At 69.8% G+C, this 54,902-nt stretch carries 43 protein-coding genes and 2 pseudogenes; 28 read left to right on the forward strand and 17 right to left on the reverse strand.

The window, feature by feature from the left end; genetic code table 11:
• Positions 1–227: AAA family ATPase (locus BKH32_RS05220; protein ID WP_178384562.1), on the reverse strand; the 227-nt coding region annotated here is incomplete at its 3' end.
• A gap of 127 nt (positions 228–354) precedes the next feature.
• Positions 355–6,429, reverse strand: a complete 6,075-nt coding sequence (locus tag BKH32_RS05225; RefSeq protein WP_075248960.1) for an Ig-like domain-containing protein — start codon at positions 6,427–6,429, stop codon at positions 355–357.
• 425 nt (positions 6,430–6,854) lie between these two features.
• Between BKH32_RS05225 and BKH32_RS05230 the strand changes: the two genes are divergently transcribed.
• On the forward strand, positions 6,855–7,778 hold the full coding sequence (locus tag BKH32_RS05230; RefSeq protein WP_075248961.1) for a tyrosine recombinase XerC: 924 nt from the start codon (positions 6,855–6,857) through the stop codon (positions 7,776–7,778).
• A 116-nt stretch (positions 7,779–7,894) separates the two neighbouring features.
• Here the strand turns inward: BKH32_RS05230 and BKH32_RS05235 are convergent, their stop codons facing one another.
• Both BKH32_RS05235 and BKH32_RS14325 read right to left on the reverse strand, forming a co-directional pair.
• Positions 7,895–9,010 carry a serine hydrolase domain-containing protein gene (locus BKH32_RS05235; protein WP_075248962.1) on the reverse strand — a complete coding sequence of 372 codons (1,116 nt, stop codon included), beginning with the start codon at positions 9,008–9,010 and terminating at the stop codon, positions 7,895–7,897.
• Positions 9,011–9,125: 115 nt separating this feature from the next.
• Positions 9,126–9,779 carry a murein hydrolase activator EnvC family protein gene (locus BKH32_RS14325; protein ID WP_256690971.1) on the reverse strand — a complete coding sequence of 218 codons (654 nt, stop codon included), beginning with the start codon at positions 9,777–9,779 and terminating at the stop codon, positions 9,126–9,128.
• Between the two features lie 657 nt (positions 9,780–10,436).
• Between BKH32_RS14325 and rpsB the strand changes: the two genes are divergently transcribed.
• From rpsB to BKH32_RS05310, 13 genes and pseudogenes are all read left to right on the forward strand, one after another.
• On the forward strand, positions 10,437–11,285 hold the full coding sequence (gene rpsB / locus BKH32_RS05250; RefSeq protein WP_075248965.1) for a 30S ribosomal protein S2: 849 nt from the start codon (positions 10,437–10,439) through the stop codon (positions 11,283–11,285).
• A gap of 110 nt (positions 11,286–11,395) precedes the next feature.
• Complete coding sequence (gene tsf / locus BKH32_RS05255; protein WP_075248966.1) at positions 11,396–12,235, forward strand: translation elongation factor Ts; 840 nt, start codon at positions 11,396–11,398, stop codon at positions 12,233–12,235.
• A 308-nt stretch (positions 12,236–12,543) separates the two neighbouring features.
• The gene (gene pyrH / locus BKH32_RS05260) at positions 12,544–13,296 is read left to right on the forward strand and encodes a UMP kinase (RefSeq protein WP_075248967.1); all 753 of its coding nucleotides are present in this window, start codon (positions 12,544–12,546) and stop codon (positions 13,294–13,296) included.
• 160 nt (positions 13,297–13,456) lie between these two features.
• Complete coding sequence (gene frr, locus BKH32_RS05265) at positions 13,457–14,014, forward strand: ribosome recycling factor (protein ID WP_075248968.1); 558 nt, start codon at positions 13,457–13,459, stop codon at positions 14,012–14,014.
• A gap of 74 nt (positions 14,015–14,088) precedes the next feature.
• Positions 14,089–15,018 carry a phosphatidate cytidylyltransferase gene (locus BKH32_RS05270; protein WP_075248969.1) on the forward strand — a complete coding sequence of 310 codons (930 nt, stop codon included), beginning with the start codon at positions 14,089–14,091 and terminating at the stop codon, positions 15,016–15,018.
• A gap of 72 nt (positions 15,019–15,090) precedes the next feature.
• Positions 15,091–16,353, forward strand: a complete 1,263-nt coding sequence (gene rlmN, locus BKH32_RS05275) for a 23S rRNA (adenine(2503)-C(2))-methyltransferase RlmN (protein ID WP_075248970.1) — start codon at positions 15,091–15,093, stop codon at positions 16,351–16,353.
• Positions 16,350–16,895, forward strand: coding sequence for a DivIVA domain-containing protein (locus BKH32_RS05280; protein ID WP_075248971.1), 546 nt, complete (start codon positions 16,350–16,352; stop codon positions 16,893–16,895). Before rlmN ends, BKH32_RS05280 begins: the two co-directional genes overlap by 4 nt.
• 32 nt (positions 16,896–16,927) lie before the next feature.
• Complete coding sequence (gene dxr / locus BKH32_RS05285) at positions 16,928–18,220, forward strand: 1-deoxy-D-xylulose-5-phosphate reductoisomerase (RefSeq protein ID WP_075248972.1); 1,293 nt, start codon at positions 16,928–16,930, stop codon at positions 18,218–18,220.
• Positions 18,217–19,551 carry a M50 family metallopeptidase gene (locus tag BKH32_RS05290; protein ID WP_075248973.1) on the forward strand — a complete coding sequence of 445 codons (1,335 nt, stop codon included), beginning with the start codon at positions 18,217–18,219 and terminating at the stop codon, positions 19,549–19,551. Before dxr ends, BKH32_RS05290 begins: the two co-directional genes overlap by 4 nt.
• A 101-nt stretch (positions 19,552–19,652) precedes the next feature.
• A complete protein-coding gene (ispG, locus tag BKH32_RS05295; RefSeq protein WP_075248974.1) occupies positions 19,653–20,834 on the forward strand; it encodes a flavodoxin-dependent (E)-4-hydroxy-3-methylbut-2-enyl-diphosphate synthase in 1,182 nt (393 codons plus the stop codon).
• 49 nt (positions 20,835–20,883) lie between these two features.
• Positions 20,884–21,874: pseudogene (locus tag BKH32_RS05300) on the forward strand (GNAT family N-acetyltransferase).
• 101 nt (positions 21,875–21,975) lie between these two features.
• The gene (locus tag BKH32_RS05305) at positions 21,976–22,266 is read left to right on the forward strand and encodes a hypothetical protein (protein ID WP_075248975.1); all 291 of its coding nucleotides are present in this window, start codon (positions 21,976–21,978) and stop codon (positions 22,264–22,266) included.
• Positions 22,263–23,639: a tripartite tricarboxylate transporter permease gene (locus BKH32_RS05310; RefSeq protein WP_075248976.1), complete on the forward strand. Its 1,377-nt coding sequence runs from the start codon at positions 22,263–22,265 to the stop codon at positions 23,637–23,639. Before BKH32_RS05305 ends, BKH32_RS05310 begins: the two co-directional genes overlap by 4 nt.
• 64 nt (positions 23,640–23,703) lie before the next feature.
• Here the strand turns inward: BKH32_RS05310 and fni are convergent, their stop codons facing one another.
• Genes fni through mvk form a run of 4 tightly spaced genes read right to left on the reverse strand, consistent with a single transcriptional unit; the run spans position 23,704 to position 27,948 of the window.
• Positions 23,704–24,792, reverse strand: coding sequence for a type 2 isopentenyl-diphosphate Delta-isomerase (fni, locus tag BKH32_RS05315; protein ID WP_075248977.1), 1,089 nt, complete (start codon positions 24,790–24,792; stop codon positions 23,704–23,706).
• Complete coding sequence (locus BKH32_RS05320) at positions 24,789–25,967, reverse strand: phosphomevalonate kinase (protein WP_075248978.1); 1,179 nt, start codon at positions 25,965–25,967, stop codon at positions 24,789–24,791. The genes fni and BKH32_RS05320 overlap by 4 nt, the downstream gene beginning before the upstream one ends.
• Positions 25,964–26,989, reverse strand: coding sequence for a diphosphomevalonate decarboxylase (gene mvaD / locus BKH32_RS05325; RefSeq protein ID WP_075248979.1), 1,026 nt, complete (start codon positions 26,987–26,989; stop codon positions 25,964–25,966). Before mvaD ends, BKH32_RS05320 begins: the two co-directional genes overlap by 4 nt.
• Positions 26,986–27,948, reverse strand: a complete 963-nt coding sequence (gene mvk, locus BKH32_RS05330) for a mevalonate kinase (RefSeq protein ID WP_075248980.1) — start codon at positions 27,946–27,948, stop codon at positions 26,986–26,988. The genes mvaD and mvk overlap by 4 nt, the downstream gene beginning before the upstream one ends.
• A 259-nt stretch (positions 27,949–28,207) precedes the next feature.
• Between mvk and BKH32_RS05335 the strand changes: the two genes are divergently transcribed.
• The gene (locus BKH32_RS05335) at positions 28,208–30,043 is read left to right on the forward strand and encodes a proline--tRNA ligase (RefSeq protein WP_075248981.1); all 1,836 of its coding nucleotides are present in this window, start codon (positions 28,208–28,210) and stop codon (positions 30,041–30,043) included.
• A 396-nt stretch (positions 30,044–30,439) separates the two neighbouring features.
• Here the strand turns inward: BKH32_RS05335 and BKH32_RS05340 are convergent, their stop codons facing one another.
• Positions 30,440–30,694 carry a hypothetical protein gene (locus tag BKH32_RS05340; RefSeq protein ID WP_075248982.1) on the reverse strand — a complete coding sequence of 85 codons (255 nt, stop codon included), beginning with the start codon at positions 30,692–30,694 and terminating at the stop codon, positions 30,440–30,442.
• A 1-nt stretch (position 30,695) separates the two neighbouring features.
• Positions 30,696–31,745, reverse strand: coding sequence for a Tat pathway signal protein (locus BKH32_RS05345; RefSeq protein WP_075248983.1), 1,050 nt, complete (start codon positions 31,743–31,745; stop codon positions 30,696–30,698).
• A 115-nt stretch (positions 31,746–31,860) separates the two neighbouring features.
• Here BKH32_RS05345 and rimP point away from each other — a divergent pair, with 115 nt between their 5' ends.
• The 4 genes from rimP to infB all read left to right on the forward strand — a co-directional run bounded on the left by rimP (position 31,861) and on the right by infB (position 37,102).
• Positions 31,861–32,379 (forward strand): ribosome maturation factor RimP, encoded by a 519-nt coding sequence (rimP, locus tag BKH32_RS05350; RefSeq protein ID WP_075248984.1) that lies wholly within the window; start codon positions 31,861–31,863, stop codon positions 32,377–32,379.
• 194 nt (positions 32,380–32,573) lie between these two features.
• Positions 32,574–33,614, forward strand: coding sequence for a transcription termination factor NusA (gene nusA / locus BKH32_RS05355; protein WP_075248985.1), 1,041 nt, complete (start codon positions 32,574–32,576; stop codon positions 33,612–33,614).
• A 118-nt stretch (positions 33,615–33,732) separates the two neighbouring features.
• The gene (locus tag BKH32_RS05360; RefSeq protein ID WP_075248986.1) at positions 33,733–34,065 is read left to right on the forward strand and encodes a YlxR family protein; all 333 of its coding nucleotides are present in this window, start codon (positions 33,733–33,735) and stop codon (positions 34,063–34,065) included.
• Positions 34,066–34,156: 91 nt separating this feature from the next.
• Complete coding sequence (gene infB / locus BKH32_RS05365; protein ID WP_075248987.1) at positions 34,157–37,102, forward strand: translation initiation factor IF-2; 2,946 nt, start codon at positions 34,157–34,159, stop codon at positions 37,100–37,102.
• 77 nt (positions 37,103–37,179) lie between these two features.
• On the opposite strand, the gene rarD is transcribed toward infB, so the two are convergent.
• Positions 37,180–38,202: an EamA family transporter RarD gene (gene rarD / locus BKH32_RS05370; RefSeq protein ID WP_075248988.1), complete on the reverse strand. Its 1,023-nt coding sequence runs from the start codon at positions 38,200–38,202 to the stop codon at positions 37,180–37,182.
• Positions 38,203–38,392: 190 nt separating this feature from the next.
• Between rarD and rbfA the strand changes: the two genes are divergently transcribed.
• The 3 genes from rbfA to BKH32_RS05385 all read left to right on the forward strand — a co-directional run bounded on the left by rbfA (position 38,393) and on the right by BKH32_RS05385 (position 40,362).
• On the forward strand, positions 38,393–38,881 hold the full coding sequence (gene rbfA, locus BKH32_RS05375) for a 30S ribosome-binding factor RbfA (RefSeq protein WP_075248989.1): 489 nt from the start codon (positions 38,393–38,395) through the stop codon (positions 38,879–38,881).
• The gene (truB, locus tag BKH32_RS05380) at positions 38,878–39,993 is read left to right on the forward strand and encodes a tRNA pseudouridine(55) synthase TruB (RefSeq protein WP_081376702.1); all 1,116 of its coding nucleotides are present in this window, start codon (positions 38,878–38,880) and stop codon (positions 39,991–39,993) included. Before rbfA ends, truB begins: the two co-directional genes overlap by 4 nt.
• 72 nt (positions 39,994–40,065) lie before the next feature.
• The gene (locus BKH32_RS05385) at positions 40,066–40,362 is read left to right on the forward strand and encodes a hypothetical protein (RefSeq protein WP_075248998.1); all 297 of its coding nucleotides are present in this window, start codon (positions 40,066–40,068) and stop codon (positions 40,360–40,362) included.
• A gap of 10 nt (positions 40,363–40,372) precedes the next feature.
• Here BKH32_RS05385 and BKH32_RS05390 read toward each other — a convergent pair whose 3' ends face one another.
• Positions 40,373–41,194 carry an ABC transporter ATP-binding protein gene (locus tag BKH32_RS05390; protein WP_075248990.1) on the reverse strand — a complete coding sequence of 274 codons (822 nt, stop codon included), beginning with the start codon at positions 41,192–41,194 and terminating at the stop codon, positions 40,373–40,375.
• An 11-nt stretch (positions 41,195–41,205) separates the two neighbouring features.
• Positions 41,206–43,536, reverse strand: a complete 2,331-nt coding sequence (locus tag BKH32_RS05395; RefSeq protein WP_075248991.1) for an FtsX-like permease family protein — start codon at positions 43,534–43,536, stop codon at positions 41,206–41,208.
• 288 nt (positions 43,537–43,824) lie between these two features.
• On the opposite strand from BKH32_RS05395, the gene BKH32_RS05400 reads away from it, so the two are divergent.
• Positions 43,825–44,850 carry a bifunctional riboflavin kinase/FAD synthetase gene (locus BKH32_RS05400; RefSeq protein WP_075248992.1) on the forward strand — a complete coding sequence of 342 codons (1,026 nt, stop codon included), beginning with the start codon at positions 43,825–43,827 and terminating at the stop codon, positions 44,848–44,850.
• A 220-nt stretch (positions 44,851–45,070) separates the two neighbouring features.
• Complete coding sequence (gene rpsO, locus BKH32_RS05405; RefSeq protein ID WP_075248993.1) at positions 45,071–45,340, forward strand: 30S ribosomal protein S15; 270 nt, start codon at positions 45,071–45,073, stop codon at positions 45,338–45,340.
• A gap of 94 nt (positions 45,341–45,434) precedes the next feature.
• On the opposite strand, the gene fucO is transcribed toward rpsO, so the two are convergent.
• On the reverse strand, positions 45,435–46,586 hold the full coding sequence (gene fucO / locus BKH32_RS05410; protein ID WP_075248994.1) for a lactaldehyde reductase: 1,152 nt from the start codon (positions 46,584–46,586) through the stop codon (positions 45,435–45,437).
• Positions 46,587–47,014: 428 nt separating this feature from the next.
• On the opposite strand from fucO, the gene BKH32_RS05415 reads away from it, so the two are divergent.
• The 4 genes from BKH32_RS05415 (at position 47,015) to BKH32_RS13530 (ending at position 52,542) form a co-directional block, all read left to right on the forward strand.
• A complete protein-coding gene (locus BKH32_RS05415; RefSeq protein ID WP_075248995.1) occupies positions 47,015–49,372 on the forward strand; it encodes a polyribonucleotide nucleotidyltransferase in 2,358 nt (785 codons plus the stop codon).
• Between the two features lie 183 nt (positions 49,373–49,555).
• Positions 49,556–50,962, forward strand: coding sequence for a M16 family metallopeptidase (locus BKH32_RS05420; RefSeq protein WP_075248999.1), 1,407 nt, complete (start codon positions 49,556–49,558; stop codon positions 50,960–50,962).
• A gap of 358 nt (positions 50,963–51,320) precedes the next feature.
• Entirely contained in the window at positions 51,321–51,815 is a 495-nt protein-coding gene (locus tag BKH32_RS05425; protein ID WP_075248996.1) for a MauE/DoxX family redox-associated membrane protein, read from the forward strand.
• A gap of 43 nt (positions 51,816–51,858) precedes the next feature.
• A complete protein-coding gene (locus BKH32_RS13530; RefSeq protein ID WP_143222718.1) occupies positions 51,859–52,542 on the forward strand; it encodes a hypothetical protein in 684 nt (227 codons plus the stop codon).
• 253 nt (positions 52,543–52,795) lie between these two features.
• Here BKH32_RS13530 and BKH32_RS14700 read toward each other — a convergent pair whose 3' ends face one another.
• From BKH32_RS14700 to BKH32_RS14710, 3 genes and pseudogenes are all read right to left on the reverse strand, one after another.
• A complete protein-coding gene (locus tag BKH32_RS14700; protein WP_430383788.1) occupies positions 52,796–52,969 on the reverse strand; it encodes a hypothetical protein in 174 nt (57 codons plus the stop codon).
• A gap of 34 nt (positions 52,970–53,003) precedes the next feature.
• Positions 53,004–53,169: pseudogene (locus BKH32_RS14705) on the reverse strand (transposase); the annotation flags it as partial.
• A gap of 164 nt (positions 53,170–53,333) precedes the next feature.
• The gene (locus BKH32_RS14710; RefSeq protein WP_430383787.1) at positions 53,334–54,002 is read right to left on the reverse strand and encodes an IS110 family transposase; all 669 of its coding nucleotides are present in this window, start codon (positions 54,000–54,002) and stop codon (positions 53,334–53,336) included.
• Positions 54,003–54,902 lie beyond the last annotated feature (900 nt).

Genomic DNA, 54,902 nt, shown 5'->3' on the forward strand with positions numbered 1-54,902 from the left:
AACTGGATGCGCGAGTGCGTTCCCTGAACGGTTGCCGCGATGGCCCGGGCCAGGGCGGTCTTGCCGGTGCCGGGGGCGTCCTCGAGCAGGAGGTGGCCCTCGGCGAGCATGGTGGTCAGGGCCAGCCGAATGACCTCGGTCTTGCCCAGCAGCGCCTGCCCCACGTTGTTCACCATCCGGTCGAAGGTGTCGGCGAACCAGGTCGCGTTCTCATTCGTCATCGCCATGTTTCGCCCTCGTTCCTGGTGGGGTGCTGACTGCGGTGAAGGGAGCCGACCCGGTCAGGGGACTCGGCGGCTGATCGGTGTGGGGGCGAGCCCGGCGTCGAGGCTCGACGAGGGCGGGCGCCGGTTGCTACGTGCATGTGAACCAGGTCCCCCGATCCTCGTTGGACATCAGAATGGTGTTGTAACCGCCCTGCCACCTGGGGCGGCCGCTGTATCCGCCGGAGCCGTCGACCGTGAGCGTGGTGCTGACCTCCCGCCGGTTCCAGGTTCCGCTGCAGGTCACGGTCGAGTTGGGGGGCCAGTCCGAGAGAGTCACCTCCTGGTACCGGGCGTTCTGTCCCGCACACCCTCCGACGTTGCACCGCCCCTGGCCGCTGAGTGAGCCGGCGTAGTTCCTGGCGAAGGAGCGGGTCGTCGCCTCGGCGCAGTTCTCCTGGCCCTTGCGCGAGCCCAGCTCGGAGGAGGACTGCACGGCACGGATGCACACCCGTGTCGTGCTGCCCTCCGCGACGCTCCACTGCTGGGAGCCTGAGGCACCGGCGTCGTCGTCGGAGGAGGGGCCGCTCAACCGGTAGCGGGTGGATCGTCCGCCGTCGCCCCCTCCGGACCAGGAGCAGGAGACGGAGGTGGCGCTGCCGGCCGAGCAGCTGATGCTCGGTGAGGCGGGTGGGCCGAAGGGGGTGACGCTGCCGGCGCTGACCGCCTCCGAGCAGGAGGTGCTCCCGGTCTTGGACCCGCAGACACGCACGTAGACGGTTGAGGCGCTGCCGTCACTGAGCCCGTTGCCGCTCAGGTCGCTGATGGACTGCCAGGAGGAGCCGTCGGTGCTCCACTGGGTGGCCAGCTCCCCGGCGCTCCAGCCGTTGCCTGCGGAGGCGCCGGTGGACAGCGAGATCTGGCGGCTGGTACCGGTGGCACTGATGCCCCTGACGGTGGGCGCCGGTGGGCGCCCCACGACCCAGGTCGAGGTGGACTGTCCCGCAGAGGTGTGGGTGGAGGCCTTGGCGGAGTCGTTGGTGGCCGTCACCGTGAAGGTCACCTGGCTCTGGGAGGCGCTCACCCCTTCCAGGGTGGCCGAGCGGTTGCCCGCGCCGGAGACCGTCTTGGAGGCCCCGGTCGAGGAGGTCACGGTGTAGTACTCGATCGGTCTGCCGTTGGTGTCGGACACCGGCCCCCAGGAGACGGTGACGGTGTCCGAGGAGCCGCCGGTGCCGAGATTGGCCGAGGCCGCCTGGACCGAGCCGACCGGTCCGGGCCTTCCGTAGGGGGAGACCGCCAGGGAGGCGGAGGACCACTGCTGGCTCTCACCCTTGGCGTTGACGGCCTTGACCACCGCGGTGTAGGCCGTCCCGTTGCTCAGGCCGGAGAAGGTGGCGCTTGTTCCCGACACCGTCTGCTGCTGGCCACCCGGGCTGAGGGCGACGACGTATCCGGTGATGGCCGAGCCCTGGTTGGACGGGGCGGACCAGGACACGCTCACCGAGCCGTCACCGGCGGTGGCCACCGGCTGGGGCACCGTGTCCGGGACGACGTCGATCGAGGTGGTGGCCGAGGCCGAGGCCTCGGAGTCACCGACCTCGTTGTGGGCCACCACGTGGAAGGTGTGGTCCTTGCCGTTGGTGCGGCCCTCCATGAGGCAGCTGGTGACCGTGCCGCAGTCCTGGGAGTCGCCCTGCGTCTCGTCATAGACGGTGAAACCACTGATCGGCGCGCCGTTCGCCGCCCCTGCGGTCCACGAGACCAGGGCCGTTGAGGCGCTGCTGGAGGAGGCCGCCACCGAGGTCGGTGGACTCGGCCGGTTGCGCACCGTCACCTGGAGCGTGCCCTCGACCTCGCGTCCGGCGTCACCGGTCTTGTCCCCGACCCGGTAGGTGATGACTCCTGTCCGGGCGCCGGCTGCGGGCGTGATCGTCAGGGTGGAGCCGGAGCCCGTGACCGTGATCCCCTCAGGGGCCGTGGGGGTCCCCACGAGGCGGAGGGGGGAGTCGGGGAAGGGGTTGACGGCGTAGGAGGAGATGTTCACGGTGGTGGACTGACCGGCGTCCGCGCTCACCGACGCCGGTGAGAGCATGATGAGGGGCCGGGACGAGGAGACGATGCTCACCGGCACCGAGCCCGATCCCTGCGCCCCGGAGGCGTCCTTGACATCGATGGTGAGCGAGCCCAGGGAACCCTTCGAGGCTCCCGAAGGTGCTGTCACCGACAGGGTCCTGCCGCTGATCGAGGCCTCGACGCCGGTAGGGACGTTTCGCACCGAGTAGGACAGATCAGCCGGTTTCTCCCCGTCGGGGTCGGTGGCCCACAGCGATACGTCGACCGTCGCGGTCTCACCGGGGGCCACCTCGATGGCAGTGGGGGCGATGGTGGGCGGACGGTTGTCCCCGGGGGTCACCGTGATGGGAAGCGTCAACCAGGCGGTCTTGCCACTGGAGTCGTTGAGGTCCTTGCCGTCGGTCACCTCCACGGTGACCGATGAGGGGCCCGAGTAGTCGGGGCGTGAGGCGAAGGTCAGCGTGGTGGAGTCCTTGACCAGGCTGGAGCCGTTCCAGCCTGCGGCGGCTGTCACCTTGTTGCCGTCGGTCAGCTGCACGCTGCGGCCCTTACGGGTGAGCACGTAGTCGCGCAGCGCGATGGTCAGGGTCTGTCCGGAGCGCACGGTCAGGGGCATCTTGCCGGCGTCGACCTCGGGCTCGGTGACCACCGATCCGGGGACCTCGACCAGGGCGGAGGAGGCCAGCCCACTGGGATCGGTGACGGTGTAGAGCACGAAGCGGGGCTCCTCGCCCACCGTGATCGTCAGCTCCCCGTCCTGCCCGACGCTCACGCCCTCGTCCTTGGTGGTCACGGTGGCAGCGTCGATGTCGCCGTCCGGGTCCTCGTCGTTGTCCAGAACCGGGACCTTGACGCTCCGGTTGGATCGGGCCTGCTCCCTGCTGATGCGGTCGTCGCGGGCGATGGGGGCCTGGAGCGGCGCCGAGGCGGAGACCGCCAGGGTCACCATGCCGACGACGGGCTCGGAGCGGCCGTCCGTGACGCCGTACTGGACGGTGTAGCTCCCCTCGGTGCTGGGGGTCGTGAGTCTGAGCCGTGGGCCGTCGGCCGACGGGGACACTCCCGAGTCCTGGCCGGAGACGAGGGAGGACTCCAGGGACAGAGTGTCCCCGTCCGGGTCGACGTCGTTGGCCAGTACCGGGACGGACAGGTCGACGCCGGGCCGTGCGGTGACGACATCGGCCACGGCGACGGGCTTCTGGTTCGTCGCCCCGGCGGGCGCCACACCGACCCGGACCACGGCCGAGGCCGTCTTGCCGAGGCGGTCCTGGACGGTGTAGCTGAAGACGTCCGTGCCTGATGCCTTCGGGGCGGCCGTGTAGGTCAGGGACGCCCCCTCCAGCTCCACTCCGCCCAGACGCGGTGAGGACATCAGCCCGCTGAGGCTGACCGAGTCGCCCTCGGAGTCCAGCCCCTCCATGGGGATCGGGATCGTCACCTTCTCCCCGGCCACGGCCCAGCCGGTGACGTCCTTGGGGTGCGGGGCCGTGTTGCGCTCGTCGTCGCGGGCCACGACGGTCAGGTTGACGCTGGCCGAGGCGACGTTGCCCTCCGAGTCTCGCACGCTGTAGATGATCCGTCCGCTGCCGGGCTGCTCCCCGGCGCGGAAGCGGACGACGTCGTCGGAGACGAAGGGCTCACCCATGGCAGGGTCGATCTCGTGCTGGAGGTCGGGCTGGACACTCATATCCAGTCCTGCGGGGGAGCGGTCGTTGTCCAGGACGCTGATGGCGCCCACGTCCCCGGCCCGCACCACGAGCGTGTCATCGGTGAGCTCGGGAGGCGTGGTGCTGGGGGCCGCCGGGACCGGGATGACCTGGAGCGTGCCCTCAGCCGTCCCGGCCGCGTTGGCCAGCGTGTAGGTGACCGTGGTGGTCTCGGTCAGCCCGTTGGGAGCCGTGATGCGCAGGAGGTGGTGCTCCAGGAGCGCCACCACCAGGGGACTGCCCTCGGGGGTGCGCACGGACTGCACGGAGAGCACCCCGCCCTGCGGGTCGGAGTCGTTGTCCAGGACCGCCGACAGCGCCTGTCCTCCCGCCGGCAGAGTGATGACGTCGTCCTGCGCCACGGGCAGCGCGGACTGGTCGACCTCGATGGCATCGACCCGGATCACGCCCTCGGTGGCGGAGGGGCCGTCACTGACCGTGTAGGTCAAGTAGAAGGTGCCCGCCTTGGACGGGTTGAGCGTGACGACCCCGGTACTGACGTCGGCCGTGGAGCTCAGCCCCTCGGGCGCCTCCCCCACGGAGGCCAGGCGCAGGGTGTCACCGTTGGCGTCGACGTCATTGGCCAGCGGCGAGACCTGACCGGACTGGCCCACCGGGACGACGACGTGGTCCGCGTTGGTCACCGGGGGCAGGTTCTCGTTGCCGTGCACCTTGACCGTCAGGCGGCCCTCAGTGTCCTCGTTGCCGTCGGAGTAGGTGACGGTCAGGTCCGTGCTGCCCGTCGCCTGCCCCATGTCCTTGACCGTGATGGTGCCGTCGGCCCGGTACGTGACGTCGAATCCTGAGGGGAAGGAGATGCTCTTGAGGTAGACGGGATCGCCGTCGGGGTCGAGCCAGTCGTCGGAGACGTTGAGAGTCGTGCTCGCTCCGGAGGCGAGGTCGAGCGAGGAGAGACGTTTCTGCTCGGGGCCGGCGTTGACGGAGAAGGGGTGGACGTTGAGGGTGACGTTGGCGCTGGCCTGCGCCTGGCCGTCATCGAGGGTGTAGGCGAAGGACGATGAACCCGTGGCGTTGTCGTCCACCTTCACCTGCAGGGCGGCGCCGGAGCGCACCCGGCCCACCTTTCCGAAGGACGGCTGCGAGGTCGCGGTGGCCACCAGGACGTCGCCGTCGGGATCGGTGTCGTTGGCGATGACCGGCAGGTAGGAGGTCCGCCCGGGCCGCACGCCGAAGGAGTCGTCCTGGGCCTGGGGAGGGGTGTTCTCCTTGGACCGCTCCTGAGTGGCCTCGTCCCGGGTCTCAGTGGACTCCTCGTCGGAGTACTCCTCGCTCTTCGTCTGGGAGCTGATCTGCTCCCAGTTGTCGACCTGGACCATGTTCTTGTCCGGCAGCCACACGCCGCCGGTGGGGATGTCGTTGAGGACGATGACGTCGCGGTTGGTACGGAAGACGGCTTTCGAGACGTTGTTGAGCGTGGGGACGGGGATGTCGACGTCGTCGCCGGTGCCCGCGCAGTCCCGCAGGAAGGAGCCCTTGACCCCCCAGGCCGCGTAGGCGCAGCCCGAGTGCTGCGCGGGCCGGGAGGGGCTGCCACCGGTGACGCCGGGGGAGACCGATGAGACCTTTCCGGACAGGCTCACGCGAAGCAGCCCGGAGGTCGAGGAGACCAGGACCTCGTTGGCCTGGGGGCCGGGAACCTGGAGCTGGAGGTCGTCCCCGGACAGTGATACCGCCCGGCCTCCCGGGAGCACGAGGGTGCCGCTGCGGCGGTCGAGGACCACGCTCTTGTCTCCCACCGCACTGACCTGCAGCTCGGCGTCGTCCGCCAGCTTCGGCAGCGAGGTGGTCGAGATGTCGTTGACGGAGCCGCGGGGCGTGACCGTCTTGACGGTGCCGGTCCTGATCGATGCGACGTGGGCCGAGCCGTCGGTGCCCATGGCCAGAACGGCGCCGGGCATGTCGGAGATGGTGGGAGGAGCTGCCGACTGGCTGAAGGTGGGGGCCTGCGAGACGTCGGCGACCCAGACCCGGCCCGTGGCCGGATCGGCCACCCCGATGCGGTCCCCGCCCAGCTCCATGGTGGATGAACCGGTCGAGCTGTTCGGCGGCATGAGGGTCGTGCGGGCCACGTCGATCTGCGTGTAGGTGTCCGAGGATGCGTCGGACATGAAGACCTGGGAACCGGACTGGTCGACGTCGAAGCTCGTCGAGGAGGTGCGCAGGCCCCCGTCGAGCGTCTGTGAGGGGTAGTTGAGGTGGGCGACCATCTTCATCTTCCCGTTGGTCACCCACACCCCGCCGTCATGAAGATCGACATCATGAGTGACCATCCCCGGGTGCAGGACGATGGCGACCAGAGCCGCAGCGGTCAGTACCGCGATGACGCCGACACAGACGCGGCGCCTGGAGAACCGTTTCACAGTGCTGCGCTCCAGCAGAAATGAGGGATGGGCCAGGGGGATGGCGCTCGTAAGAACGACCAAGATTTTAACTTCCTTGTTGGACGGCAACAAACGTTCCGAATGTGCGGAGACACAGAGGGGGAGCGGATTTTTCGTTGGGATCAAGGAGAAGGGATGGCCTGCATCCGCGATGCCGCCCGGGTGGTTGTTATGAACTTGTGATTCGACTGGTGAGGTTGTGCGTTGAATCAAGGTGCCCGCTTCTGTCCCAGGCGGAGATACTGCCGCGGGCGGTGCACTGTCGACGTCTGCGGCGCGCTCTCCACGGAGGGCCCGCCCCGGCGCCGTAGTCTTCAGCTGCTCGAGTCTTCAGCTGATCGTGCCGCCAGGCCTGCGCGGCTCCTCGCGCCGGCCTGCGCGAACCCGTTGGGTCAGGCTGATCGCCGTCAACTGTTCGTCATCTATCCGCCATCATTCGTCATCGCCGTCGTGGCAGGAGGGGAGTCATGTCGAGGACACGTGCCGATCTGCTCGCCTCCTACCGCAGCTACCTGGCCCTGCAGCGGGACCTGTCCGGGCACACCGTGCGCGCCTATCTCATCGACCTCAACGACCTGCTGAGCTTCCTCGGCGTCGGTGAGGGGGACGCCGAGCCCGTCGACGCCGCCCTGGCCACCCTGGACCTGGCGGACCTGCGGGACTGGCTCGCCGCGATGGCCGCCAGCGGTCACTCGCGCGCCACCCTGGCCCGCCGCTCGGCCTCGGCGAGGACCTTCTCCTCCTGGGCCTTCGAGACGGGACTGCTCGCCTCCGACGTCGCCGCGCGCCTGCGTGCGCCCCGCGTCGACAACCGCCTGCCAGGGGTGCTGACGACCCAGCAGGCCTCGCAGCTGCTCAAGACCGCCGCGGACCTCGCCTCGGACGGGGACGTCCTGGCGGTGCGTGACCTGGCCATCATCGAGACGCTGTATGCGACCGGCGTGCGGGTCTCCGAGCTCGTCGGCCTGGATGTCGCCGACCTCGACCACTCCCAACGGACCCTGCGAGTCCTGGGGAAGGGCCGCAAGGAACGCACCGTTCCCTACGGGCTGCCCGCCGCCAAGGCACTGGAGGCATGGCTGCGTCGGCGCGGCGAGATCTGCGCCGACGACGCGGGAGGCGCCCTCTTCCTCGGGGCGCGGGGACGGCGTATCGATCCCCGGGCGGTGCGCGACGTCGTCCACCGCCTGTGCACGGCCGCCCGGGTCCCCGACCTGGGACCGCACGGGCTGCGGCACAGCACCGCCACCCACGTCCTGGGCGGGGGAGCGGACCTGCGCAGCGTCCAGGAGCTCCTCGGGCACTCCTCACTGGCCACGACCCAGCGCTACACCCACGTCTCGGCCGAGCGCCTGCGCAGCGTCTACGAGCAGGCCTTCCCCAGAGCCTGAGGCGGCGCGAGTCCGTCCGACGGCACCATGGTGGGCTGACCCCGGGTGAGTCCTGGACCTCAAGGACACCCCGAAGGCGTGCCGGACCCGAGGACCGGCCAGCGGGGGAGCGCAGCTCAGGACAGACGGGCCAGACGGCGGGCGATCGCGATGTGCAGCGAGAAGCTGCGCTGCATCTGCGCGGTGCTGTGGAGGTTCATGACGACGTGGGCGCGCTGGCGCGGGTAGAAGAAGCTGTGTACCGCCCACAGGCCCAGGCCTCCCACCGGCTCGGGCAGGCCCCGCAGGATCAAGGGCATGAACTCGTTGAAGCGGATCGTGGCCAGGCCCGTCCCGTAGTGGAGGCCCGCGCGCAGGCGGGAGCGGGGCCGGGCCAGGCGCGCCAGCAGATCCCGGTCGAGCAGGTCTCCCTCATGCAGGGCCTCCTGGAAGCGCACCATGTCCTCCAGGGTGGTCACCGCGCCGCCGTCAGCAGACCCGGCGGACAGCGCCCTGGCATGGCTGATCTCCGCACCCTTGACCCAGGCCGGAGCGATCTTCAGGCCTGTGACCCAGACTGGAGCGATCTTCAGACCTGCCAGCTCCTCATCGGTGGCCGTGGAGTGCGGCTGACCCGTGCGCGTCATCCCCGCGGGCTGGAACACCTGGGTGCGCAGCACCTCGTGGGCGGACAAGCCGGTGACCTCCTGGAGCACGCACTGAGCCAGGGCGTAGTTGGCGTCCCCGTAGGCGAAGCGCTCACCGGGCCGGCCCTGGGGCGGCATCCCCGCGCACTGCGCCATCACCTCGGCCAGGTCCCACCGGCGGTCGGGCTGGCGCATGAGGCGGTCCAGCGAGCACTCGGTGGAGTGCCCGCGCGGAGGCTGCAACGGGTCGGGTAGTCCTGAGCGGTGGCTGAGCAGGTGACTCAGGGTCAGGTCCCGGGACAGAATGACGCCGGGAGCGGCGGGTAGCGCGGACAGATCGATGCCCGGGGCGAGCTCGCCGATCGGCGCATCCAGGGACAGCAGCCCCTGCTGGGCCAGGCGCGCCGCCGCGACCGCCACGAAGGGTTTTCCCGCGCTCGCGGTATGAAAAGGCCGGTCGACCTCACCGAAGGAGAGCCTCACCCCCGGGGCGACGATGAGCACCTGCGGGGCCGGCAGCCGCGGGCGCCGCTTAGCGGCCATCCTCTCCAGCCTGGGACGCAGGGAGGAGCCGAACCAACGCTGAAGGGACTCGGAGGGCCTCATGTCTCCACCTCTCAACAAGACGCCTTTGAAGGGGCTGTGCCCGAAAGCCCACCACGCTCCACGACCTCCCATCATCGGAAGGAATGCCGGCGAGATCAAGCGTCGATCACCGGCTCTACTGGACCGGCTTGAGGCGGATGACGGCCGGTTGCAGCAGGCGCAGCGGGTTGATGTAGGTCTTGGGACCGGTGCGCGCCCCCCAGTGCAGGGCGCAGACCCCGTCCGAGCGGTGCCCCGGCAGCAGGGTGCCGACGACCTGTCCCGCAGCCACCGCCTCACCCGCGCTGACGGCCGGTTCGACCGGCTCATAGGTGGTGCGGATCCCGTCGGCGTGATCGATGGACACCACGGGGCGCCCGGCCACCATGCCGGCGAAAGCGACCGTCCCCGCGGCGGCGCTGCGGATCTGAGCGCCCTCCGCGGCCGCGAGATCCACTCCCCGGTGCCCGCGTCCCCACACGACGGCGGGCGGGTCGAAGTCCTCCACCACGGTGGCCGGCGCGCCGGTCGGCCACTGGTAACGGCCCCGCGGGCGACGGGTGCCCGCAGACCGGTCCGTTAGCGCCTGGTCGCCCGTCCCCGTCTCGTTGACGAGTGGGGAGGAGGGGCTCAGGCTCGTCACGAGCGAGGTCGACGAGGTCAACCAGTGGGCGGCCTCGGCCGGCCCGGACACGCTGCCCGTCCGCTCGGGAAGCAACGGATCCTGGACCCACGGAGGCGGAACCGTGGTCACGGCAGTGCTGGTGGCCGGACTGGTGACTGCGCTCATGCCCTGAGCCGGTGGTGCACCGGGCAGTGCGGCCAGTGAGCCGCAGGTGATCACGGCCGTTGCCAGCGCCGCGAGGCGGCGGGGCGAGTGGTGGGGAGGAGAGGGCGGCGTGCGATGATCTCGGAGGTGGCGGCTTTGCCGGGGCTGCTGTGGGTGCATGCCCTCAGAGTGCGCGCCGAGCGGCCTTCGGTGCCGGGGGCGTCGTCGGCCCTGTGGAAAGCCCCTTGAGGAAGCGGCCTGTGGTGACTGGGACGACTCCGAATACCGCGGATTCGGCCTCGGCAGCCGGTCCAGTCCTGTGGTAGCCTCGCCCCCGCAGCATTCTGCGGATCGCTCCGGCGTCAGCGGGAGACGGGCCCGGAATGCTGACTTCGCGTGCCTGTACCCGAGCACCTCGGGACGTCCCTCCGGGCGACACGGTCGCGGTCCCGGTCATCACGGTTCGCCACGGTGAACGGGTGGCCGTGCGTCGCAGGCACCAGGCCCCATCCGCGCCGGCTCCCAGCCGGTCACCGGCTTCGGTGCGCGTTCGCAAGCGTGCGGAACCACGGGGAAGAACCCAGAAGAAGAACCCCGGGACGTCCCCGAGCGCAGCTCGGCCGTCCCCCGAAATGATCGTGCGTCGAGCAACCTCTCGGCACACACGGAAGGACCGTCATGGCCGTCGTTACCATGCGCCAGCTCCTTGACAGCGGTGTCCACTTCGGGCACCAGACTCGTCGCTGGAACCCCAAGATGAAGCGCTTCATCCTCACCGAGCGCAACGGCATCTACATCATCGACCTCCAGCAGTCCATTGAGGGCATCAACACCGCCTACGACTTCGTCAAGGAGATCGTCGCTCGCGGCGGCAACATCCTGTTCGTCGGAACCAAGAAGCAGGCTCAGTCCGCCGTGGCCGAGCAGGCCCAGCGCGTCGGCATGCCCTACGTCAACCAGCGCTGGCTGGGCGGCATGCTCACCAACTTCTCCACCGTGCGCGCCCGCCTGGACCGCATGAAGGAGCTCGAGCAGATCGACTTCGACGACGTGGCCGGCTCCGGCCGCACCAAGAAGGAGCTGCTCATGATGCGCCGCGAGAAGGACAAGCTCCAGCGCACCCTGGGCGGTATCCGCGACATGAGCAAGCTCCCCGCGGCCGTGTGGGTCGTGGACACCAAGAAGGAGCACCTGGCCATCTCCGAGGCCCAGAAGCTCGGGATCCCGGTCATCGCCATCCTGGACACCAACTGCGACCCGGACGAGGCCACCTACGGCATCCCCGGCAACGACGACGCCATCCGCGCCGTCACCCTGCTCACCCGCGTCGTCGCCGACGCCACCGCCGAGGGCCTGCTGGCCCGCTCCGGCGGCCGCGTCCGCACCGGTGAGGAGGCCGAGGTCGCCCCCGCCGACGCCGAGCCGCTGCCCGAGTGGGAGGCCCAGCTCCTCGCCGGAGCCGAGGCCGACGCGCCGGCCGCTGAGACCGCCGAGGCCACCGAGGCCCCTGCCGCCGAGCAGGCCTGAGCGCACAGCCTCAGCTCCTCGCTCACAGCGCGGCATCCCCGCGCTGTGAGCACCTCTTCACTCGTCCTTTTTCACACGTCTATTAGTCACTGACTGACCAGGAGACATTCATGGCGAACTACACCACCGCTGACATCAAGGCGCTGCGCGAGAAGACCGGCGCCGGCATGCTCGACGTCAAGAAGGCCCTCGACGAGGCCAATGGCGACACCGAGAAGGCCATCGAGATCATTCGCGTCAAGGGCCTCAAGGGCATTGCCAAGCGCGAGGGGCGCGCCGCCTCCGCCGGCCTCATCGCCGCCAAGGTCGTCGACTCCGGCAACGGCCAGGTCGGCGTCCTCGTCGAGATCAACGCCGAGACCGACTTCGTGGCCAAGAACCAGAAGTTCCTCGACTACGCCGAGCAGGTCCTCACCGCCGCCCTCGACTCCGGCGCCACCGACGCCGAGGCCCTGGCCGAGGTCGAGGTCGACGGCTCCACCGTCAAGGAGCTCACCGACGGCATGCAGGCCGTCATCGGCGAGAAGATCGTCGTGCGTCGCGTCGGTCGTCTTGAGGCCGACAAGATCGAGCTCTACCTGCACCGCACCAACCCCGACCTGCCCGCTCAGGTCGGCGTCCTGGTGGGCACCGACGCCAAGGCCGCCGAGGCGGCTCACGACGTCGCCATGCACATCGCCGCGTACTCCCCGGCCTACGCCACCCGCGACGACGTGCCGGCCGAGGTCGTGGACAAGGAGCGCGCCATCGCCGAGGAGACCACCCGCGCCGAGGGCAAGCCCGAGAAGGCCATCCCCAAGATCGTCGAGGGTCGCCTCAACGGCTTCTTCAAGGAGAACGTCCTGGTCGACCAGGCCTTCGCCAAGGACCCCAAGACCACGGTCGGCAAGGTCGTCGAGGCCACCGGCGGCGAGCTGACCGGCTTCGTGCGCTTCCGCGTCGGCGCCTGATCCGTTCACTGTTCGGGTCGGTTCGGCCAGCCGCTGGCGAGGTCGGCTCGACCGGTGATGTCTGAAGACATCCGGGGCGGGGGTGCGAGCACCATGCTCGTGCCCCCGCCCCGTCCTGTTCCCCTCTCACTCATCGACGTCCCTCACCGTCTGCTCCCCGGGGCGCCTTCCTCAAGCACGCCTCATGCGTGGTCCTCGTCCCATGGCATGCCTGACCACCCGGGTTGACGCTCATCGTGGCCCGGTGCCCGCCCGGGACGGGGTAGGCTGTGCCAAGCCTGCCCACCGAACCCAGGAGACATAGCGCAATGAGTCAGGAACCGGCTCGTGACGACCGCGTCGCCCACGGCACGCACCCCCGACGTGTTCTACTCAAGCTCTCCGGTGAGGTCTTCGGCGGCGGATCGATAGGGCTGGACTCCGACGTCGTCTTCGACGCCGCCCGCCAGATCGCCGAGGCCGTACGCGCCGGAGTCCAGGTCTCCGTCGTCGTCGGAGGCGGGAACTTCTTCCGCGGCGCCGAGCTCTCCTCACGCGGCATGGACCGCGCCCGCGCCGACTACATGGGCATGCTGGGGACCGTCATGAACGCCCTGGCCCTTCAGGACTTCATCGAGAAGGCGGGGGTGCCCGCCCGCGTCCAGACGGCCATCGCCATGGGGCAGGTCGCCGAGTCCTACATCCCCCTGCGGGCCATCCGCCACATGGAGAAGAACCGCGTCGTCGTCTTCGGCGCCGGTGCCGGCCTGCCCTACTTCTCCACGGACACCGTCTCGGCCCAGCGCGCCCTGGAGACCCACTGCGACGAGCTGCTCGTGGGCAAGAACGGGGTCGACGGCGTCTACACCGCCGACCCCCGCAAGAACCCCGAGGCCCGGCGCCTGGACCGGCTCACCTATGAGCGTGCCCTGGCCGACGGCCTCCAGGTGGTCGACGCCTCCGCCTTCGCCCTGTGCCGCGACAACGGCCTGACCATGCGGGTCTTCGGCATGGGGGAGCCCGGTAACATCACCCGCGCCCTGCTGGGTGAGAGAATCGGGACACTCGTCAGCTGCGACTGACCCGGCTGCGGGCTCCGACGGACCGCCGACGGTCCCGTCCGAGCTCCGTGGCCGCCCCGGCGCAGACGGCCAGCACACCCTCCCAACCCGCAGCCATCCCCACGATGACCGACCCGACCACTACCTGACGAACCCACGACCGCCCAGTAAAGGAAGCACCATGATCGACGACGTCATGCTCGAGGCCGAGGACAAGATGGACAAGGCCCTCCAGGCCGCCAAGAGCGAGCTGGCCACCATCCGCACCGGCCGCGCCAACCCCTCGATGTTCAACGGGATCGTCGTGGACTACTACGGCGCCCCCACCCCGCTCCAGCAGCTCGCCTCCCTGACGATCCCCGAGGCCCGCACCGTCCTGGTCAGCCCCTTCGACCGCTCCGCCATGAAGGACATCGTCACCGCCATCCGCGAGTCCGACCTCGGCGTCAACCCCACCGATGACGGCGCCGTCATCCGCGTCACCCTGCCGGCCCTGACCGAGGAGCGCCGTAAGGACTACGTCAAGCTCGCCCGCTCCCGCGCCGAGGACTCCCGCGTCCAGGTGCGCGGTATCCGCGGCAAGGCCAAGAAGGAGCTCGAGGCCATCAAGAAGGACGGCGAGGCCGGCGAGGACGACGTCAAGCGTGCCGAGCACGAGCTCGACGGCCTCACCAAGCGCTTCGTCGAGCAGATCGACGCCGCCCTGAGCGCCAAGGAGGCCGAGCTGCTCGAGGTCTGAGCCGCCTCGTCCCGGGATCGGCCGCGCCTCCCGCCCGGCCTCCCGCCCCTGTCCCGTCAACCCCTGTGAGCCCCGTGTCGCCTCTGCTGAACCCGCGTCCCACGCGCAACCACGACCCCCTGCCCGCCACCGGGCGGGCGGGACGCAACCTGCCCGCCGCCATCGGGGTGGCGGTCGTGCTCATCTCCGTGGTCCTGGGCTCTCTGGCCTTCTACAAGGTCATCTTCGTGGGCGTCGTCGTGCTGGCCGTCTGCGGGGCGCTGTGGGAGCTGGCGGCGGCCTTCGCCCGCAAGCGCATCCGCCTGCCCCTGGCGCCGCTGTGGCTGGGGACCCTGGGAATCTCCGTGTGCGCCTGGGAGGTGGGAGCGGAGGCGGCCTTCGGGGCCTACGTCGCCACCGTCGGCGCCTGCGTCCTGTGGAGCTTCATGGACCAGGCCGAGGCGGAGGTCGGCACCGTCCTGGAGCAGGCCGGTCACGACATCCCCCGCACCGAGGCCCACGACGAGGTCCGCCGCTCGCGCTCCAGCGCGGCGGCCGCCTCGGTCTTCGCCGCCACCTACCTGCCCTTCCTGGCCGGTTTCGCCGTACTGCTCCTCGTGCAGGAGCACGGCGTGGGGAAAGTCATGATGCTCATCGCCCTGGCGGCAGCCAACGACACCGGCGGGTGGATGGCCGGCATCACCTTCGGCCGTCACCCCCTGGCGCCCTCGGTCTCACCCAAGAAGTCCTGGGAGGGGCTCATGGGCTCCCTGCTGGCGACGGTGGCGACCGGGGCCGGCTGCGTCTGGGCCATCGGCGGTCCCTGGTGGGCCGGGGCCGCACTGGGCGCCTGCACCGTGGTCGTCTCCACCCTGGGCGACCTGGGAGAGTCCCTGCTCAAGCGCGACCTGGGACTCAAGGACATGGGCACGCTCCTGCCCGGACACGGGGGAATCATGGACCGGCTCGACTCGATCCTCGTGGCCGCTCCACTTGTCTACGCCTTCACCCTCCTGGTGAAATAGGGACGGCATGCCGCACCCATCCCTATCGACCAGCCCGGCCCTCCCCAGCCCCGGGACACGAGGAGCACGAGCGTGAGTCCATCGCGAGTACAGCAGCGCCCCCGGCGCCCACAACCCGTCAGCATCACCGGGCGGCCGCGTGACGGCCAGGTCCAGGTCATGCCCACCGACCAGCCCCCGGAGGGCGCCTCCAACCCGGACGCCAAACCGCGCCTGTCCTTCGCGGTGCCGCCGGCGCGCGGAAAGGCCCCCCATCACCTGGCCGACCTCGACCTGGCCGGCCGTAAGGCCGCCTGCAAGGACTCGGGCCTGCCCTCCTTCCGGGCCGACCAGCTCTCACGCCACTACTTCACGCACTTCACCCGCGACAGCGCGGACATGACCGACCTGCCCGCCGCCCAGCGCGAGCAGCTGTGCGCCGAGCTGCTGCCCGAGCTCATCACCCCGGTGCGCGCCCTGCGCGCCGACGGCGGACGCACCATCAAGCACCTGTGGGAGCTGCACGACGGCGTGCGCGTCGAGAGCGTCCTCATGCGCTACAAGGAGCGCACCACCCTGTGCGTCTCCTCCCAGGCCGGCTGCGGCATGGCCTGCCCCTTCTGCGCCACCGGTCAGATGGGCCTGACCCGCAACCTGTCCACCGGGGAGATCGTGGAGCAGGTGCGCCACGCCGCCCAGGCCTCGGCCGCCGGGGAGCTGAGCGGGGGACCGGCCCGACTGTCCAACGTGGTCTTCATGGGCATGGGCGAGCCGATGGTCAACTACAAGAACGTCGTCGGCGCCCTCCACCGGCTCATCGACCCGGCCCCGGAGGGCTTCGGCCTGTCGGCCCGCGGTATCACCGTCTCCACCGTGGGACTCGTCCCCCTCATCCGCCGGCTCGCCGGCGAGGGGCTGCCGGTGACCCTGGCCGTCTCCCTGCACGCCCCCGACGACGAGCTGCGCGACGAGCTCATCCCCGTCAACTCCAAGTGGAAGGTCGGTGAGCTGCTCGACGCCGCCCACGACTACTTCCTGGCCACCGGCCGGCGCGTGTCCATCGAGTACGCGCTCATCAAGAACATGAACGACCACGCCTGGCGTGCCCAGCTGCTCGCTGACGAGCTCAACCGCAGGGACACCGGATGGGCCCATGTCAACCCCATCCCGCTCAACCCCACCCCGGGGTCCATCTGGACCTGCTCGGAGGTTGCGGTTCAGGATATGTTCGTTGACACGCTCCGGCGTGCCGGAATTACCACGACAGTGCGAGACACTCGAGGCAGCGACATCGACGGTGCCTGCGGTCAGCTCGCGACCGAGGTACTCAACCAGGAGAGGGCCAAGACGACATGAGCGACATGTTCCCCAAGGCAGCGCTCCTGCGACCGGGCTACCGCCCCGAGCAGGTGGACCGCTACTTCGAGACGGCTCACGAAATCTACGACGCCGGTGAGCTCGACGAGATGGACTCCGAGGGCGTACGCACCGTCGCCTTCGACGTCGTCCTGCGCGGCTACCAGCCCCAGGCCGTGGACGCGGCCCTCGACCGGCTCGAGGCCGCCTTCCTCCAGCGCCGGCGGGCGGCCTTCGTGGCCAAGAAGGGCCGCCAGGCCTGGATGGACCAGGTCACCCAGCTCGCCACCACCCTCTACCCGCGTCTGCTGCGCCCGGCCGGCGAGCGCTTCGCCCCAGCCTCCGGGCAGGGGTATGACAAGACCGACGTCGACGCCCTCATGGACCGTATCGCCGGCTACTTCGACTCCGACACCACCCTGACCTCCAGCGAGGTGCGCGGAGCGGTCTTCCGCCGGGCCCGGGGGAACAAGGCCTACGGGGAGCCCAGCGTCGACCGCTACCTGGCGCGCGTCGTCGAGGTCCTCCTGTCCGTCGAGTGAGTCGAGTACATCCTGAGGAAACCCGCCACCCCATGACCAGCCACGCACCAGCGCCCTGCCATCACCCACCGCGACTGGTCCTCCTGGGATCCACCGGGTCGATCGGCACCCAGACCCTCGAGGTCCTCACCCGCCTGGGGACGGCCGCTCCGCAGGTGGTCGCCCTGGCCGCCGGCGGATCGCGCCTGGAGCTCCTGGCCCGCCAGGCCATCACCTGGGAGGTTCCCGTCCTGGCCGTCACCGGCGGGGGAGAGGACCTCGCCGACCGCCTGCGCCAGGCCCTGAGGGCCGCAGCCTCCCAGGCGGGCCGACCCGACCCGGTCACCACCATCCTCACCGGCCCCGATGCCGCCACCACGGCGGTCCAGGCCGCCGAGCTCGGGGTCTGCGACACGGTCGTCAACGGCATCACCGGCTCGGTGGGACTGCTGCCCACACTGGCCGCCCTGGCCGGCGGAGCCCGCCTGGCCCTGGCCAACAAGGAGTCCCTCGTCGTCGGGGGCGCCCTGGTCCGCCAGGCGCTCACCCGACCCGGCCAGATCGTTCCCGTGGACTCCGAGCACTCCGCCATCGCCCAGGCCCTGGCCTGCGGCCGCCACGAGAAGGGACTGACCAGCCCCGTCCTCAGCGGGCGCAGTGAGGTCAGGCGGCTGGTCCTGACCGCCTCCGGCGGTCCCTTCCGCGGGCGCAGCCGCGCCGAGCTCACCGGGATCAGTGCCGCCGCCGCCCTCAAGCACCCCACCTGGGACATGGGGCCGGTGGTGACCATCAACTCCTCGACCCTCATCAACAAGGGGCTCGAGCTCATCGAGGCCCACCTCCTGTTCGACATGGCCCCCGAGCAGATCGACGTCGTCGTCCACCCCCAGTCCGTCATCCACTCCATGGTGGAGTTCACCGACGGCGCCACCATCGCCCAGGCCTCCCCGCCCGACATGCGCCTGCCCATCGCCCTGGGCCTGACCTGGCCCGAGCGCCCCGACCTGTCGGGGCTGGTGACTCCCAACGACTGGCACCAACTGGTCAGCTGGACCTTCGAGCCGCTGGACAGTGCCGCCTTCCCCGCCGTCGACCTGGCCCGCAGCGCCGTGGCGGCCTCGGACACCCACCCGGCCGTGCTCAACGCGGCCAACGAGCAGGCCGTCGCCGCCTTCCTCGCCGGCGGCCTGGAGTGGCTGGACATCATCGAGATCGATGCGGCCGTCATCGGCGAGCACGAGGGCCTGACCGGCCCGGGCCTCGACGACGTCCTGGCCGTGGAGACCTGGGCACGCGCCCGCGCCGACGAGCTCATCGCGGCACGAAACGGAGGAACGCACTCGTGAGCACCACCCTGGCCTACATCCTGGGCATCGTCATCCTCATCATCGGGATCGGTGTCTCGGTGGCCCTTCACGAGCTCGGGCACATGATCCCCGCCAAGCGGTTCGGCGTGAAGGTCCCCGAGTACTTCATCGGCTTCGGCCCCAAGATCTGGTCGTTCAAGCGCGGAGAGACCGAGTACGGTGTCAAGGCCATCTGGCTGGGCGGCTACGTCAAGCTCGTCGGCATGCTGCCGCCCGCCAAGCCCGGCAGGCCGGACCGCCGGCGCAAGGACGGAAGCCTGGGCATGGTGGGCGAGGCGCGCGCCGAGGCCCTGGAGGAGATCCGGCCCGGAGAGGCGCACCGGGCCTTCTACCACCTCAGCGTCCCCAAGAAGCTCGTCGTCATGGCCGGGGGAATCCTCACCAACCTGGTCCTGGGGATCGTGCTGCTGGCTGTGGCCGTCGGCGTGGTCGGCATCCCCGGACGCACGACGACACTGTCGACCGTGACGCCCTGCGTGTCATCCAACATCGACGCGAACGCCCCCTGCCAGGACTCCGACCCGGTCGGCCCCGCCAGCGCCGCCGGCATCCGAGTCGGCGACAGGATCGTCTCCTGGGGCGGGGTGAAGGTCTCCTCCTGGGAGGAGCTTCAGGCTCGGATCACCGCCGGCGGCACCAGCCCCACCGAGGTCGTCATCGAGCGCGACGGAGCTGAGCGCACCGTGAGCGTCACCGCGGTCGAGGTCCAGCGCACCGTTCGCGACGCGCAGGGCGCCCCGGTCAAGGACGCCTCCGGGGCCGTGCGCACCCAGGCCCGCCCCTATGTCGGCATCTCCCCGTCGCTGGGAACCATTCCCCTGAGCCCCGCCAAGATCCCGGGCGTCATCGGGCAGGCCATCGGAGGGACGGTCAAGGCCATCGCCACCCTGCCGGTCGGCCTCTATCACGCCGTCCAGGCGGCTCTGGGCATTGAGCAGCGCAGCGCCGACAGCGGCGTCGTGGGCCTGGTGGGCATGGGGCGGATGGCCGGAAACGCCACCAGCGGCGGTGTGGCCGGAGGCGGAGAGGTCCCCCTGTCGATGCGGGTGAGCACCATGCTCATGCTGCTGGGCAGCCTCAACCTGGCGCTGTTCGCCTTCAACCTGGTACCCCTGCTGCCCCTGGACGGCGGGCACGTGGCCGGAGCCTGCTGGGAGGGCATCCGGCGCTCGATCGCCAAGGCGCAGGGCAAGCCCGATCCGGGGCCGGTGGACACGGCCAGGATGCTGCCGGTCGGTCAGGTCGTCTTCGGTCTGCTCATCGTCATGGCCCTGGTCCTGGTCTGGGTGGATATCGCTGCGCCGCTGTGAGGCCCGCAGGGTCGGCGGGGCGTGAGCAAATCGGTACCGGCGGGAGCGATGCCACACACCTGAGGCGCGGGGCCGGGCAGGGCGGGTGACATACTGGTCGGGTGACTGAAGCGATCGCTCTTGGCATCCCTACGATGCGTGCCCAGGCCCCGGTCCTGGCGCCGCGCCGACCGACCCGCAAGATCCAGGTCGGCAGCCTGAACGTCGGTGGAGACGCCCCCATCACCGTGCAGTCGATGACCACCACGAAGACCCACGACATCGGCGCCACCCTTCAGCAGATCGCCGAGCTGACGGCCGCGGGCTGCGACATCGTCCGCGTGGCCTGCCCCACGGACAAGGACGCCGAGGCGCTGCCGATCATCGCCAAGCAGTCGCGCATCCCCGTCATCGCGGACATCCACTTCAACCCCAAGTACGTCTTCGCCGCCATCGAGGCGGGCTGCGGCGCGGTGCGCGTCAACCCCGGCAACATCCGCAAGTTCGACGACCAGGTCGCCGACATCTGCAAAGCCGCCTCCGACGCCGGCGTCTCCCTGCGCATCGGTGTCAACGCCGGTTCCCTGGACAAGCGCCTGCTCAAGAAGTACGGGAAGGCCACCCCCGAGGCACTCGTGGAGTCGGCCACCTGGGAGGCCGGGCTCTTCGAGGAGAACGACTTCCACGACTTCAAGATCTCCGTCAAGCACCACGACGTCGTCACCATGGTGCAGGCCTACCGGCTCCTGTCGGAGGCCGGCCAGTGGCCCCTGCACCTGGGCGTGACTGAGGCCGGCCCCGCCTTCCAGGGCACCATCAAGTCCTGCGCCGCCTTCGGCGCCCTGCTCGCCGAGGGCATCGGTGACACTATCCGGGTCTCCCTGTCCGCGCCTCCGGTCGAGGAGGTCAAGGTGGGCACCAAGCTGCTGGAGTTCATGGGGCTGCGCCAGCGCCAGCTCGAGATCGTCTCCTGTCCCTCCTGCGGCCGGGCCCAGGTGGATGTGTGGACCCTGGCGGAGGAGGTCGAGGCCGGGCTCAAGAACATCACGGCACCGCTGCGCGTGGCCGTCATGGGCTGCGTCGTCAACGGCCCCGGCGAGGCCCGCGAGGCGGACCTGGGTTGCGCCTCGGGCAACGGCAAGGGCCAGATCTTCGTGCGCGGCCAGGTCGTGGAGACCGTCCCGGAGGACCAGGTCGTCGAGACCCTCCTCAGGCACGCCGAGGTCATGGCCGCCGAGATGGCCGAGGAGCTCGGGCCGGAGGCCCTGGTCGGTACCAGCCCCATGGTCTCCGCAGCCGGCTGAGGACCGGTGAGGGCCGGGCGCCTCCAGCGCCCGCCTGGGCCTGACGGGTATGAGCTTCCTGCGGCACCGCGAGACGAGACGCGCTCAGCGTCACGCCGACCGCCTGACACCGGTTCCCTCCGATCAGGTGTCGGGAGTCATGTCGCTGTGCGCTCTGGATCCGGTGTGCGCCGTGAGCCTGGTCCAGCAGATGCAACGCTGGACCCGCTGGGGACGCGGCGACGTGGTCGCCCTGGGGGGGACTGGTGCAGCCCGTCGCCGTGGCCTGGTCGGTCGGCTCCCTCATGCCCTTCGGTCTGGACGGTCGCCCCGAGCACGGTCTGCGGGCGGCGGACACCGGCGAGATCCGGGCGCTGGCCGAGCACTCCAGACCCCGCCTGTCCAGGCACGGTTCCGTCTGCGGGCCGGCCCGGGACGTCGCGGCGGTCTGGGGGGCGCTGAGCGAGCAGGGAGTATGTGCCCGCCAGGAGCGCTGGAAGCAGCCGGTCCTGGCCGCACCTCGCGCGGCTGCGGGACTGGGCGGCGCGCACCGGCCCCGTCACCCGTCCCTGTCCTGGGTGGGGCAGGCGGTCCGTCGGGCGCATCCGAATGAGACGGAGATGGTCCTTCCGGCCTCGGTGGACATGTTCGTCGGCGAGCTCGGTTACGACCCCACGACCGATGGTCCCGGATACCGGCGCCACGTCGGCTGGCTCGTCGAGCAGGGGCGCAGCTATGTCGTCCTCGACGACGGCGCCGGTGGGCCGGTCCAGCCCGGATCGCCCCGGGCGGTGGCCTTCAAGGCCGACGTCGGGGCCCTGTGGCACTGCCCGACAGGCGGCATCGCCCAGCTGACCGGTGTGTGGACCCGCCCCGACCTGCGTGGGCGGGGAGTCGGGGCGGCGGCCCTGGCCGGTGTGGTGGACGCCGTGCGCCGGGACCACGTCGGTGCCGACGGCGTCGTGAGCCTCTACGTCAACGACTACAACACCCCCGCCATGGCGCTCTACCGCTCCCTGGGCTTCGAGCAGGTGGGCCTGTTCGCCACCGTGCTGCTGTGAGGCGGAGCGTCAAGACGATGCCGTTTCGTTACAGGGTGCCTGCAAAGTCATGGTGAACAACATATGGAGCACCTCAGCCGACTCGTCTACGATCACCGACCGTGCGCAATACGGTCGAAGTCGACTCCGAGAGCACGGAGCGTCAGAATAATATCGAGGTCTGGAATGACCTCGTTTCACCCAGAGACCTGCTCATCTGTCTCCTGATATCGGTGATATGCATCGTTGCGGCGGTACTTTTCTCCTCCTTTTTCGGGGGTAAGCCGCTGTTCTGGGGACTGGGAGCCTCCACTGCAGGTTTTATCGCCTGCTGCTTCCTCGTGAGTCCCAAGCGAGAGGTCGTCATTGTCGATGAGCCGAGCGCCGGCGCGAGTGGAGGTGAGGATCAGTGACTGTGAGCCTTCTCCTCATGATGGTGGTCGCCATCCTGGCGGCCGTGGTCCTTTACACCTTCATCGGTTTCATCCCCGGTACCGACGAGACGGGGGTGCTCGCACCCGTCACCCTGGCGATCATCCTCGCGGGAGCGCCGCCGCACGTGGTACTCGCATTCTTCGTCTCCGCCGTTGTCACGCTCAACCTCATGAACGGAATCCCGACGGCACTGGTCGGTCTTCCCGGCGGAGTGATGTCCGCTCCGCTCATGGATCATGCCATGGTGCTGCGCGACAAGGGCCTGGCCTCGGACACGATCCGGAAGATGGCCGTGGGCTCTGCCGTCGGAACCCTCATCTCCATTCCCCTGAGCTTCCTCCTTGCTAGTCTGCTGCTGCCCATGGCCGGCTGGATCAAGTCCAACTCCGATATCGTTCTGGCTGCCGGTGCCGTGGTTCTGGCCCTGCTCGGGAAGAACCGCATTCTCTCCCTGGTGTCGATTCTTCCCATGGCGCTGCTGTTCCAGGCGCTTCCGGCGCTTTATCGGGGCGCGGGTATCATTCCGGAGAAGGCCAGTGTCAACACCTCCTTCTTCCTCGGGATCACCGTGGGTCCCATGCTCCTGACCCTCCTTGAGCTCCTCAACGCCAAGCGCCGGGAGGCGCTGCCGCACGGCAGCCGCACCAAGGCGGAGCTGCTGCGCTCCGGGTTCGGCCGGCAGGCGCTGTGGCCGGGCCGCCTCATCACGAGGTCCGAGGGCTGGTGGAGTGCCGCGATGGCCGCCGTGTCCACCCCGCTGTTCATCCTCAGCCCGGTGGGCCTGACCTTCCTGCTGGGGGAGGCCTCCGTGGCCCGTCAGAACGAGGACCGAGTACCCCGCGCGCAGCGTGCGGTGACGGTCATGAGCGCCCTGACCCACTCGACCTACCTGGCGGGTGTCATCATCCCGCTGGTAGCGCTCGGGGTCCCGATCTCCGGGGTCTCCGCCGGCCCCGCCGGGCCGCTTTTCAATGCCGGGTCGGTCTACACCAAGCAGCACAATCTGCACCACCTGCTGGATCTGCCCTGGTTCATCATCACCGTGTCCCTCGGCGCCCTCGTCGCGGTCGCGATCACGTACATCATCGCTGTGCGCTGGTCCTCGCAGATCACCTGCTTCGTCATGCGTCGCATCCCCCACGAGGCGGTGCTGGCGCTGTTCGTCGCCTTCGTCATCCTGCTGGCCTACATCGATGCCGACCAGAAGGCGGGTCTGGCCAATGTCTTCGGGGTCCTGCTCGTCGGGGTCGCATGCGGGTCGTTCAACCGCCTGGGCGTCTCCTACGGAGTGCAGTTCATGTCCCTCTACGCCGCCCCCGGCATCGTCAAGGCGCTGGCGGCCCTGGCCTGAGGCCGTCCAACGGGGAGGCGGCGAAGGCCGGGGACGGGCCCCTGACGGGGCCGCCCGTGGGCGGTTAGTGCTCGCGGCGGTGCGTGAGCCCGCCCAGGTCGACGCCGAGCGCACGCGCCTGCTCGGCGGTGCGCCCAGTGACCAGCACGTCGGTGCGGCGCAACTGCGACACATCGGGAGACCCCAGCAGGGTCATCAGCGTGCGCACGTGCTCGCTCCAGGTACACAGCTCTTGCCGCAGCGCCTCGGGGCCCTCTTTGACCAGGGTTCGCAGGAAGTGCCCGGAGGCCCCGACGGCGCACGCCCCCAGGGCCAGCGACCGCACGACGTCGAGAGGGTTGCGCACACCCCCGGAGGCCAGTACCGGCAGGTCGACCGGATCGTCGCCCGCCAGCGACTCCAACAGGCACAGCGCCGTCGACTGCCCCCAGCCGACCAGGTAGGACAGGTCGCGCCGTGGGCGGCGCTCGTTCTCGATGGCGATGAAGTCCGTGCCGCCCGACCCGGCCACGTCGACGGCCGCGACGCCGGTGTGAGCCAGCGCCTCGATGGTCCGGCGCGAGAGCCCGAAGCCCACCTCCTTGACAACCACCGGGACGGTCACGGCTGCGGCGATGGCGGAGATCGCCTCGTTCCAACCGGTGAAGTCGCGGTCGCCCTCGGGCATGACCATCTCCTGGGCCGCATTGAGGTGGATCTGCAGGGCGTCGGCCTGAAGCATCTCCACGGCCCGCATCGCCTCCTCGGGGCCGGCCGTCGGACCGACGTTGGCCAGAACGAAGGCCCCCGGGGCCCGACGACGGATGACAGTGAAGCCGTCAACCCGCTCGGGATCGTGCAGGGCGACGTGCTGGGAGCCGCAGGCGATCGCGACACCGGCATCGGCGGCCGCCTCGGCCAGGTCGGAGTTGATCGCCGTCGTCGCCCGCGTGCCACCGGTCATGGCGTTGATGTAGAAAGGGACTTCCCAGCGGGAGCCCAGGACGGTGGTGCCGATGTCGACCTGCTCGGCGCTGATGCCCGGCAGGCCGTGGTGGATGAAGGAGACGTCGTCGAAGGCTCCCGTACGATCCTGACCGTGCAGGCGAATCGCCAGGTCCAGGTGCTCGTCCTTGCGGGAGGCCCGCTGCGAGGCGGTGGGCTCATGACTCATGAGGTGACCCTAACGGGGGAGTCGGTGGGAGAACCGGTGGGGGAGCCGGCGGACGGGCCCCGGTTGTGGACCGATAGTTCCAGTGGTCGGACACCGGCCGCCTCCCAGGCGGCGCGCATGGCGGCAGTATCCGTGGCCGGTGGGCACAGGGCGATCCCGCAGTCCCCGCCGCCGGCGCCCGAGCTCTTGGCGGCGGCCCCGTGCCCGCGAGCGATCTCGACCAGGCGCGTCAGCTCGGCAGTCTCAATGACCCGGCCGCTGATTCGGCTGAGCCCGGTCAGAAGAACCCGGTTCTGCTCGATGCCGGCCATGACCCGGCAAGCGTCGTCGTCCTCGATGGCGGCGATCAAGGAGGCCAGGCAGTCCTGACTGTCTTGCAGGAAGGCGGCGTAGGAGCCGCCGGAGTCCTGCGAGCCCGTCTGGACGCCGGCAACCAGGGCGGGAGTGGAGGCCGGGGCCCCGGTCCACCCCACCTGAAGCCGTAAGGAGGGAGGCGCCAAGCGGCGGATGCTCAGACCGGGCCAGTCGGCTTCCACCAGGCCGCTCACGCAGCCGCCGGCCCCCGCCCGCTGCCGGGCCCGGCGCAGCCACGAGCGGTCGGGGGAGGTGTAGGCCACCCAACCGGTCACGGCGCTGGCGGCGATGTCACCTCCCGAGCCGATCGGCTCGATCGCATCACTGGCCAGCATCGCCAGCTTGTACACGCTCAGGTCGTCGAGGTCCAGCTCGTAGAGTCCCGCAACGGCTCGCACCGTCGCCACGGTCACCGCCGAGGACGAGCCCAGGCCCAGCTTGCGCCCGCTTGCGTCGTCCAGCTCGCTGGAGATGTCCAGGTCGAAGGCCCGCAGCCGGCCGCCGCCCTGGGCCACCAGCGCCTCGACGACGCGGATCGCCGAGATCACGTAGTCGTCATCCTCCCCGACCGCCTCGGCCAGGCCGTCCTGCGGGCGACGGCGCCAGGGCCGGGAGCCGGTGGCGTACAGCACCGAGCGGATCGTTCCCGCCCGCTCGCCGGCGGGGGAGCCGGTCGAGGCGCGAGGCGTGAGACGGATCGTGATGAACCGGTCGACGGCGACCAGGACCGCTCGGTGACCGGGCTCGACGACGGCATACTCGCCGGCGATGTAGAGCTTGCCCGGCGCCCTGCGCACCACGCCGTCGGCGTCCGGGGTCATGGGCCGTCCTCGATGCGCGCCCCGTCGCCGGGGCGCCTCACCAAGACGGCGGCTGCGGGAAGCCGGTCCCGCAGCGCGGCGGCGACCTCCTCGGCGCGGGCGCCCTCGGTGAGGACCTTGACGTTGGGGCCGGCGTCGATCGTCGCCCAGACGGGCAGGCCCTCCTGGCGCATGGCGCGGATCTCGTGCAGTGCCGCAACGGTCTGCGGCAGCCAGTAGATGATGCCCGGGCGGGCCGCCATCATCGTGGCGTGCATGCCCAGGGCGTTGCCCTCGACGACCTCTCCGAGCCGCTCCAGGTCGCCCACCCGGACCGCCTCCAGAGCCACCTGAAGGTCCTTCCCACTGGCCTCGGCCCAGGCGGGGAAGAGGGGGGAGGTGCTCATCGTGGCTCGCATGGCCCGGGTCGAGCTGATGAGCTTGTCGTGCTTCGAGAGCACGACGACGACCATCGCCAGGTCCATCTCGCAGGCGACCGGCTCGGCGTAGGAGGAGGCGTCGTCGTGGCCCGCGTTCCACCGGACCAGCCCGCCGAAGATGGAGCGGGTCGCCGAGCCCGACCCGCGTCTGGCCAGCCGGGAGAGCTCCCGGTCGTCGAGGTCCATACCCGCTGCGCGTGAGGCGGCCGTCGCAAGCGCCGCGAAGCCCGCGGCCGAGCTCGCCAGTCCGGCCGCCAGGGGCACCGAGGCCCGGGAGGTGACGGTCGCCGCTGCCGTGATCCCCGAACGGGAACGCACCAGGTCGAGGAAACGGCTCACCCGCGTCAGCTCCGCGCCGCTGGAGGCGGAGCCGTTGATCGTCACCGAGTCTGCGGTGCCGTCCCCGCCGTCGAAGGAGACCGTTGTCGTCGTCCGGGTCCCTGCGAGGGTGAGGGACAGGCTCGAGGTGGCCGGAATGGCCTGCACCTCGTCGACTTTTCCCCAGTACTTGATGAGCGCGATGTTGGTGTTCGCGCTGGCCGTCGCAGTCGGAATGACGGTGGGGGAGGATCCGGCGGCGGCTTCAGGGGGCACGGCGGTCACTCGTCCACCTCGCTGATACGCATCCGGTAGTTCCATGTCGCCGGCGCCCCCGCCCGTTCCAGAGCGGCGCGTACCCGGCGCGCGGCCGGCTCGCCGGTCACCAGGGCGATGACGCAGCCGCCGAGCCCCCCGCCGGTGAGCTTGGCGCCCAGTGCCCCGGCGGCGCGGGCGGTCTCGACGAGATCATCGAGGACCGGCAGGCTCAGGCTGAGCTCGGCCAGGACCGTGTGCGCCTCATTCATGGCGGCTCCGAGAGCGGGGGCGTCGGCCTGGTCCAGCGCCGTGATCGCGTTCTGGGTGAGTGTCCCCAGGCGGTTGATGCGCGGACCGATGTTGTCCGGATCGTTCTCGTAGCGCCGGCGCAGCCCGCCGACGGCCTCCCGGGTGGAGCCGTGGACGCCGGAGTCGGCGATGATCAGGGAGGCGTTGCTCATGCGCTGGCTCAGGGGACGCATCTGCCCGCCCTGGAACCGGATCGGGCACGGGGAGCAGGTGGCGGCGGCGTCGAGCCCGGAGGGCTTGCCGTGCGCGATCTGCTCGGCCATCTGCGTCAGTGCGAACAGCTCATCTGCGCCGGCCCGGCGTCCGCAGGAGTCCAGGACAGCGCGAATGATCGCCCCGGCCGCCGCAGCCGATGAGCCGAGCCCGCGCTCGTGGGGGAAGTCGCTCACAGTGGTGATCTCGAAGGCCTGGTCCAGACACCCGGAGAACTCACGGGCCACCTCGAAGGCCCGGGTCACACTGGCGAACCGGGTCCCGGCCCGATCCAGGGCCCCCGAGTAGTCCAGGCTGCGCAACATGGAGGGGCCCGGAACCGGGCTCGCCGTGGCTCGCATCCGCAGGTCCTGCAACGGCACGGCGACGGCGGGGTGCCCGTAGACCACCGAGTGCTCGCCCAGGAGAATGGCCTTAGCCCACGTCTGGCCGTGTCCCTCGCGGATGGAGGAGTGCCTGTCCATATGCTTCCTTGCCTGTGGCCCGCACACGGGGGAGCGCGTGGAGCGGGTCGAGTTCAGGGATGAAGAGGGCCGACGAACCCTCAATGGGATCGAGCGTATCGGGCGCTTCTCCGAGGTCGCAAGTCCCACCTGACCGGCCAGGGGACGGTTCTGGAGCCCCCGTGGGCGCCAGCGGGGTGCGCCGCCCCGTTTCCGTGATCTCGCGCGGCCCGGAGGGCTCCATTGGGGCGGCGGCGCCACACCCCGTAGGATCACCCCCGTGCTGCACAGACTCTCCACCTCCTTCATCCGAACCCTGCGCGAGGACCCGGCTGACGCCGAGGTCGCCAGCCACCGGCTGCTCGTACGCGCCTGCTACGTCCGCCGGGCCGCCCCCGGGGTGTACACCTGGTTGCCGCTGGGTCTGCGGACGCTGCGCAAGATCGAGAACATCGTGCGCCAGGAGATGGACGCCATGGGCGGCCAGGAGGTCCACTTCCCGGCTCTCCTGCCGGCCGAGCCCTACCAGGCCACCGGGCGCTGGGACGACTACGGCCCCACCCTGTTCAAGCTCCGCGACCGCAAGGACGGGGACTACCTGCTGGCTCCCACCCACGAGGAGATGTTCACCCTCGCGGTCAAGGACCTCTACTCCTCCTACAAGGACCTGCCGGCCGTGGTCTACCAGATCCAGACCAAGTACCGTGACGAGGCCCGCCCTCGCGCCGGCATCATCCGCGGCCGAGAGTTCGTCATGAAGGACTCCTACTCCTTCGACATCGACGACGCCGGCCTGGCCGCCGCCTACCAGGCCCACCGGGACACCTACGAGCGGATCTTCACCCGTCTGGGCCTGGACTACGTCATCGTCAACGCCATGGCCGGCGCCATGGGCGGATCCCACTCCGAGGAGTTCCTCCACCCCTGCGAGATCGGTGAGGACACCTTCGTGCGCTCCTCGAGCGGTTACGCGGCCAACGCCGAGGCCGTCACCACCGTGGCCCCCGAGCCCGTGGACGCCTCCGGGGTCGGCGCGGCGCGCGTGGTGGACACCCCCAACACCCCCACCATCGACTCCCTGGTCGAGCTGTGCAACCGGGCCTACCCGCGCTCCGACGGGCGGGCCTGGACGGCCGCCGACACTCTCAAGAACATCGTCGTCACCCTCACCCACCCCGGTGGCGAGCGCGAGCTGCTGGTCGTCGGCGTGCCCGGGGACCGCGACGTCGACATGAAGCGTCTGGAGGCCGCCGTCGCCCCCGCCGAGGTCGAGATGGCCGGCGACACCGACTTCGAGACCCACCCCGAGCTCGTGCGCGGCTACATCGGCCCCACCGCCATCGGCCCCAACTCCCCGCTGCGGCGCGTGGAGAGGCTCGAGGACGGCACCGAGGTCCTCACCGGCTCCGTGCGCTACCTCGTCGACCCCCGGATCGTGGAGGGAACCAGCTGGGTCACCGGCGCCAACACTGACAAGAAGCACGTCCTCGACCTGGTCATGGGTCGCGACTTCACCGCCGACGGCACCATCGAGGCCGCCGAGGTCCGCGAGGGCGACCCCGCCCCCGACGGCTCCGGCCCCCTCCACCTGGCCCGCGGCATCGAGGTCGGTCACATCTTCGAGCTGGGACGCAAGTACTCCCAGGCCCTGGGGCTGACGGTCCTGGATGAGAACGGCAAGGCCCGCGTGGTCACCATGGGCTCCTACGGCATCGGCGTCAGCCGCGTCATGGCCGCCCTGGCCGAGGCCAATCACGATGACAAGGGATTGTCCTGGCCCGTCCAGATCGCCCCCTTCCACGTGCAGGTCCTGGCCACCGGCAAGGACCAGGCCGTCTTCGATGTCGCCGAGCGGATCGCCTCGTCCCTGGACGTCGACGGCGTCGAGGTTCTCTACGACGACCGTCGCAAGGTCTCCGCCGGCGTGAAGTTCGCCGACGCCGAGCTCCTCGGCCTGCCCTACACGCTCGTCGTCGGCCGGGATCTGGCCAAGGAGGGGACCGTGGAGATCCGCGACCGCCGCACCGGCGAGCGCCGCTCCGTGCCCGCCGACGCCGCGGCGGCCGAGCTCAGCGCCACCGTCCGCGCCGCCCTGGAGGCCGCCCGGAGCCTGTGACGGACGGCGCCGGTATCGGCGCGAGGCGAACGTCTCGAACTCGGCTGTTCCCCTCCTGGCTCCTGTGCTGGGTTCCGGTGGCGCCGCCTCAACGCCGGCTCTGGCCTGGTCCCCTTCCTCGGGACGGCCTACTGCACGAGGGGCGGGTGCTACTGGGGGAGGGGCGGGGGTACTCCACGAAGGCCCGGCCCTCGTGCAGTACGTATGACCCCTGGCCAGTAGATCCCCACTCTCGTGGAGCGGGCCGGCTAGAGGCGGGGGCGGGCTTTCTCACCCCCCGGGGCCGGAGGCCCCAACGATCCGGCGCCGCTGGTGGAGCGTTGCCCCTACATGCGAGGCGACGAGTCCTCCGGGGATCTCCATCGCAGTGGGGTGCGCTGGTACTGCCGTTCGAGCTCACTCGACGTCGCGGTTGCGTCTTGGGGCCGCGGCTGCCTGGATATCGGCCAGGCGCTCCTCGGTCTCCTGCTGCTCAACCACGTGCTCGTGGGCCGGGTTGAAGACGTTGTCGATGGGCCCCAGGAGGGCGCCACGTGGGTCGCGCTTGCGGCGCCGCCAGTAGAGCCAGCCACGGCGCTCCATCCACAAGAAGAGCTGGTCCACGGCCGCCAGGGCGGCGATGGCGCCTACGGCCGCCACGAGAAGACGCATGTCAGGCGGCGTAGCCGGGCAGGGAGGAGAAGTCAGCGCCCCAGGCGGTGGCGCGCCGGGCGGCGTCGACCGCACCGGTGACGGCCGCTTCACGGGCCGGGCTGGAGGCCTTGGCGGAACCGGCCTCCTGAACCTCCGACGACACGACGTTGGACCACACCTGCCGGGCCCAGAGCACCTGGGTGCTCACGTTGGGGTCGGTGGACTCACTCGGTGCGGCGTAGGCGCCCAGCCGCTTGTCCTCGGATCCGGCGGCCACCGCGGCGTTGACGACGGAGGTGGCGGCCTTGGCGTCGGCGGCCGCCCGAGTGCGCTGGGAGTCGTCACTGCGTGCAGCGAGCTCCTCCATGGCGTAGCGGGCCGCGTCATAGGAGGTCAGCAGGCCGGAGCTGATCTTGCTGCCCTGCGCCACCTCCACCCGTGGCTTGTCCGCCGAGCTCTGCGGCTTGAAGAGATCGTGCTGGAGACTCCAGGCCACCGTCAGCGAGGTGAAGAGCCGGGCATCCTGCTCCGAGGCGGCGGCGATCGCCGCCCGGCGGGCCATCGTCGATCCATCGGCCAGGGCCGCGGCCAGGTCTTGTGCGGAGGCGCCCGCCGAGGCCGACGGCACCGGGGCAACCGTGGGGTAGGCGGACGGAGCCTGCGAGGGCCAGGGCTGCCATACCCCGCCCAGGGTCTCGAGCTGGGCGTCAGCCGTCTGCTTGACCCCCTCGGCCAGGGCCGCGGTCGTGGCATCCACGCCGCCGGACTGCGCGACCACGCCGGCGGTGGAGGAGATGAGCGCGGTCTGCCTGGCCAGGCCGTCACGAGCGGCCTCCGCCGCCGAGGCCGACGGCAGGGATGCCGGGGAACCCTTCCCCAGGCGCAGCCCGCAACCGCTCAGTGCCGCGCTCAGAGCCGTTCCCACCGCGAGCACTGCGGTGCGGCGCGTCAGGCCGTGGCCCGCCGCACCGGTGTCGCTACTGGTACGAGGCCCGGCGCCGACCCGGTGACCGTAGGGTGGCTGGGAGCCGTTCGACTGGGCGGGGAGGGGAGTGCGGCGAGTGTTCACCGGGGAATCCTCCCACAGACGGCAGGTAGCATGATCCCGACCTCGACCACCTTGACCATGTTGACCACGTCCGCCCGGGCCTCCGGCTCGGGCCAGTACGGGAGGAAGAACGACCATGGCAGCCCATGAGCCGCGCAAGGATCCGCGCAAGCGCGCTGACGCGCTGGCCCGCAGTCTCACCGATCTGCTCGTTCCCGTCGTCAACGATGCCGGGCTTCATCTCGAGAGCGTGGAGACCACCCGGGCGGGCAAGTACTCAGTCGTGCGCGTCTTCGTGGATCTGGTCGATGGTCCCGGAGACCTGGATCTCGACGCCCTGGGGCCCGTGACCGCGGCCGTCTCCCAGGCCCTCGACGAGGCCGACCCCGTTAAGGGTCAGTACACTCTCGAGGTCTCCACCCCCGGAGCCGAGCGGGAGCTGACCACCCTGCGTCACTTCCGGCGTGCCGTTGGTCATAGTGCCCGGGTGCGCACGGCCGACGACGAGCTCACCGGCCTCGTCACCGCGGCCGATAAGGAGGACGACGCCAGTGAGCACAACGGCGGCATGGTCGGGATCGAGGTCGACGGCGTCGAGCACCGCATCGCGCTGGGGGACATCACCGAGGCGCGGATGGTGGTGGCCGGGCTCTAGAGCCGGGCAACAGGCCGAAGATCCATAGGATGCTCCCCTCGGATAGTGACCGGGAATAATGTATGTCCTGATAACTGATAGGTTGACGGACCGGCCCGGGAAAGACGCGATGGACCATCCGGCCCGTCACGGGCTACCGTCGACGGGAACCCAGTGCACACCCGCTCAGCGGACCAGAGAGGACCCAAGGACCCATGGACATCAATATGCCGGAGCTGCGAGGCGCTGCCGACGAGCTCGGCATTGACCTGGACAACCTGCTGCCCGCTATCGAGGACGCCATTCTGGGGGCCTACTCCAAGGTGCCCGGGGCCATCCGTGGCGCCCACGTCGAGATCGACCGTCGCACCGGGCACATGAGCGTCCTGGCCCCGGAGGTCGACGAGGACGACCAGCCCACGGGGGAGTACTTCGATGACACCCCCGACGACTTCGGCCGTATCGCCCAGGCCACGGCCCGCAGCGTCATCGTCCAGCGCATCCAGGACCGCCGCGACTTCGAGGTCCTGGGGGCCTTCAAGGACAAGACCGGCGAGCTGATCTCCGGCTCCGTGGAGCAGGGGCGCGACCCCCGCCTCGTCTACGTGCGCCTGGACGAGGAGCACGAGGGCATCATGCCTCCCCACGAGCAGGTCCCCGGCGAGCGCTACCGCCACGGCGACCGCGTGCGCGCCTACGTCACCGATGTCTCCCGCGGTACCCGCGGGGCTCAGATCATCCTGTCGCGCACCCATCCCGGTCTGGTTCGCAAGCTCTTCGAGCGGGAGGTCCCCGAGATCTCCTCGGGTGACGTCGAGATCGTCTCCGTCGCCCGAGAGGCCGGTCACCGCACCAAGATGGCCGTGCGCTCCAAGGTCCGCGGCGTCAACGCCAAAGGGGCCTGCATCGGCCCCATGGGGCAGCGGGTGCGCGCGGTCATGACCGAGCTCGGTGGAGAGAAGATCGACATCGTGGACTACTCGGAGGACCCGGCGCGCTTCATCGCCAACGCCCTGTCTCCGGCCCGCGTGGCCGCCGTGGGCGTCATCGACGCTGAGGAGCGCACTGCGCGCGCCATCGTCCCCGACTTCCAGCTCTCCCTGGCCATCGGCAAGGAGGGGCAGAACGCCCGTCTGGCTGCTCGCCTGACCGGGTGGAAGATCGACATCCACGCCGATGCCGAGTCCGGTGAGATCACCCCCGGCCAGGGCTCCCAGTCCGACGACGTGACAGGTCCCTCAGAGCTGGGCGACTGAACCGCCCTGCGGGGCGATGTAGACTTTCCGGCGGACCTTTGCGGGTCCTGCACCGGGATTCCTCGGCTGCGGTGCCCGCGTCAGCGGTTGCAGAGCAGCGGAAGGACGCCGACGGACGGTGGTCACCATCCCCCACGTGCCCGAGCGCACCTGTATCGGCTGTCGACAAAGGGCCCCGCGGACGCAGCTGCTGCGTCTCGTACTGACGTCGAGCGGTGAGCTCGACGTCGATGCCCGGGCCGTCAGACCCGGGCGCGGCGCCTGGATCCACCCGGATCCGGCGTGCCTCGACCTTGCTGAGCGACGACGCGCCGCTCCACGCGCTCTGCGCACCGGCGGGCCACTGGATGCGGCCCGAGTGCGGGGGTTCCTGGAGCGGGGAGTGGTTGACGACGGCGAGGTCCCCGCTGCCCGACCGGGTGAGCGGACCACCGATAGCGAAGGCGGGTAGGAAGCCGATGGGCACCCGATGAGTACCCAGCGATGAGCTGCCTCTAGAAGCACCCACCCCTGTCCGGGGTGGGAAACCGGACAGGAGAAATGTGGCTAAACCACGCGTTCATGAGCTCGCTAAAGAGCTCGACCCCACTGGCAAGAAGGTCACCTCGAAGGTGATCCTGGCCTGGCTCAAGGACCAGGGAGAGTTCGTCAAGGCGGCCTCCTCCGCCGTTGAGCCGCCCGTCGCTCGCCGGGTTCGCGAGCACTTCGCCGCCCAGGTGCAGGAAGCGCCGACGGACACCCAGGCCGACAAGCCGGCCAAGACCGCCTCTCAGGCCCCCAAGCCCGGAGGCGGCGCTCCCAAGCCGGGAGCTCCGGCCGTCAAGCCGGGACCCGCCGGGGCTCAGGACCAGGCCCCGAGCCCCGTCGTCAAGCCGGCTGCCCCCAAGCCGGGTGCCGGCGTTCCCAAGCCAGGGGCTCAGGCCGCCAAGCCGAGTGAGGGAGCCCAGGCCCCGGCGGCTGCCGCCAAGCCGGCTCCCCAGCCGGGCCCCGCCGGCGAGGCGTCCAAGGCCCCCAAGCCAGGAGCCGACGCTCCCAAGCCGGCGGCTGCGGCCTCCGGTGCGCCGACGCCCGGCTCGCGCCGCAGCGCCCCGACCCCGGGGCCTCGCCCCAGTGCGCCGCGCCCCGGCAACAACCCCTTCGCCACCTCCCAGGGCATGCCCCGTCAGGGCGGTCAGACAGGCCGAGGAGGCCAGCGCTCGGGCCAGTCGCGCTCGGGTGCGCCGCGCCCCGGCAACAACCCCTTCGCCACCTCCCAGGGCATGCCCCGCCCGGGTGGCTCCGGTGGCCCCCGTCCTCAGGGCGGCCCGCGTCCCGGTGGCCCCCGTCCTCAGGGCGGTGCACGGCCTCAGGGAACCGGCCGCTCCGGTGCTCCGCGTCCGGGCGGTCCGCGTCCCAACCCGGGCATGATGCCCGGCCAGTCCTCCATCGGGCGCCCCGGTGCTCCCGCACGAGGCGGAGCCGGCGGCGGTCGTGGCTCGCGCCCCGGCGGCGGAGGCCGACCCGGTGGTGGCGGCCGTCCCGGTGGCGGCTTCGGCGGACCCCGCGGTGGCCGCGGTGGCCGCGGTTCCACCCAGGGCGCCTTCGGGCGTGGTGGCGGCGCCCCGCGGGGACGCAAGTCCAAGCGGGCCAAGCGCCAGGAGTTCGAGCAGCAGAGCGCGCCGTCGATCGGCGGGGTCATCGTCCCGCGCGGTGACGGCTCCACCCCGGTGCGCGTGCGCCAGGGCGCCACGCTCACGGACCTGGCCGAGAAGATCAACGCCAACCCCGCGGCCCTGGTGACCGTCCTGTTCCACCTCGGTGAGATGGCCACGGCCACCCAGTCCCTCGACGAGGACACCTTCGCCCTCCTGGGGGCCGAGCTGGGCTACAACGTCCAGATCGTCTCGCCCGAGGACGAGGACCGCGAGCTCCTGGAGTCCTTCGACATCGACCTCGAGCCCGACGAGGACGACGCCAACCTCATGCCCAGGCCCCCGGTGGTCACGGTCATGGGCCACGTCGACCACGGTAAGACCAAGCTGCTGGACGCCATCCGCTCCACCGACGTCGTCGCCGGTGAGGCCGGGGGCATCACCCAGTCCATCGGCGCCTACCAGGTGCGCGTCAACCTGAACGACGAGGAGCGTCCGATCACCTTCATCGACACCCCGGGTCACGAGGCCTTCACGGCCATGCGTGCCCGCGGTGCCGAGGTGACCGACATCGCCATCCTCGTCGTGGCTGCCGACGACGGCGTCATGCCCCAGACCGTCGAGGCCCTCAACCACGCCCAGGCGGCCAATGTGCCGATCGTCGTGGCGGTCAACAAGATCGACAAGGAGGGCGCCAACCCGGACAAGATCCGCGGCCAGCTCACCGAGTACGGTCTGGTCCCCGAGGAGTACGGAGGCGACACGATGTTCGTGGACATCTCCGCCAAGCAGCGTCTCCACATCGACGAGCTCCTCGAGGCCGTCCTGCTCACCGCGGACGCCGCCCTGGACCTGCGGGCCAACCCGGACACCGAGGCCCGCGGCGTCACCATCGAGGCCAAGCTCGACAAGGGGCGCGGCGCCGTGAGCACCATCCTGGTCGAGCGCGGCACGCTGCGGGTCGGCGACCCGATCGTGGCCGGAAGCGCCTACGGGCGCGTGCGCGCCATGTTCAATGAGCACGGGGAGAACCTCACCGAGGCCGGACCCGCACGCCCGGCCCTGGTCCTGGGACTGACCAACGTGCCCAGCGCCGGAGACTCCTTCATCGTCGCCCCGGACGACCGCACGGCCCGCCAGATCGCCGACAAGCGTGAGGCCGCCGAGCGCGCCGCCATGCTGGCCAAGCGCCGCAAGCGGGTCTCCCTGGAGAACCTCACCGACGTCCTCAAGGAGGGCAAGGTCGATACCCTCAACCTCATCCTCAAGGGCGACAGCTCGGGTGCGGTCGAGGCCCTGGAGGACTCCCTGCTCAAGATCGACGTCGGCGAGGAGGTCGCCCTGCGCGTCATCCACCGCGGTGTGGGTGCCATCACGCAGAACGACGTCAACCTGGCCACGGTGGACTCCGCCGTCATCATCGGCTTCAACGTCCGGCCCGCCGAGCGCGTCTCGGAGATCGCCGACCGTGAGGGCGTCGACATGAAGTTCTACTCGGTCATCTACAACGCGATCGAGGACGTCGAGGCCGCCATGAAGGGCATGCTCAAGCCCGTCTACGAGGAGGTCGAGCTCGGCACCGCCGAGATCCGGCAGGTCTTCCGCTCCTCGAAGTTCGGCTCCATCGCCGGCTCCATCGTCCGCTCGGGCATCATCAAGCGGGGCACCAAGGCCCGCCTGGTGCGCGACGGCGTCGTCATCAACGGCGAGCTGTCCATCGAGACGCTGCGCCGTGAGAAGGACGACGTCACCGAGGTCCGCGAGGGCTACGAGTGCGGTATCAACCTGGGCTTCAAGGACCTCGCCGAGGGCGATGTCATCGAGACCTGGGAGATGCGCGAGAAGCCTCGCGACTGAGCGCTCTTCGCTGCTGCCTCACGAGGAGGGGCCCCGCCATCCGACGGCGGGGCCCCTCCTCGTTCTCCGGCGGTGGTCTACCTGGGAAGCCTCAGCCCAGAATGAGGACGAGGACGGCGAAGGAGCTGGCGCAGCGCGTCACCGATGAAGACCGCGACCGCCGCCCACACCAGCACCATGGCGGCCCAGCGGGCCGGCGGGATCGGCTCATGGAAGGCGCCCCAGGCCAGCAGGAACTGGATGGTCGGCGCGATGTACTGACTCATCCCCACCACCGACAACGGCACGCGCCTGGTCCCTGCGGCGAAGAGCAGCAGGGGCACGGCCGTCACCGGACCGGCCACCACGAGCAGCGCCAGGATCTGCCAGCCCTGATCGGGGGCCTGCCAGGCCGACTGACCCTGCCAGGCCATGCGCCCCAAGTAGGCGAGTGCAGCGGGAGCCACGACGGCGCTCTCCACCGTCAGCCCGGTCAGAGCGTCCACGTCGGGCCCGATCTGCTTCTTGACCAGCCCGTACAGGGCGAAGGAGAACGCCAGCGCCAGGGAGATCCACGGCAGCGAGCCCTGGAGCACCACCAGGAGGGCCACGGCGGCACCCGCCAGCGCGATCGACACCCGGTGCGCGGGGCGCAACCGCTCATGCAGCACCAGTGAGGCCAGCGCCACTGTCACCAACGGGTTGATGAAGTATCCCAGGGCCGCGTCGGCCGTGCGAGCACTGTTGACGCCGTAGACGTAGACGAGCCAGTTGACTGAGACCAGCAGCCCGCACACGGCCAGCATCCTCAGCAGACGCGGTGAGCGCACCACGTGGACCAGCTGGGCCCAGCGGCGCCGCAGGACGATGAGCGTCAGGCAGGTGATGAGCGTCCAGAGAATCCGGTGACCGATGATCTCCACGCTGCCGGCGGCCGTGAGCAACCGGAAGTAGAGGGGGAAGACGCCCCACAGGAAGTAGCAGCCGATGACCAGCGCCATCCCGGTGCCATCGAGCGCCCCTGACGTTGAGCCCGCTGCGGTGGCTGCCACGGCGGCCGGAGGGGCCGGCGCGGCGGCGGGCTCGTGCTTCCAGGAGGATGCGTCGGGCGAGGAGGCCATCGTGATCTGTTCTCAGTCTGTTCGCGCTCGGGGATGGCTGCGCTATCCGCACCACCGCTGCACGTAGCATAATCAGGCGCGCAGATCCGCCTGGGAAGGGAACCTATGAGTACGCTCCCGGCCGTGGACGGCACGCATTGATCCACCACGATCACGACCACCCGGACCCCGCACCTGAAGGAGCCCCGCCATGGCTGATACCGCCCGCGCCCGCAAGGTCGCCGACCGTATTCACGAGACGGTGGCCCGCCTCCTTCAAGGGCGCATCAAGGACCCGCGCCTGGGCTTCGTCACCGTCACCGACGTCCGCGTCACCGGGGACCTTCAGCAGGCCACCGTCTTCTACACCGTCTACGGCAGCGATGAGGAGCGGGAGGGGACGGCCAAGGCGCTGCGCTCAGCCAAGGGACTCATCCGCTCCGAGGTCGGCAAGGCACTGGGTATCCGCCTGACCCCCTCACTGTCCTTCCAGCTCGACGCCCTCCCCACCACCGCCAAGACCCTGGAGGACGCCCTGGCCCAGGCCCGGGTGCGCGACGCCCAGATCGCCAAGGTCGCCGAGGGCGCCACCTACGCCGGTGACGCCGACCCCTACCGCCATGACGAGGAGACCGAGGACGGCGACCCGCAGGCCGAGGAGACCGACCAGGAATCCGCCACGGACGCCGAGGACCTGTGAAGGCCTCCCAGCGGACTGAGCCGACGGAGCGGACAGGCCTCGATAGCGGCCACGACCGCGTGCGTCGTCGCCCGGACGTCCCCCGTGGCGCGGTCACGGCCGCCGACGGGATCCTCGTGGTGGACAAGCCCCAGGGACTGACCAGCCACGACGTCGTCGGCGCCGCCCGCCGCCTGGCCGCCACCCGCAAGGTGGGGCACGCCGGCACCCTCGACCCCATGGCCACCGGCCTGCTGCTGCTGGGCATCGGGCGCGCCACCCGCTTCCTCACCTACCTGGTGGGGGCCGACAAGACCTACGAGGCCACCGCTCGCCTCGGGGCGGAGACCACGACGGAGGACGCCGACGGGGAGATCACCGCAGCCCGCGGCTGTCGGATCGAGGACCTGCCCGAGGACCGCCTCCAGGAGGCGCTCACAGCCCTGACCGGACAGATCCAGCAGGTGCCCAGCGCGGTCTCCGCCATCAAGGTCGACGGCGTTCGCGCCTACAAACGCATCCGTGACGGGCAGGACGTCGAGCTGCAGGCCAGGCCCGTCACCATCCACGAGCTGCGCCTGACCGGAGAGCCCCGCAAGGCGATCGCCGACGCCGACATCGCCCGGAGCGGCGGCTCAGGCACGGCGCAGGTCGTCGATATCGACATCCTCGTCTCCTGCTCCTCAGGCACCTACGTGCGCGCCCTGGCCCGCGACCTGGGGCGGGCACTGGGCTGCGGGGCTCATCTGACCAGGCTGCGGCGCACCGCAGTCGGCCCCTTCGACATCGACGAGGCCCGCACCCCGGCGGACCTGTCCGCGCAGGTCGAGACCGACGCCTCCAGCCCAGAGCCTCGCGGGGTCGCCACGATCCCGCTGGAGGAGGTCGCTCGGCGCTGCTTCGAGCAGCTGGCCCTCAGTGAGGATGAGGCGCGCGCGCTGCGCTACGGCCGGCCTCTCGACGCCGCGGTCCTGGAACGGGCCGGGGCACCCGAGACCCGACGGCCGCAGGCCTCCCCCGGGGCGGCTGAACAGCGCGTCGTGGCCGGATTCGCCCCCGGTGGGCGCCTCGTGGCACTGTTGAGGCACCAGGGTCCACACGCGCGCCCGGTGCTGGTCCTGGACCCGGCCTGAGACGCGCATCACGGGCCGCCGGCCCGTCCGGCGCGAGCACACCCGATGAGCACCTTTGCATGAGGAGACATGATGAGCCAGACCGGTGGATGCCGCTGCGGATGCGGCGGGCACGGCAAGCGCAGCGAGCAGGACGAGCGGGCCGCCGCTCCCGCAGCCACCCAGCCGGTGGGCGAGGGCTACCGGCCCGAGCCAGCGCAGACCTCCCCGGAGGCCGTTGACGCCGTCGCCATCGCCTCGGCGGTGACGACAGCGCTGGGGGCGGGAGCACCGCAGGGCATCACCCCCGGGCACAAGGCCGGCAACCTGCTGGGCCTGCGCGACGTCTCCGCCTCCGCCTCGAGCGGCTGCGGCTGCGGAGGCCACTGACCCGGCCCCGTCACACGCTGCGGCGCTGGAGGGCCTCGGTGACCGTCGTCAGGCGTGAGGGCCCCTCAGCCCCCTCGTACCCGCCCAGGGACAGGTCCTCCATGATCTGCCCGTCCACCAGCACCAGGACCCGGTCGGCCCGGGCCGCCACCTGGGCGTCGTGGGTGACCATGACCAGGGTCGTCCCTGAGGCGTGAATCTCCCCGAGCAGGTCGAGGATCTGCAGCGCAGTGGCGGAGTTGAGCGCTCCGGTGGGCTCGTCGGCGAAGACGATCCCGGGGTCGTTGATGAGGGCCCGGCAGATGCCGGCGCGCTGCAGCTGGCCTCCGGAGACCTCGGTGACGCCGCTGGTGGCCAGCTCGGCGATCCCCATGCGCTCCATCAGCTCCTCCCCACGCGCCGTGACCTCGGGGCGCGGGCGCAGACCCGCCAGGAACCCGGGCAGGACGATGTTGTCCAACAGGCACAGGGTGGTCATGAAGTGCGCCTGCTGGAAGACGAATCCGAAGCGCGTCAGCCGTAGTGCCGCCAGCTCCTTCTCACTCAGGCTCGTGATGTCCTGGCCGCCCAGGAGCACCGAGCCGGCATCGGGTCGGTCCATGCCGCTCAGGCAGTGCAGGAGGGTGGACTTCCCGGACCCGGAGGGCCCCATGATGGCGACGAACTGCCCCTGCTCGACCTCCAGGTCGAGGTCTCGCAGAACGGGTGAGTGGTAGCTCTTGGACAGGTGCTGGGCCCGCAGAGCCGGTTGTCCGTCTCCCGCGGGGACGGCCGGTCCCGCGGCTGCTGAGCCGGTGCGCAATGAGGAGCCCGATGGGGTGGAGGCGCGCATTCTGTCTCTCCTTACTCGCCGGTGGTCAGGGTCGTGGTCGAAGGCATGGTGCGCAGGCGTCTGAGGCCCAGGGCGACGGCGCCGACGACGGTGGCCAGCAGTGCCCCCGGCAGGACGAGTCCCACCAGCCACGGATTGGGCAGGAGCTTGAGGGAGGGGGCTCCGCGCGAGGCCATGACCGTCCCGAGCGCGGGGCCGCCCAGGGTACTGGCCACCAGAAGCCCCAGAGCGATCCCCGCCAGCGCCAGGAGGCCGAAACGGATGAGGTACTGCCCCGCAACGGCCCGCCTGGTGCAACCCAGTGCCATCAGGACACCGATCTGAGGCCGTTCCCGGGAGACGATGAGCACGGTGAACAGGACGGTGATGAGGAAGGACAGCCCCAGTGCGATGGCGCAGGCCATCGTGGTGATGAGGCGGACCTGGGAGCCGGTGGCCCCGAAGAACTGGGCGGCGTACTGATTCATGCTGATCGCCTGGATCCCCGGGTACTCGCCGCTCAGCTGCGTGGCGAGGACGCTGGCCTGCTGGGTGGAGCGGGCGTCGGCGTAGATGATCTGCCACAGCGCGGGGGCGCCGTCGTCGAAGACGGCCTTGGCGGTAAGCCCGTTGTTGGTGATGTCCTGGTAGACGCCCGTGACCGTGAGACCCTTGTCGCCGTCAGCGGTCTGGACGGTGACCGTGGATCCCTCTTTGGCTCCCGTGGCCCGGGCCTGGCTGTAGGACAGGGAGACCTCGTCGTCGGTGGTGGGGGCGCGCCCGGAGAGGTACTCCATGGGGAAGGCCTCATGGTCCCCGATATCGATGAGCGTCGTCTCCCAGCCGCCGGCGGCCGTGGACATCTTGTAGCTGCGGCGCAGCATCGTGGCGTGCCGGGTGACGCGAGGGTCGGAGTCGACGGCCTTCTCCACGGCGGCCAGGTCCTGGACCCCGGCGCGCACGTCGATGCGCAGATCGGCCCGCCCCGTCCCCAGGTAGGTGGCGATGCGTGGATCGCTCAGGGTGGTGGAGACATTCGTCGGCAGCACCATGGTGAAGGTGCACAGCGCCAGGACGCCGAGCAGCAGAGCGTTGGAGGGGCGCAGCGCCTCGCGCGCCCCGAGCCATCCCTGAACCGGGAGACGGCGAAGGGTGGTCAGCCTCCAGCGCTGTCGGCGCGGGCGCAGGGAGGCGCTGGTGCCGCTGCGCAGAGCCTCAATGGCCGAGATGCGGCCGATGCGCCGCAGGGCCAACCAGGTGAAGCCGATGACTCCGAGCGTCAGGACCAGTACCGTGAGGATCGGCAGCCCCACGCTCCACAGGGTTGTTGCGGGCCGACCCAGGTAGAGGGTCGTCGGGGCCTCCAGGGCGGTGGCCAGGGGCTGGCCTGCCACGTAGCCCAGGGCCGCCCCCAGCGCTGACAGAGCCAGGTACTTGGCCACGTAGAGGAGGCGTATCCGCCTCAGTGGCGCCCCGATGGCCTTGAGTACGGCGATCTGGGCCAGGTCCGTCTCGATGGCCGCGAGCACCGTGTAGCGCAGGGCAAGGACGGCGACAACCGCCAGAATGATCGCCACCACCAGGGCCACGGCCACGATGAGCATGGCGTTGAGTGAGTTCATGAACTGGATCATCGAGGCGCTGACGTTGATGCCGTTACTGGGCAGGCCAGCCTCCTTGTAGGCGTCGATGACGCCACCCGGACGGGCGGAGTCGGTCAGGGTCATCTCAATGAGGTACTCGGGCTCGGTGATCTGCTGCTCCAGGGCGGAGAAGTCCTCGGGCGAGACCACCAGGCGCTTGGAGGGGATCATGGCGGCATTCATCTGAGCGTCGCGCGCGAATCCCACGACGGTCAGGGTCGTTGTCCGACCGGCGCTGCTGACGGTCACGGTGTCGCCGACATCGGCGCTCTTGATCGCCCGGTAGTGGATCGGCAGGACCACCTCCCCCGGCCCCGGGTCCACGGGGTCGCCATCGTCGTCGAGCAGGAGGTCGAAACGCTTGGGGGAGGTGACGAAGGCGGGCTCGTTGTAGGACTCGGACTGGTTGACGCCGTTGATGGACAGCTCCTGGCGCGCCACCGGCAGGGTCTTGATGACCTCGTGGTCGGTGACGTCGCTGCGCGCCTCAGCCCAGTGGTCGATGGCCTGCAAGGTGTTGTCGTCGATCCGGCCGGAGTGCATCTGCACCAGGTCCGGCAGCTTGGCCCGCTGCGAGAGCCGGTGCGTCGCCGACAGGCTGTCCACCACCAGGGACGTCCCGGCCGACATCAGTGTGGCCGCCAGGGCGATGAGGGCGGTCAGGGTGGCGGCCACAACGGCGCCGCGCGCCAGGTCCGCCTTGAGAAGTCTCATCAGCATGACAGCAGCCTCCTTGGAGTCTGTCCTCGGTCTTGCGGGCTCTTTCCCAGGTGAGGGAACGGTTCTCGGCATTAATCGACTGACAGTCGGTATTGAGAATAGACCGCGGGTCGAAACACGTCAAGGCGTGTCGACGGCGGCCGGGTCGCATCCGGTGGCGCCCCCGTGGCAGGGTTATCCCGCACAAGCGCCTCTCCCGGCCCGACGGGGCGGGCAGGGGCGTGCGGATGCGGATGCAGACAGGGGCGCGGTGCGCCCCGTGGGCCGATGAGAGCAGGGGCAGCGACAGTGGAGGTCTGGTACGGCGCCGAGCAGGTGCCAGCGAGCCTGAGCGCTCCAAGAGGACCGGGTTGCGTGGTCACGATGGGCATCTTCGACGGTGTCCACCGCGGGCATCAGGCGGTCCTGGGGCGCGTCGTCGAGCTGGCCGACGAGCTCGCCGGCGACGGTCGGCGGCCCCTGGCCGTCGCGGTCACCTTCGACCCCCACCCTCGTAGCGTCCACCAGCCGGAGGCCGACCTCCCCCTCATCGCCTCCCTGACCGACCGCCTGGCCTCCCTGGAGGACCTCGGCCTCGACGCCGTCCTGGTCATCACCTACACCCTCGACTTCGCCTCCCAGAGCCCGCAGGACTTCGTGCGTACCTGGCTGGAGGGGCTGCTCGGTGCCCGTGCGGTCGTCGTCGGCGACGACGTCCGCTTCGGTTGGCGCAACTCCGGGGACGCCGCCACCCTGGAGCAGATCGGGCGGGCTGATGGCTTCGAGGTGGAGATCGTCTCCACGATCCGCTCCGACGAGGGGCGGCGCTGGTCCTCGACATGGATCCGCCAGTGCCTCAAGGACGGGGACATGGGGCAGGTCAGCCGGGTCCTGGGCCGTCCCCACCGGCTGCGCGGCGTCGTCGTGCGGGGCCTGCGCCGCGGCCGCGAGCTCGGGTTCCCCACCGCCAACCTGGAGGCCGCCACCGCCGGCGTCGTGCCGCCCGACGGGGTCTACGCCGGCTGGCTGATTCGCGGTGGTGGAGACGGGGACGGCGTCCAGCGGCTGCCCGCCGCGATCTCGATCGGCACCAATCCCACCTTCGACGACGTCCCCCAGCGCACCGTCGAGGCCCACGTCCTGGGGCGAGCCGACCTCAACCTCTACGGCGAGGAGATCGGGATCGAGCTCGTCGAGCGCCTGCGCCCCATGCTCGCCTTCGACGGGCTGGACCCGCTCCTGGTCCAGATGCGCGCCGACATCGAGGACACCGCCCGCATCCTGGACGTCCCGGTCCCCGAGCCGATCCGTCCCGAGGACGTCACCGCGCAGTAGCTCCGGTGGGTGGGCCGAGCCCTCGGGGAGGTGCTCGCCGTCGGAGCCCGACCGCCGCATCCCGCTTCAGGCCTGTCACTGTGCCGGTTCACACAGCCTCTGGCGTGATCGGGGGGATGCGGCGCTGGTAGGGTTGGCGGGCCGTCGATCGGCCACGGATACCTCATGCCCGGGAGAACCTGCCCCGGCGCTCCGTGCAACGAGACCCGAAGGAGTCCGCATGTCGGTTACCGCAGAGCGCAAGCAAGAGATCATCGCCGAGTACGCCACCCACGAGGGTGACACGGGCTCCCCGGAGGTCCAGGTCGCCATCCTCACCGAGCGCATCTTCAACCTCACCGAGCACTTCAAGGGCCACACCCACGACCACCACTCGCGTCGCGGCCTCTACCTGCTCATCGGTAAGCGCCGTCGCCTGCTCGACTACCTCATGAAGGAGGACATCGAGCGCTACCGTGCCCTCATCGCCCGCCTCGGCATCCGCCGCTGAGCGCGCCGACAGCCTCGAGCCGTGCGGCCCGGCCCCCTGTGAGGGGAGCCGGGCCGCACGGCGTTCGAGTGTGAGGGCGGAGCTTCGCCCGCGCTCAGAGCAGTGAGGTGTAGAGCGCCCTGATGTCCTTGCGGGTCGCGGGGCGCGGGTTGCCCGGCGTGCACACGTCGGCGAAGGCGTCATCGGTCAGGGCCTCGATGCCGTCGGCCTCCACACCGACCTCGGAGATCCGGGTGGGGTTGCCCAGGTCCCGCGTCAGCTGGGCCACGGCCTCCACGGCCGCGGCGCGCGCCTCCTCCAGAGGCATCGTCGCGGCTCCCTCGACCCCGAAGGCCTCGGCGATGTCACGGTACTTCTCCCCGGTGTGCTCGGCGTTGAAGGCCATGACCGGCGCCAGGAGGATCCCGTTGGCGACCCCGTGCGGGGCGTTGTAGCGCCCGCCCAGCGGGTGGGCCATGCCGTGGACCAGGCCGAGCCCGACATTGGAGTAGGCCATGCCATTGATATAGGCGGCCAGACCCATCTGCTCCACGGCGTCGGCGTCCCCGTCGGCGGCGGCGCGCAGGTTGGCCGCGATCATCTGGATAGAGCGCAGGCACAGGGCGTCGGAGAGCTCCCACGCGCCCGGCGTGATGTAGCCCTCGATGGCGTGGGTCAGGGCGTCCAGGCCGGTGGCGACCTTCAGCGAGCGGGGCATGCCGTCCATGAGGTCGGGGTCCACGATGGCCAGGACCGGGATGTCATGGGGGTCGACGCACACGAACTTGCGCTGCTTGGAGGCGTCAGTGATGACGTAGTTGATGGTGGTCTCGCTGGCCGTGCCCGCAGTGGTGGGCACGCCGATGATCGGCACGCCCGGCCGGGTCGTGGGGGACAGGCCCTCCAGGCTCAGCACGTCCTCGAAGTCGGGGTTGGTGGCGATCACCGAGATCGCCTTGCAGGTGTCCTGGGGCGAGCCCCCGCCCAGGCCGATGAGCACGTCGGCGCCCGAGGCGCGGAAGGCGGCCAGGCCGGCCTGGACCTTCTCGATCGGCGGGTTGGGGACGACGTCGGAGAAGACCTCCCAGCTGATGCCTGCCTCATCGAGCAGGTCGGTGATGCGGGCGGCGGTGCCGTTGTCGGCCAGGACCGGGTCGGTGACGATGAAGGCCCTGGTCAGGCCCCGGCGGGTGATCTCGGGGGCGATATGGGCGATCGCGCCCCTGCCGAAGTAGCCGGTCTGGTTGAAGATCATGCGGTGGGTCATCGTTGACACTCCTGAGACGAGAGGGGGCAGGACCGCTTCGTCCTGCCGTTGGTCACCACTTTGTCACGATCAGGCGAGCCCGGTCCAGGAAGTCATCGGTTCCGCGCGTCCCATCTCACGTGGCACCCGGCGGCGCTGATCGGCATCATGAGGCCGCGCACGATAGAATCTGCGCGGCTGTGCCCTCGTGTACTCGCCGGCTCTTCGATGCTCTCCCAGCGTGCGAGCCGGCCAGGAGTACGCAGGCGGCGCAGTCCGCCCCCGGGAAGAGACCCGGGGAGCGGCCGGCCCCGTCGGTTTTCGGTGGTGGCCTCCGGAACCGCGCTCGCGCCGTCGGATCATGGAGATCTGCGTGTGGCAGGACTCGGCTCCGTGGGCCTCGATCGAAGGCCACGGACCCGGCACGACGATCGCGAGAAAGAGACTTCATGTTCATTGACGACCCCGAGGTCACCGCCGCCGAGGCAGTGATCGACAACGGCTCCTTCGGCAAGCGCGTGGTGCGCTTCGAGACGGGCCGCCTGGCCAAGCAGGCCGCTGGAAGCGCCATGGCCTACCTCGACGGTGAGACCGCGGTCCTGTCCGCCACCACCGTGGGCAAGCACCCCAAGGACCAGTTCGACTTCTTCCCCCTGACCGTCGACGTCGAGGAGCGCCAGTACGCCGCCGGCCGCATCCCCGGCTCCTTCTTCCGCCGTGAGGGCCGCGCCGGAACCGCCGCCATCCTGGCCTGCCGCCTCATCGACCGTCCGCTGCGCCCCTCCTTCGTCAAGGGCCTGCGCAACGAGGTCCAGGTCGTTGAGACCGTCCTGGCCATCCACCCCGACGACGACTACGACGTCCTGGCCATCAACGCCGCCTCGATGTCCACCCAGATCGCCGGCCTGCCCTTCTCCGGGCCCGTGGCCGGTACCCGCCTGGCCCTCATCGACGGGCACTGGGTGGCCTTCCCCCGCTACTCCGAGCAGCAGCGCGCCACCTTCCAGATGGTGGTGGCCGGCCGCGTCCTGGAGTCCGGCGACGTCGCCATCATGATGGTCGAGGCCGGCGCCACCGAGCACGCCTGGGAGCTCATCAACGCCGGGGCCGTGGCCCCCACCGAGGCCGTCGTCGCCGAGGGCCTGGAGGCCGCCAAGCCCCACATCAAGGCCCTGTGCGAGGCCCAGCTCGAGGTCGCCCAGCACGCCTCGAAGCCCACCGCCGAGTTCCCCCTCTACCTGGACTACTCCGACGAGCAGTACGACGCCGTCGAGAAGGCCGCCGAGGCCCACGGCCTGGCCGCCGCCATCGCCACCGAGGGCAAGCAGGCCCGCGACCTGGCCACCGACGCCGTGCGCGACGAGGTCCTGGCCGAGCTCGCCGAGTCCTTCCCCACCGAGGAGGACACCAAGGCCCTCAAGGCCGCCTTCCGCTCCGTGACCAAGAAGATCGTGCGCCACCGCACCCTCACCGAGGGCGTGCGCATGGACGGTCGCGGCCTGAAGGACATCCGCACCCTGGCCGCCGAGGTCGAGGTCCTGCCCCGCGTGCACGGCTCGGCCATCTTCGAGCGCGGCGAGACCCAGATCCTAGGCGTGACCACCCTCAACATGCTGCGCATGGAGCAGCAGGTGGACGACCTCTCCCCGGTCACCCACAAGCGCTATATGCACAACTACAACTTCCCGCCCTTCTCCACCGGCGAGACCGGCCGCGTGGGCGCCCCCAAGCGCCGCGAGATCGGCCACGGCAACCTGGCCGAGCGGGCCCTCGTGCCCGTCCTGCCCACCCGCGAGGACTTCCCCTACGCGATCCGCCAGGTCTCCGAGGCCCTGGGCTCCAACGGCTCGACCTCCATGGGTTCGGTGTGCGCCTCCACCCTGTCCCTGCTCAACGCCGGTGTGCCGCTGCGCGCGCCCGTGGCCGGTATCGCCATGGGCCTCATGCACGAGGTCATCGACGGCGAGACCAAGTGGGCCACCCTCACCGACATCCTCGGCTCCGAGGACGCCTTCGGGGACATGGACTTCAAGGTCGCCGGAACCCGCGACTTCATCACTGCCCTCCAGCTGGACACCAAGCTCGACGGCCTGCCCTCCGAGGTGCTGGCCGGCGCGCTCGGCCAGGCCCGTGACGCCCGCCTGTTCATCCTCGACGTCCTGGCCCAGGCCATCGACGCCCCCGACGAGATGGCCCCCACGGCCCCGCGCGTCCTGGCCGTGCGCATCCCGGTGGACAAGATCGGTGAGGTCATCGGCCCCAAGGGCAAGATGATCAACCAGATCCAGGAGGACACCGGCGCGGACCTGACGGTCGAGGACGACGGCACCGTCTACATCGGCGCCTCCGACGGCCCCTCGGCCGAGGCCGCCCGCGACGCCGTCAACGCCATCGCCAACCCGCAGATGCCCGAGATCGGCGAGCGCTTCGTGGGCACCGTGGTCAAGACCACGACCTTCGGCGCCTTCGTCTCGCTGACCCCCGGCAAGGACGGTCTGCTCCACATCTCCCAGATCCGCCGGCTCGTCGGTGGCAAGCGCGTGGAGAACGTCGAGGACGTCCTGAACGTGGGGGACAAGGTCCAGGTCGAGCTGGCCGAGATCGATCAGCGCGGCAAGCTGAGCCTGCACGCGGTCCTCACCGACGAGCAGCTCGCCGCCGAGGCCGAGGGCGAGGCCGCCCGCAAGGCCTCCCGTGAGGGCGGCCCGCGCCGCGAGGCCAAGAACGAGGACGGCGAGCAGCCGCGCCGCGAGCGCCGTCCGCGCCGTCGCCGCATGCGCAGCGCCGAGTCCTCCGAGGAGGAGTGAGACCCGTTCAGCGGCCCTAGCCGACTGACGCATCTCTCCGGTGTCCCCGTTCGGTCCCCTGGACCGGGCGGGGACACCGCAGTCACCGGGCAAGGCGTTCGCTGCGCGCGGCAGGGGTGGCCGGGTGCGGGAACGACACTGGGCCCGCTAGCCCGCTAGTCTTCGCGGGTGACCAACCCAGACATGCGCGCCGGCTCAGCCCGGCCGGCGGCCTCTCAGCCCTCCTCGACCCCCGCGACCGGGGAGTCCTCGAGCCCGACCGACCACGCCGAGGTGGATCTCGGGCGCGGGCGGCCCGGCCGCGACGGCACCGAACTGACCCTGCACGATGACGGTGCGCTCACTCGCCGCTCCGTCCTGCCCGGTGGGGTGCGTGTCATCACCGAGTCCGTGCCGGGGCTGCGCTCGGCCTCGATCGGTATGTGGTTCGGTGTCGGGAGCCGTGACGAGGTGCTGGGACAGGAGGGCTCCACCCACTTCCTGGAGCACCTGCTGTTCAAGGGCACCGCCACGCGCGACGCCCACGACATCGCCGAGGCCTTCGACATGATCGGCGGGGAGTCCAACGCCGCCACCTCCAAGGAGCACACCTCCTACTACGCCCGCGTGCTCGCCCCCGACAGCATGGCGGCCCTCGATGTGCTCGCCGACATGGTGACCTCCTCCCTCCTGGAGCCGACCGACGTCGAGACCGAGCGCGGCGTCATCGTCTCCGAGCTGGCCGACGCCGCCGACGACCCCGCCGACGTCGCCCAGGAGGCCTTCGCCCGCGCCGCCTTCGGTGAGGACACTCCGCTGGGCCGACCCATCGGCGGCACCAACGAGACCGTCACCGCGGTTCCGCGCGACGCCGTGTGGGAGCACTACAAGCGCACCTACGCCTCCGACACCCTCGTGGTGGCGGCCGCCGGCGCCGTCGACCACGACGAGGTCTGCGAGCGGGTCCTGGCCGACCTGGCCACGGCCGGCTGGGACGCCTCGCCCGATGCCGTCCCGCGCGAGCGCCGCTTCGAGACCGAGCCCTTCGCGGCCTTAAATGTCCACGACATCACCGTCCCGCGCGAGAGCGAGCAGAGCCACCTGTACCTGACCTGCCAGGGCATCGCCGTGCGCGACGAGCGGCGCTGGGCCATGAGCGTGCTGACCACCATCCTGGGCGGGGGCATGTCCTCGCGTCTGTTCCAGGAGGTGCGCGAGAAACGGGGCCTGGCGTACACCACCTACGCCTTCGACACCTCCTACGCCGGTGCTGGCGCCTTCGGGCTCTACGCGGGCTGTGCCCCCGGCGACGTCGATGAGGTGTGTGCGGTCATGATCGGTGAGTTCGAGAAGCTCGCCGAGCACGGCGTCACCGAGCGGGAGATGATGCGCGCCCGTGGCCAGCTGCGTGGGGCCATGGTGCTCGGGGGAGAGGACTCCTTGGCGCGCATGGGTCGCCTGGGGCGGGCCGAGGTCGTCACCGGGCGCCTGCGCTCCATGGGGGAGAACCTGCACCGCTTGGAGGCCGTCACCCCCGAGGAGGTCCGGGAGATGGCCGCCTGGCTGGTGGGGCAGAAGCGCGCCCGCATCCTCGTGGGCCCGGTCGACTGACGGCTGCCGACGACTGGTGGGGCCGACGACGACTGCCTGGTGCAGTGCGTCGTCGGCCCCTGGTGCTACTGGTCCGCGTGGGCCTGAGCGTCGCTCAGCGACGGAAGCCGAAGGTGGTACTGGCGTCGGTGGTCGATGCGCACATGGACTCCACATGCCTGCTGGCGATTTCAGTGCTGGCCTGCATCAGCCAACTCACTTCCCACATCCGGCGCGGTCCACGGATCTTGAAGACAGCCCTATCTGAGGTACTGAGTCCCCTTCGCAGCATCCTTGGTAAGTCTCGTCGCACGGTTGACATGCTCAGAAAATATATCTACCATATAAAAAGTAGTCGGGTCTAGCGAAGGGTGCGGCGATGGTGTTGTCGGTTTTTGTCAATGTGTTTCGATTTGCAGTAGGTTGCTATTTCGTAAAATCCGGATCAGATAAGTTGGGGAAACCGTCATTATTTTGGAAATCAATCATGAATTATGATTTAGTTAATGCTCGAACGGCCCGCGTTCTTTCGTCCGTCATTCCTCCGCTTGAGTTTTTTGGAGGTTTACTCCTTGCTGCAAATATTATACCTTTTGCTTTTTCTGTTCTCCTTGTTTTCCTTCTGTCTATTTTTAGCTTCGCCATGGTTGCGGCCATGATGCGCGGAAATGTGCCGGACTGTGGTTGTGGTGTCGTGAAAAATGCCGTCTCACCACTTCTTGTGGTGCGTAACATAGTTCTTGCTCTCATGTTGCTCCCCACGATCTTCAAAGGGCTCGAGGCGCCGAAAGGAGAGGAGGTTTCTATTGCTGTCATCACTATGATTGTCGTCGTCATTGTCGCGATCATGCGCGGCAGGGCGTTGGTCAGATAGTTTGGTGAGTTGGTCGTCAGTATGCGATAGGAGGTAGATTGCAATGGCGATGCGCAGGTCTGTTGTCAAAGGAATTCTGGTGACTATAGGTGGTTTTGTGGGTTCCGCCTTCATGGGTCTTGGTGAGCGTGCTCATGCTTTGACTGCGGGGGGTGATCTCGGAAATCAATGGTTCGAGGATGAACTCGCTGACACTCGGGAGGCGAATAGTGTGGAGGCATCCCAAATTCTTCCCGACATTAGAAAAAGGGTTGTGGATATTGGGTACCCGCAGGATGTTGTCGAAACCGCTGCCTTCGGAGTGACTTCCTCGGTCTCGCCTCGTGGGACTACTGTACTTAAAGCCGGCCTTCGACTCAATGAGGAGCTGTTCTTTACCGAGATCAAGGAGTTACTCGAGGCTGGTGATGATCGAGCCGCTTTTATGGCGTATAGAACCGATGGGCAGACTTATCTCCAGCGACTGTCTGGGCGTCAAACGACCCCAGAGGGTTTTGCGGAGTTGCAGCAGGAAAATCCTGATGGGTTTCTGCCGGTCGCGTCTTCTGAGTGTTGCGGCGCCTTTGGTACGCCCCCGGCCACCTGCTGTCGTTATGAGCTCAAGGCGATGTTTGAGTGTTGTACCCCTTGCATCTTCGGTGGCATACCACTTGGTGTCATGTGTGTCATGATCTGGTGCAATTATTGCGCTGTCTCCCATTGTAAGGAGTATTATCACGTTTGCTGATTTCGGTATGGATGGTTATGGGGTTTTGGGGTTGGTATAACGTTCTTGAGGTAAACAGAGGTTTATTCACAGAACGAGGAAAGTGACTGCTTGGGAAAACGCGGGTGGCTGGCGTGTCTGTAAGTAGTCCTTGTGGTCTCCACCCATGTCGACTCAGGGGGGTGCCCCTATGTGGTGTGTCAAGCGGCTGCGGGTAGTTTCGTGGCTGGTTGGGGGTCGTAGAGGGCTCCATCTCGGATCATGGCGTGCAGGGTCAGGATGCGGCGGTGGGCCAGGGCGAGAACGGCCTGGCCCAAGGCGGTTTGCCTTGGTCTCGTTTGCGCTGGTAGTAGGCCCGGGAGACGGGGGCGGAGCGCAGGGAGGCGAAGGCGGACAGGAACATGGCGCGCTTGAGCCTCTTGTTGCCGCCGTGGGAGACGCACCTCACCACGGATCGATGAGCCGGAGCGGCGTGTGACGGGAGCGAGCCCGGCGTAGGAGGCCAGCTGGGCGCCGGTGCCTGGAGGTCTTGCCCAGGGTCTCGGCCAGGAAGACGGCTGCGGTCCTGACCCCGATCCCGGGCATGGAGGTCAGGACCTGGTAAAGAGGGTGGGCCTGCACCAGGGTCACCGGCCTGGGCGGCGACATCGGCCCGCTGAGCGTGCAGGGAGATGAGCTGCCTGGCCAGGTGGGGCAGCACCGTTGCGGCGGCGTCGGTGCCGGCGACCACCACGGTCTGGTGCTTCAGGGCCGAGACGATCTGGCCCGCCCAGGCGGCATGCCGCCTGCACCCGTGCTTCTTGAGCCTGGCGTCAATCCTTGTCCTGCCTGCGCGCTTCAGATCGGCTGGAGTGGGCCAGGCGGCGATGACCTCCAGGACGGCGTCGTGCGCCCGGCCAGGGCCCCACCACGGCCTCGAGGGCGGGGTGGATCTGGGTGTACAGGCCCCGGATCCGGTTGGCGGTCTGGTTGACCTGGCGGGCCAGGTCCAGGTCGAATCCCGTGAGCATCGACAAGGCGGCCGCGTCCTCGTCCGAGGCGCTGACGGCTCTTAGGGTGTGAGGCATGCTCCTGGCAGCGCCAGCGATGACGGCCGCGTCCTTGGCGTCGGTCTTGGCGCTGCCCGGCGTCAGGTCAGCGATGCGGCGCATCGACAGCCCGGGCAGGTAGCCCACGGTGATGCCCATGTCCTGAGCCACCGCCACCGCCAGGGCCCCGATGGTAGCGGGCTGATCGACCACCACCAGCAGGCTCCCGTGGTCGGCCAGCTTGCCGTAAAGGGAACGCAGACGTGCTTCGTCGTTGGGAAGGGGCTTGTCAAAGACCTTCTGCCCGTCCCGGCTCAGGGCCGTGGCCCAGTGATCCGTCTTGCCGACGCCCGGTACCGATGAAGACCTCGATGTCCTCGATATCCATCTCTCCTGCCACCTCTCGCTGCATGGGTGCAGGGCCAGCAGGTGGACGACCGGTTCCGCACCCACGTTACGAAAGACCTCATACCGATTTGCGGTGGGTCGTTCCCCTTATCAGCGGTCACCAGCGCCCGGCTGCTGCGGGTGACAACACCCCCCGGATCATTAGAAGACAGGGGCAAGACATCATGCCCGCAGCAACTGGCCCGGCCCCGGACCACCCGGGACCACCAACAAGGTAACGGGCTTATTCACGGGACTAGCCGACGCTGGCATCTGCGCAGGTCACAGCACCCTCGACGGATGCTGTGAATAAGCCTCAGTGGCTCGCTCGACGACCCGGCGGCGGTGCAGGACCTGGAATTTCTTGGTCTCTGGGCGCATTTGACGATCTCGGCTCCCAGTCCCGGTACTCTCGTTCGGTCGAGGTCGCCGGGCGGCGGGCCCAGCCGCTGGCGGCCCAGACCTTGGTGATTCGGGAGAGTCTGTTCTTCGGGTCGGTCGGGAGCCAGATGGCGTCGTCGCGGTCCTGTATGCCGGCGGCTGCGGGCCAGCGCGGGGCGGTATCGGCCCGTTGGTGCCCTGCGGCGATGCTGCGCCTTGCGTCTGCTGGTTCTCCTGGCGGTGTCGCGGCCCTGCGGGTCACCCTGCGCGATCCCTGCGTGCACCGGGAACAACCGGCGGCTGCGGAGTTTTACAGTCGCGGCCTACTCGTTCCTGCTCACGTAGGCCGCCGTGCGCCAGACGGTGTGACCACTTCGCGGGCTGCTCGCCCCGCCTAACGCTGCTGGCTGGTGCTGGCAGTTGCGGGGCGATCATCTCCCACCGGTGTAGCTCGGTGATGAGGGGTAGGTGCGGATGGCTAGGTCCTTGAGCACCTGGGAGTGATCCGGACATGACAAGCACGAGCAGTTATGGTGCGGACGGCATCCGAAGGGCCCCTCGACTTCTAGGGCCTGTTGCGGAAGG

The sequence above is a fragment of the Actinomyces oris genome (genome assembly GCF_001929375.1).
Lineage (GTDB): Bacteria > Actinomycetota > Actinomycetes > Actinomycetales > Actinomycetaceae > Actinomyces > Actinomyces oris_B.

Excerpts from the sequence above, each read along its gene's own strand:
- BKH32_RS05230 (WP_075248961.1), top strand. The coding sequence starts at position 6,855 with ATGTCGAGGACACGTGCCGATCTGCTCGCCTCCTACCGCAGCTACCTG.
- BKH32_RS05235 (WP_075248962.1), bottom strand. The coding sequence starts at position 9,010 with ATGAGGCCCTCCGAGTCCCTTCAGCGTTGGTTCGGCTCCTCCCTGCGT.
- BKH32_RS14325 (WP_256690971.1), bottom strand. The coding sequence starts at position 9,779 with ATGAGCGCAGTCACCAGTCCGGCCACCAGCACTGCCGTGACCACGGTT.
- rpsB (WP_075248965.1), top strand. The coding sequence starts at position 10,437 with ATGGCCGTCGTTACCATGCGCCAGCTCCTTGACAGCGGTGTCCACTTC.
- tsf (WP_075248966.1), top strand. The coding sequence starts at position 11,396 with ATGGCGAACTACACCACCGCTGACATCAAGGCGCTGCGCGAGAAGACC.
- pyrH (WP_075248967.1), top strand. The coding sequence starts at position 12,544 with ATGAGTCAGGAACCGGCTCGTGACGACCGCGTCGCCCACGGCACGCAC.
- frr (WP_075248968.1), top strand. The coding sequence starts at position 13,457 with ATGATCGACGACGTCATGCTCGAGGCCGAGGACAAGATGGACAAGGCC.
- BKH32_RS05280 (WP_075248971.1), top strand. The coding sequence starts at position 16,350 with ATGAGCGACATGTTCCCCAAGGCAGCGCTCCTGCGACCGGGCTACCGC.
- dxr (WP_075248972.1), top strand. The coding sequence starts at position 16,928 with ATGACCAGCCACGCACCAGCGCCCTGCCATCACCCACCGCGACTGGTC.
- fni (WP_075248977.1), bottom strand. The coding sequence starts at position 24,792 with ATGAGTCATGAGCCCACCGCCTCGCAGCGGGCCTCCCGCAAGGACGAG.
- BKH32_RS05320 (WP_075248978.1), bottom strand. The coding sequence starts at position 25,967 with ATGACCCCGGACGCCGACGGCGTGGTGCGCAGGGCGCCGGGCAAGCTC.
- mvk (WP_075248980.1), bottom strand. The coding sequence starts at position 27,948 with ATGGACAGGCACTCCTCCATCCGCGAGGGACACGGCCAGACGTGGGCT.
- BKH32_RS05340 (WP_075248982.1), bottom strand. The coding sequence starts at position 30,694 with ATGCGTCTTCTCGTGGCGGCCGTAGGCGCCATCGCCGCCCTGGCGGCC.
- rimP (WP_075248984.1), top strand. The coding sequence starts at position 31,861 with ATGGCAGCCCATGAGCCGCGCAAGGATCCGCGCAAGCGCGCTGACGCG.
- nusA (WP_075248985.1), top strand. The coding sequence starts at position 32,574 with ATGGACATCAATATGCCGGAGCTGCGAGGCGCTGCCGACGAGCTCGGC.
- rarD (WP_075248988.1), bottom strand. The coding sequence starts at position 38,202 with ATGGCCTCCTCGCCCGACGCATCCTCCTGGAAGCACGAGCCCGCCGCC.
- rbfA (WP_075248989.1), top strand. The coding sequence starts at position 38,393 with ATGGCTGATACCGCCCGCGCCCGCAAGGTCGCCGACCGTATTCACGAG.
- BKH32_RS05385 (WP_075248998.1), top strand. The coding sequence starts at position 40,066 with ATGAGCCAGACCGGTGGATGCCGCTGCGGATGCGGCGGGCACGGCAAG.
- BKH32_RS05390 (WP_075248990.1), bottom strand. The coding sequence starts at position 41,194 with ATGCGCGCCTCCACCCCATCGGGCTCCTCATTGCGCACCGGCTCAGCA.
- BKH32_RS05395 (WP_075248991.1), bottom strand. The coding sequence starts at position 43,536 with ATGCTGATGAGACTTCTCAAGGCGGACCTGGCGCGCGGCGCCGTTGTG.
- rpsO (WP_075248993.1), top strand. The coding sequence starts at position 45,071 with ATGTCGGTTACCGCAGAGCGCAAGCAAGAGATCATCGCCGAGTACGCC.
- fucO (WP_075248994.1), bottom strand. The coding sequence starts at position 46,586 with ATGACCCACCGCATGATCTTCAACCAGACCGGCTACTTCGGCAGGGGC.
- BKH32_RS05415 (WP_075248995.1), top strand. The coding sequence starts at position 47,015 with ATGTTCATTGACGACCCCGAGGTCACCGCCGCCGAGGCAGTGATCGAC.
- BKH32_RS05420 (WP_075248999.1), top strand. The coding sequence starts at position 49,556 with ATGCGCGCCGGCTCAGCCCGGCCGGCGGCCTCTCAGCCCTCCTCGACC.
- BKH32_RS05425 (WP_075248996.1), top strand. The coding sequence starts at position 51,321 with ATGGTGTTGTCGGTTTTTGTCAATGTGTTTCGATTTGCAGTAGGTTGC.
- BKH32_RS13530 (WP_143222718.1), top strand. The coding sequence starts at position 51,859 with ATGGCGATGCGCAGGTCTGTTGTCAAAGGAATTCTGGTGACTATAGGT.